Source organism: Bradyrhizobium sp. SZCCHNRI20481, from assembly GCF_032485055.1.
In the GTDB taxonomy this organism is placed as follows: Bacteria; Pseudomonadota; Alphaproteobacteria; order Rhizobiales; family Xanthobacteraceae; genus Bradyrhizobium.
This window is the reverse complement of record NZ_JAUEUE010000009.1, coordinates 173,014-228,974: the sequence shown is the minus strand read 5'-3', so window position 1 is coordinate 228,974 and position 55,961 is coordinate 173,014. Positions and strand designations below refer to the sequence as shown.

53 protein-coding genes (2 of these 53 only partly in view) are annotated in these 55,961 nt (G+C 65.8%); 25 read left to right on the top strand and 28 right to left on the bottom strand.

Annotated elements, in window-relative coordinates; all coding sequences use genetic code 11:
* Positions 1 to 685 carry the 3' portion of an N-acyl homoserine lactonase family protein gene (locus tag QX132_RS16865; protein ID WP_316162036.1) on the top strand. Its footprint begins 110 nt before the window's first position, so 685 of the gene's 795 nt are visible here — the last part of the coding sequence; the start codon falls outside the window, past its left edge; the stop codon is at positions 683 to 685.
* Positions 686 to 697: 12 nt separating this feature from the next.
* Here QX132_RS16865 and QX132_RS16860 read toward each other — a convergent pair whose 3' ends face one another.
* The gene (locus QX132_RS16860) at positions 698 to 1,540 is read right to left on the bottom strand and encodes a uroporphyrinogen-III synthase (protein WP_316162035.1); all 843 of its coding nucleotides are present in this window, start codon (positions 1,538 to 1,540) and stop codon (positions 698 to 700) included.
* Positions 1,541 to 1,696: 156 nt separating this feature from the next.
* Between QX132_RS16860 and purU the strand changes: the two genes are divergently transcribed.
* Positions 1,697 to 2,560 (top strand): formyltetrahydrofolate deformylase, encoded by an 864-nt coding sequence (purU, locus tag QX132_RS16855; protein ID WP_315738990.1) that lies wholly within the window; start codon positions 1,697 to 1,699, stop codon positions 2,558 to 2,560.
* A 15-nt stretch (positions 2,561 to 2,575) separates the two neighbouring features.
* Here purU and QX132_RS16850 read toward each other — a convergent pair whose 3' ends face one another.
* Positions 2,576 to 2,827, bottom strand: coding sequence for a hypothetical protein (locus QX132_RS16850; RefSeq protein WP_316162034.1), 252 nt, complete (start codon positions 2,825 to 2,827; stop codon positions 2,576 to 2,578).
* A 332-nt stretch (positions 2,828 to 3,159) separates the two neighbouring features.
* Between QX132_RS16850 and QX132_RS16845 the strand changes: the two genes are divergently transcribed.
* The 6 genes from QX132_RS16845 (at position 3,160) to QX132_RS16820 (ending at position 9,494) form a co-directional block, all read left to right on the top strand.
* A complete protein-coding gene (locus QX132_RS16845) occupies positions 3,160 to 4,338 on the top strand; it encodes an ABC transporter substrate-binding protein (RefSeq protein WP_315712906.1) in 1,179 nt (392 codons plus the stop codon).
* Between the two features lie 239 nt (positions 4,339 to 4,577).
* Complete coding sequence (locus QX132_RS16840; RefSeq protein WP_315738988.1) at positions 4,578 to 5,447, top strand: branched-chain amino acid ABC transporter permease; 870 nt, start codon at positions 4,578 to 4,580, stop codon at positions 5,445 to 5,447.
* Positions 5,448 to 5,454: 7 nt separating this feature from the next.
* Entirely contained in the window at positions 5,455 to 6,492 is a 1,038-nt protein-coding gene (locus QX132_RS16835) for a branched-chain amino acid ABC transporter permease (protein WP_315738987.1), read from the top strand.
* Entirely contained in the window at positions 6,489 to 7,235 is a 747-nt protein-coding gene (locus tag QX132_RS16830) for an ABC transporter ATP-binding protein (RefSeq protein WP_315738986.1), read from the top strand. The genes QX132_RS16835 and QX132_RS16830 overlap by 4 nt, the downstream gene beginning before the upstream one ends.
* Complete coding sequence (locus QX132_RS16825) at positions 7,235 to 7,951, top strand: ABC transporter ATP-binding protein (RefSeq protein ID WP_315738984.1); 717 nt, start codon at positions 7,235 to 7,237, stop codon at positions 7,949 to 7,951. The genes QX132_RS16830 and QX132_RS16825 overlap by 1 nt, the downstream gene beginning before the upstream one ends.
* 424 nt (positions 7,952 to 8,375) lie before the next feature.
* Complete coding sequence (locus QX132_RS16820; RefSeq protein WP_315777076.1) at positions 8,376 to 9,494, top strand: cobalamin-independent methionine synthase II family protein; 1,119 nt, start codon at positions 8,376 to 8,378, stop codon at positions 9,492 to 9,494.
* Between the two features lie 302 nt (positions 9,495 to 9,796).
* On the opposite strand, the gene QX132_RS16815 is transcribed toward QX132_RS16820, so the two are convergent.
* From QX132_RS16815 to QX132_RS16795, 5 genes are all read right to left on the bottom strand, one after another.
* Positions 9,797 to 10,126, bottom strand: coding sequence for an addiction module antidote protein (locus QX132_RS16815; RefSeq protein ID WP_315777077.1), 330 nt, complete (start codon positions 10,124 to 10,126; stop codon positions 9,797 to 9,799).
* Between the two features lie 3 nt (positions 10,127 to 10,129).
* On the bottom strand, positions 10,130 to 10,423 hold the full coding sequence (locus QX132_RS16810) for a type II toxin-antitoxin system RelE/ParE family toxin (RefSeq protein ID WP_316162032.1): 294 nt from the start codon (positions 10,421 to 10,423) through the stop codon (positions 10,130 to 10,132).
* A 100-nt stretch (positions 10,424 to 10,523) separates the two neighbouring features.
* A complete protein-coding gene (locus tag QX132_RS16805; protein ID WP_316162030.1) occupies positions 10,524 to 11,648 on the bottom strand; it encodes an acyltransferase in 1,125 nt (374 codons plus the stop codon).
* Positions 11,649 to 11,734: 86 nt separating this feature from the next.
* Positions 11,735 to 12,427, bottom strand: coding sequence for an SGNH/GDSL hydrolase family protein (locus QX132_RS16800; protein WP_316162029.1), 693 nt, complete (start codon positions 12,425 to 12,427; stop codon positions 11,735 to 11,737).
* A gap of 57 nt (positions 12,428 to 12,484) precedes the next feature.
* Positions 12,485 to 12,862 (bottom strand): DUF2147 domain-containing protein, encoded by a 378-nt coding sequence (locus tag QX132_RS16795; RefSeq protein ID WP_315738976.1) that lies wholly within the window; start codon positions 12,860 to 12,862, stop codon positions 12,485 to 12,487.
* Between the two features lie 287 nt (positions 12,863 to 13,149).
* On the opposite strand from QX132_RS16795, the gene QX132_RS16790 reads away from it, so the two are divergent.
* The 3 genes from QX132_RS16790 to ahcY all read left to right on the top strand — a co-directional run bounded on the left by QX132_RS16790 (position 13,150) and on the right by ahcY (position 17,296).
* Positions 13,150 to 14,499 (top strand): hypothetical protein, encoded by a 1,350-nt coding sequence (locus QX132_RS16790; protein WP_315759151.1) that lies wholly within the window; start codon positions 13,150 to 13,152, stop codon positions 14,497 to 14,499.
* Positions 14,500 to 14,556: 57 nt separating this feature from the next.
* Positions 14,557 to 15,753, top strand: a complete 1,197-nt coding sequence (gene metK, locus QX132_RS16785; protein ID WP_315796587.1) for a methionine adenosyltransferase — start codon at positions 14,557 to 14,559, stop codon at positions 15,751 to 15,753.
* 121 nt (positions 15,754 to 15,874) lie between these two features.
* Positions 15,875 to 17,296: an adenosylhomocysteinase gene (ahcY, locus tag QX132_RS16780; protein WP_316162027.1), complete on the top strand. Its 1,422-nt coding sequence runs from the start codon at positions 15,875 to 15,877 to the stop codon at positions 17,294 to 17,296.
* Positions 17,297 to 17,530: 234 nt separating this feature from the next.
* On the opposite strand, the gene QX132_RS16775 is transcribed toward ahcY, so the two are convergent.
* The 5 genes from QX132_RS16775 to QX132_RS16755 form a co-directional block, all read right to left on the bottom strand.
* Positions 17,531 to 18,553, bottom strand: coding sequence for a hypothetical protein (locus QX132_RS16775; protein WP_315782781.1), 1,023 nt, complete (start codon positions 18,551 to 18,553; stop codon positions 17,531 to 17,533).
* A 262-nt stretch (positions 18,554 to 18,815) separates the two neighbouring features.
* Positions 18,816 to 19,397 carry a cytochrome b/b6 domain-containing protein gene (locus tag QX132_RS16770; protein ID WP_316162025.1) on the bottom strand — a complete coding sequence of 194 codons (582 nt, stop codon included), beginning with the start codon at positions 19,395 to 19,397 and terminating at the stop codon, positions 18,816 to 18,818.
* Positions 19,398 to 19,444: 47 nt separating this feature from the next.
* Complete coding sequence (locus QX132_RS16765; protein ID WP_315738971.1) at positions 19,445 to 19,717, bottom strand: PepSY domain-containing protein; 273 nt, start codon at positions 19,715 to 19,717, stop codon at positions 19,445 to 19,447.
* A gap of 272 nt (positions 19,718 to 19,989) precedes the next feature.
* Positions 19,990 to 22,344 carry a TonB-dependent receptor gene (locus tag QX132_RS16760; RefSeq protein WP_316162024.1) on the bottom strand — a complete coding sequence of 785 codons (2,355 nt, stop codon included), beginning with the start codon at positions 22,342 to 22,344 and terminating at the stop codon, positions 19,990 to 19,992.
* 327 nt (positions 22,345 to 22,671) lie between these two features.
* Positions 22,672 to 23,049: a hypothetical protein gene (locus QX132_RS16755; protein ID WP_315782775.1), complete on the bottom strand. Its 378-nt coding sequence runs from the start codon at positions 23,047 to 23,049 to the stop codon at positions 22,672 to 22,674.
* A gap of 466 nt (positions 23,050 to 23,515) precedes the next feature.
* On the opposite strand from QX132_RS16755, the gene QX132_RS16750 reads away from it, so the two are divergent.
* Entirely contained in the window at positions 23,516 to 24,007 is a 492-nt protein-coding gene (locus tag QX132_RS16750) for an ATP-binding protein (RefSeq protein WP_316162023.1), read from the top strand.
* A gap of 147 nt (positions 24,008 to 24,154) precedes the next feature.
* On the opposite strand, the gene QX132_RS16745 is transcribed toward QX132_RS16750, so the two are convergent.
* Entirely contained in the window at positions 24,155 to 24,886 is a 732-nt protein-coding gene (locus QX132_RS16745) for an alanyl-tRNA editing protein (RefSeq protein ID WP_316162022.1), read from the bottom strand.
* Between the two features lie 175 nt (positions 24,887 to 25,061).
* Positions 25,062 to 25,787 carry a hypothetical protein gene (locus tag QX132_RS16740; RefSeq protein WP_315796593.1) on the bottom strand — a complete coding sequence of 242 codons (726 nt, stop codon included), beginning with the start codon at positions 25,785 to 25,787 and terminating at the stop codon, positions 25,062 to 25,064.
* A gap of 60 nt (positions 25,788 to 25,847) precedes the next feature.
* Here QX132_RS16740 and QX132_RS16735 point away from each other — a divergent pair, with 60 nt between their 5' ends.
* Positions 25,848 to 27,398, top strand: a complete 1,551-nt coding sequence (locus QX132_RS16735) for a flavin-containing monooxygenase (protein ID WP_410052868.1) — start codon at positions 25,848 to 25,850, stop codon at positions 27,396 to 27,398.
* Between the two features lie 212 nt (positions 27,399 to 27,610).
* Here QX132_RS16735 and QX132_RS16730 read toward each other — a convergent pair whose 3' ends face one another.
* On the bottom strand, positions 27,611 to 28,063 hold the full coding sequence (locus QX132_RS16730; protein WP_315739133.1) for a MarR family winged helix-turn-helix transcriptional regulator: 453 nt from the start codon (positions 28,061 to 28,063) through the stop codon (positions 27,611 to 27,613).
* 100 nt (positions 28,064 to 28,163) lie between these two features.
* Here QX132_RS16730 and QX132_RS16725 point away from each other — a divergent pair, with 100 nt between their 5' ends.
* The 3 genes from QX132_RS16725 to QX132_RS16715 all read left to right on the top strand — a co-directional run bounded on the left by QX132_RS16725 (position 28,164) and on the right by QX132_RS16715 (position 31,423).
* A complete protein-coding gene (locus tag QX132_RS16725; RefSeq protein WP_316162021.1) occupies positions 28,164 to 30,086 on the top strand; it encodes an FAD-binding monooxygenase in 1,923 nt (640 codons plus the stop codon).
* Between the two features lie 136 nt (positions 30,087 to 30,222).
* Positions 30,223 to 30,468, top strand: a complete 246-nt coding sequence (locus tag QX132_RS16720; protein WP_315712872.1) for a PilZ domain-containing protein — start codon at positions 30,223 to 30,225, stop codon at positions 30,466 to 30,468.
* Between the two features lie 85 nt (positions 30,469 to 30,553).
* Complete coding sequence (locus tag QX132_RS16715) at positions 30,554 to 31,423, top strand: tetratricopeptide repeat protein (RefSeq protein ID WP_315738962.1); 870 nt, start codon at positions 30,554 to 30,556, stop codon at positions 31,421 to 31,423.
* Between the two features lie 82 nt (positions 31,424 to 31,505).
* On the opposite strand, the gene QX132_RS16710 is transcribed toward QX132_RS16715, so the two are convergent.
* From QX132_RS16710 to cpaB, 4 genes are read right to left on the bottom strand one after another with little or no spacing between them, the layout of a single operon-like run.
* Positions 31,506 to 32,774 (bottom strand): CpaE family protein, encoded by a 1,269-nt coding sequence (locus tag QX132_RS16710; protein WP_315782769.1) that lies wholly within the window; start codon positions 32,772 to 32,774, stop codon positions 31,506 to 31,508.
* Positions 32,771 to 33,508: a CpaD family pilus assembly protein gene (locus QX132_RS16705; RefSeq protein ID WP_315738959.1), complete on the bottom strand. Its 738-nt coding sequence runs from the start codon at positions 33,506 to 33,508 to the stop codon at positions 32,771 to 32,773. The genes QX132_RS16710 and QX132_RS16705 overlap by 4 nt, the downstream gene beginning before the upstream one ends.
* Positions 33,509 to 33,541: 33 nt before the next feature.
* The gene (locus tag QX132_RS16700; protein ID WP_315738957.1) at positions 33,542 to 35,011 is read right to left on the bottom strand and encodes a type II and III secretion system protein family protein; all 1,470 of its coding nucleotides are present in this window, start codon (positions 35,009 to 35,011) and stop codon (positions 33,542 to 33,544) included.
* Positions 35,012 to 35,028: 17 nt separating this feature from the next.
* Positions 35,029 to 35,844: a Flp pilus assembly protein CpaB gene (gene cpaB, locus QX132_RS16695; protein WP_315771449.1), complete on the bottom strand. Its 816-nt coding sequence runs from the start codon at positions 35,842 to 35,844 to the stop codon at positions 35,029 to 35,031.
* Positions 35,845 to 36,515: 671 nt separating this feature from the next.
* Here cpaB and QX132_RS16690 point away from each other — a divergent pair.
* The 3 genes from QX132_RS16690 (at position 36,516) to QX132_RS16680 (ending at position 38,689) form a co-directional block, all read left to right on the top strand.
* Complete coding sequence (locus QX132_RS16690; protein WP_315771447.1) at positions 36,516 to 37,208, top strand: PilZ domain-containing protein; 693 nt, start codon at positions 36,516 to 36,518, stop codon at positions 37,206 to 37,208.
* 175 nt (positions 37,209 to 37,383) lie between these two features.
* Positions 37,384 to 37,539, top strand: a complete 156-nt coding sequence (locus QX132_RS16685; RefSeq protein ID WP_315738952.1) for a hypothetical protein — start codon at positions 37,384 to 37,386, stop codon at positions 37,537 to 37,539.
* Between the two features lie 220 nt (positions 37,540 to 37,759).
* A complete protein-coding gene (locus tag QX132_RS16680) occupies positions 37,760 to 38,689 on the top strand; it encodes an aspartyl/asparaginyl beta-hydroxylase domain-containing protein (RefSeq protein ID WP_316162018.1) in 930 nt (309 codons plus the stop codon).
* A 95-nt stretch (positions 38,690 to 38,784) separates the two neighbouring features.
* On the opposite strand, the gene QX132_RS16675 is transcribed toward QX132_RS16680, so the two are convergent.
* Complete coding sequence (locus tag QX132_RS16675; protein WP_316162016.1) at positions 38,785 to 39,882, bottom strand: GTP-binding protein; 1,098 nt, start codon at positions 39,880 to 39,882, stop codon at positions 38,785 to 38,787.
* Positions 39,883 to 39,995: 113 nt separating this feature from the next.
* Between QX132_RS16675 and QX132_RS16670 the strand changes: the two genes are divergently transcribed.
* Positions 39,996 to 41,099 (top strand): cyclase family protein, encoded by a 1,104-nt coding sequence (locus tag QX132_RS16670; RefSeq protein WP_316162014.1) that lies wholly within the window; start codon positions 39,996 to 39,998, stop codon positions 41,097 to 41,099.
* Between the two features lie 127 nt (positions 41,100 to 41,226).
* On the opposite strand, the gene QX132_RS16665 is transcribed toward QX132_RS16670, so the two are convergent.
* From QX132_RS16665 to galE, 4 genes are all read right to left on the bottom strand, one after another.
* Positions 41,227 to 41,991, bottom strand: coding sequence for a hypothetical protein (locus QX132_RS16665; protein ID WP_316162013.1), 765 nt, complete (start codon positions 41,989 to 41,991; stop codon positions 41,227 to 41,229).
* A 1,078-nt stretch (positions 41,992 to 43,069) separates the two neighbouring features.
* Positions 43,070 to 43,771 carry a fumarylacetoacetate hydrolase family protein gene (locus tag QX132_RS16660; RefSeq protein ID WP_316162011.1) on the bottom strand — a complete coding sequence of 234 codons (702 nt, stop codon included), beginning with the start codon at positions 43,769 to 43,771 and terminating at the stop codon, positions 43,070 to 43,072.
* A 32-nt stretch (positions 43,772 to 43,803) separates the two neighbouring features.
* Positions 43,804 to 45,609 (bottom strand): ABC transporter ATP-binding protein, encoded by a 1,806-nt coding sequence (locus QX132_RS16655; protein ID WP_316162009.1) that lies wholly within the window; start codon positions 45,607 to 45,609, stop codon positions 43,804 to 43,806.
* 102 nt (positions 45,610 to 45,711) lie between these two features.
* On the bottom strand, positions 45,712 to 46,725 hold the full coding sequence (galE, locus tag QX132_RS16650; RefSeq protein ID WP_315812998.1) for a UDP-glucose 4-epimerase GalE: 1,014 nt from the start codon (positions 46,723 to 46,725) through the stop codon (positions 45,712 to 45,714).
* Positions 46,726 to 46,855: 130 nt separating this feature from the next.
* Here galE and QX132_RS16645 point away from each other — a divergent pair, with 130 nt between their 5' ends.
* Positions 46,856 to 47,902, top strand: a complete 1,047-nt coding sequence (locus QX132_RS16645) for a glycosyltransferase family 4 protein (protein WP_316162007.1) — start codon at positions 46,856 to 46,858, stop codon at positions 47,900 to 47,902.
* Here QX132_RS16645 and QX132_RS16640 read toward each other — a convergent pair.
* From QX132_RS16640 to waaF, 3 genes are all read right to left on the bottom strand, one after another.
* A complete protein-coding gene (locus QX132_RS16640) occupies positions 47,884 to 48,411 on the bottom strand; it encodes an HAD family hydrolase (RefSeq protein ID WP_316162005.1) in 528 nt (175 codons plus the stop codon). The two genes, QX132_RS16645 and QX132_RS16640, sit on opposite strands and share 19 nt — an antisense overlap.
* Positions 48,412 to 48,951, bottom strand: coding sequence for a D-sedoheptulose 7-phosphate isomerase (locus QX132_RS16635; RefSeq protein WP_409998114.1), 540 nt, complete (start codon positions 48,949 to 48,951; stop codon positions 48,412 to 48,414). It lies immediately after the preceding gene.
* Between the two features lie 110 nt (positions 48,952 to 49,061).
* Positions 49,062 to 50,126, bottom strand: coding sequence for a lipopolysaccharide heptosyltransferase II (gene waaF, locus QX132_RS16630; RefSeq protein ID WP_316162003.1), 1,065 nt, complete (start codon positions 50,124 to 50,126; stop codon positions 49,062 to 49,064).
* A 147-nt stretch (positions 50,127 to 50,273) separates the two neighbouring features.
* On the opposite strand from waaF, the gene rfaD reads away from it, so the two are divergent.
* Genes rfaD through QX132_RS16610 form a run of 4 tightly spaced genes read left to right on the top strand, consistent with a single transcriptional unit; the run spans position 50,274 to position 55,948 of the window.
* The gene (gene rfaD / locus QX132_RS16625; protein WP_316162001.1) at positions 50,274 to 51,254 is read left to right on the top strand and encodes an ADP-glyceromanno-heptose 6-epimerase; all 981 of its coding nucleotides are present in this window, start codon (positions 50,274 to 50,276) and stop codon (positions 51,252 to 51,254) included.
* 37 nt (positions 51,255 to 51,291) lie between these two features.
* Positions 51,292 to 52,764: a D-glycero-beta-D-manno-heptose-7-phosphate kinase gene (gene rfaE1 / locus QX132_RS16620; RefSeq protein ID WP_316161999.1), complete on the top strand. Its 1,473-nt coding sequence runs from the start codon at positions 51,292 to 51,294 to the stop codon at positions 52,762 to 52,764.
* Positions 52,761 to 54,038 carry an O-antigen ligase family protein gene (locus QX132_RS16615; RefSeq protein WP_316161997.1) on the top strand — a complete coding sequence of 426 codons (1,278 nt, stop codon included), beginning with the start codon at positions 52,761 to 52,763 and terminating at the stop codon, positions 54,036 to 54,038. The genes rfaE1 and QX132_RS16615 overlap by 4 nt, the downstream gene beginning before the upstream one ends.
* Positions 54,035 to 55,948 (top strand): nucleoside-diphosphate sugar epimerase/dehydratase, encoded by a 1,914-nt coding sequence (locus tag QX132_RS16610; RefSeq protein ID WP_315759118.1) that lies wholly within the window; start codon positions 54,035 to 54,037, stop codon positions 55,946 to 55,948. Before QX132_RS16615 ends, QX132_RS16610 begins: the two co-directional genes overlap by 4 nt.
* A 4-nt stretch (positions 55,949 to 55,952) precedes the next feature.
* Here the strand turns inward: QX132_RS16610 and QX132_RS16605 are convergent, their stop codons facing one another.
* Positions 55,953 to 55,961: the final stretch of a glycosyl transferase gene (locus tag QX132_RS16605; RefSeq protein WP_316161996.1), read on the bottom strand. It continues 993 nt past the right edge of the window; the window shows 9 of its 1,002 coding nt (coding positions 994-1,002); its start codon lies beyond the right edge, outside the window; its stop codon occupies positions 55,953 to 55,955.

The following is a 55,961-nucleotide window of genomic DNA, read 5'->3' as shown; positions in this document are numbered from 1 at the left end:
CGAACAGGTCACGTTGAGCTGCAATGCCTACCTGATCCGTCGTGGCGGCGCCTGGATCATGTGGGACACGGGCATCGAGGATACGATCGCAGAGGAGGCCGGCGGCCGGATCATCGCCCACGGCATCAGGGGCGTCGTTGCGCGCCCGATCGTCAGCCAACTCGCCGATATCGGACTTGTGCCCGAGGATGTGGCGACGGTCATTCTGTCTCATGCGCATTTCGACCATGTCGGCAATGCGCGGCTGTTCGCGCATGCCACGTGGCACATCCAGCGGGACGAGCATCGGGCGATGTTCGGTCCCGACTATCGACAGCATGGCTATGTGCCTTTGCTTTACGAATGCCTGAGGCAGGCAAAGGTCGAACTGATGGACGGAGACCATGACATGTTCGGTGATGGTTCGATCCGTGTGATCGCGACCTCAGGACATACGCCAGGGCACAGTTCGCTGCTGGTCCGGCTCGCGAACACCGGGCCGATCCTGCTGTCAGGCGACGTTGCGCATGACCGCTACAACATGGAGCATCGCCGCGTGCCGACCATGAACGCCGATGCGGAGCAGTCGCAACGATCGATGGCGCGCGTCGATGCCGTCGTTCGGGCCGAGGGGGCGCAGCTCTGGATCAACCACGATATCGTGCAGAATGCGACGATCGCACACGCGCCGTTCTACTTCGATTGAGTTCCGGGCCGTTCAGCTCGTCGCCGTCCGCGGCGGCTTTCCACTGAGCGCCACCGCCATGGCCGAGATCAGCGGTTTCATGAAATAGGCCTCGCCCGCGGGCGTGATCGTCGGCGCAACGCCATGGGCATGCAGCTCCTCGGTGACCACAGGCCCCACGGAGGCGATCGGCGTGCGCGCCAGTCCCTGGCGCAGGCGGTCTTCGACGCCGTGCGCCCTGGCGACGTCGAACAGCCGCCGCGGCTGGCCCGAGCTCGTCAGCGCGATCGCATCGACATGGCCGGCGATCATCTCGTCGATCGCGATGAGGATGTTCGCATCCGCCGCCTTGGCGTCGTAGACGTAGGGCAGCACCGGATCGACCTCGGCGCCCGCGGCCGCGATGGCGCCGATCAGCGCCGCATGATCCTTGTCGGGATAGAGCTGGAGGCCGAGCCGGTGGCCTTTGAGGTCGAAGCGCGCCAACAATTCGGCGACGCCTTCCGACGTCGGCTTCTCGGTCGTGACCTGCGGCTCGAGCCCGAGCTCGCGCAAGGCGCGGCCCGGCTTGGGGCCGCGGGTGAACTTGCGGGCCTTGCGAAGCGCCGCGATGAATTCGGTCTCGAGCCCGATTCTCCGCACCACCGTCATCAACCGCCGCAGACCTTCGCCGGTCATCAGCACGAGATCATCCAACGGCCGCTCGATGCAGCGGCGGATCCAGGCCTCGATCGGCGCGGGGTCCGGCGCATCCTGGATCGTGAACATCGGACATTGCAGCACGTCGGCGCCTTGCTCGGCGAGCAGCCGCGAGAACTGCGCCTCCTCGCGGGTTTCCAGGATCAGGATGCGGTTGCCGGTCAGCCTGTCAGCCATGGCGATGCTCGAAGTTTGAGAGTTGATGTTTTGTTCATCCTGCCCCCGCGCCGAGCGTTGGCGCAAGGGCGTGGAGGGTGATAGAGCAGGGCCCGAACGGGCGCCAAGCCTGCCGCATCATTCATCCTCACATCATCCGCCCGGTACGTCATCGCCATGTCCGACCACCAGTATGTCCTGACCCTGTCCTGCCCGGATCGTCCCGGGATCGTCTCGGCCGTCTCGACCTTCCTCGCCCACAATGGCCAGAACATTCTCGATGCCCAGCAGTTCGGCGACTTCGAGACGGGTCACTTCTTCATGCGGGTGGTGTTCACGGCCGCCGATCTCGCCGTCAACCTGCCGGCGCTGCAGACCGGCTTCGCCGCGATCGCCGAGCGCTTTGCGATGGACTGGCAGATGCGCGACCGCGCCGGGCAGCGCCGGGTGATGCTGCTGGTGTCGAAGTTCGACCATTGTCTGGTCGACATCCTCTATCGCTGGCGCACCCGCGACCTCGCGATGATTCCGACCGCCATCGTCTCCAACCATCCGCGGGAGACCTATGCCGGGCTCGATTTCGGCGACATCCCGTTCCACCACATGCCGGTGACCAAGGACACCAAGCGCGACCAGGAGCAGGCGATCCTGAAGCTGGTCGATGAGACGAAGACCGATCTCGTCGTGCTGGCGCGCTACATGCAGATCCTGTCGGACGAGATGTCGGCGAGCCTGTCGGGCCGCTGCATCAACATCCATCATTCGTTCCTGCCGGGCTTCAAGGGCGCAAAACCCTATCACCAGGCCTATGAGCGCGGCGTCAAGCTGATCGGCGCCACAGCTCACTACGTGACCCGGGATCTCGATGAGGGTCCGATCATCGACCAGGATGTCGAGCGCATCAGCCATCGCGACACGCCGGAGGACCTCGTGCGCAAGGGCCGCGACATCGAGCGGCGCGTGCTGGCGCGGGCGATCCGCTATCACCTCGAGGATCGCGTCATCCTCAACGGGCGCAAGACCGTCGTCTTCATGGATTGATGTCGCGACCGCCCGTCAGCGGCCGGGGACGGTCGCCCGCGCGTTGGCGTTCGACTGCGTCTCCTTGTCGCGTTCGGCGGCCGGCATCTGCCGCTGCCGCTCGCGCTCCTGCATGAAACGGTCGTATTCCGGGGTTCCTGGACGGGGCGGCGCACCGGCCGGCAGGCCGCCGGCCCATTGCGGCATCAGATCGCCCATCCCCGCGCCGACCTTCTCATTGATCGACGAGCAGCCGGCGAGGATCGGCCCGGCCACGGCCAGAAGCATCGTTGCGGCCGGAAAGAGCCTGGTCCGGGGGTGGCGTCTGGCCGGCATTGACGGGGGACCTTTCGTGCTGCGGGCGACCCGCGGCCCGGACCCTAACGATTTGCCATCAATTGGTAAAATTTGGCCGTTTGATGATGTCGGTACTAATATACCAATCACGGATTGGTGGTCCGTTGCGGAAACCTACCGTTCACGAAGCCTCCCATGATCGCCATTGACAACGGGGTCCCGAGTCCGCAGCGATGCGCCCGCGATATCGTGAACGAGATCGCACGGTTAAGACAACAATGGCCGGGGGCTGCGGTCCTGATCCGACCAGGGAGGTAGTTTCAATGTTCGTGCGAAGCAAGACACTGACGCTCGCCAGTGCGGCTCTTGCCGCGGCTGCGCTCGCGTCCGGTGCGGCGCGGGCCGAAGACGCATTCAAGATCGGCTTGATCGTGCCGATGACCGGTGGCCAGGCGTCGACCGGCAAGCAGATCGACAATGCCATCAAGCTCTACATGCAGCAGAACGGCGACACCGTCGCCGGCAAGAAGATCCAGGTCATCCTCAAGGACGACGCCGCGCTGCCCGACAACACCAAGCGTCTGGCGCAGGAGCTGATCGTCAACGACAAGGTCAACGTGATCGCCGGCTTCGGCGTGACGCCGGCGGCTTTCGCCGCCGCGCCGCTTGCCACCCAGGGCAAGATTCCGGAAGTCGTCATGGCCGCCGGCACCTCCATCATCACCGAGAAGTCGCCGTACATCGTCCGCACCAGCTTCACCCTGCCGCAGTCCTCCACCATCATCGGCGACTGGGCGGTCAAGAACGGCATCAAGAAGGTCGCCACCCTGACCTCGGACTACGCGCCGGGCAACGACGCGCTGGCCTCGTTCAAGGAGCATTTCACCGCCGGCGGCGGCGAGATCGTCGAGGAAATCAAGGTTCCGCTGGCGAATCCCGACTTCGCTCCCTTCCTGCAGCGCATGAAGGACGCCAAGCCGGACGCCATGTTCGTGTTCGTGCCGGCCGGCCAGGGCGGCAACTTCATGAAGCAATATGCCGAGCGCGGCCTCGACAAGAGCGGCATCAAGGTGATCGGACCGGGTGACGTCACCGACGACGACCTGCTCAACGACATGGGCGACGCCGTGCTCGGCGCCGTCACCGCGCACATCTATTCGGCGGCGCATCCGTCGGCAAAGAACAAGGAGTTCGTCGCGGCCTACAAGAAGGCGTTCAACAGCCGTCCAGGCTTCATGGCGGTCGGTGGCTACGACGGCATCCATCTGATCTACGAGGCGCTGAAGAAGACCGGTGGCAAGACCGACGGCGATTCCCTGATTGCTGCGATGAAGGGTATGGCCTGGGAGAGCCCGCGCGGTCCCATCTCGATCGATCCGGAGACGCGCGACATCGTTCAGAACGTCTACATCCGCAAGGTCGAGAAGGTCGACGGTGAGCTCTACAACGTCGAGTTCCAGACCTTCGACGCCGTCAAGGATCCGGGCAAGGCCAAGAAGTGACGCGATAGGCGTCATCTCAAGCGCGCACGGACCGTGCGCTCCCTCCCCCGCCTGCGGGGGAGGGCTGGGGTGGGGGCACCCCCACGGCACACGCGTCGTGTGGAGAGATTTCCCCCACCCGGATCACATCGTTCCGATGCGATCCGACCTCCCCCGCAAGCGGGAGAGGCGCAGACCGAGCAAGCGTTGTATGCATGCCCTTCGGATGAAGGGATGACCGGGGACTGAAACTCGACTCCATGACCGCCATCCTCACCAACCTGTTCGACGGCGTCGCTTACGGCATGCTGCTGTTCGTGCTGGCCTGCGGGCTCGCCGTGACGCTCGGCCTGATGAACTTCGTCAACCTCGCCCACGGCGCCTTCGCCATGGCCGGCGGCTATGTCTGCGCCGTGCTCGTCAACCGAATGGGATGGCCGTTCTTCGCAGCGCTGCCGCTGGCCTTCGTCGCGAGCGCCATGATCGGCGCGCTGCTGGAGCGGACACTCTATCAGCATCTCTATGCGCGCAGCCATCTCGACCAGGTGCTGTTCTCGATCGGACTCGTCTTCATGACGGTGGCCGCTGTCGACTACATCATGGGCTCCTCGCGAATCTTCATCAAGCTGCCGGACGTGCTGCAGGGCCAGTTCGACGTCTTCGGCGTCGGCATCGGCCGCTACCGGCTGATGATCATCGTGATCTGCGGCCTGCTCACAGTGGGGCTGCAGCTGGTGCTCTCCAAGACGCGGTTCGGCAGCCGGCTGCGCGCCGCGGTCGATGATCCGCGCGCGGCGAGCGGCCTCGGCATCAACGTGCCGCAGGTGTTCGCCTTCACCTTCGCGTTCGGCTGCGGACTGGCCGGCCTCGGCGGCGCGCTCAGCGCCGAGATCCTCGGCCTCGATCCGTACTTCCCGCTCAAGTTCATGATCTACTTCCTGATTGTGGTCACCGTGGGCGGCTCGTCCTCGATCACCGGGCCGTTCCTGGCCTCGCTGCTGCTCGGCATCGGCGACGTTGCCGGCAAATATTACGTGCCGAAGCTTGGCCCTTTCGTCATCTACACCATCATGATCGTGATCCTGATCTGGCGCCCGAACGGCCTGTTCGGTCGCACGGCGACGCGGTGAGGATCGCATGACGACGAATGCACAAACCGAGGTCGGATTTCACGCCAGGCAGCACGGCCGCTGGCACTGGAGCGAGTTCGCCTTCTGGATCGTCGTGCTGGCGGTTGGCCTCGCGTTTCCATCGCGCTACCTGATCATGACCGAGATCCTGCGGCTGGCGCTGTTCGCGCTGTCGCTCGACTTGATCCTCGGCTATGCCGGCATCGTCTCGCTCGGGCACGCGGCCTTCTTCGGCGTCGGGGCCTATTGCGCGGGCCTGCTCTCGGTGCACGGCATCATCAATGAGCCGGTGCTGGCGCTGATCGTGGCGGGACTTGCCGCCACTGTGCTTGGCTTCGCCACCAGCTTCCTGGTCATCCGCGGTGTCGACCTGACGCGACTAATGGTGACGCTCGGCATCGCGCTCCTGATGGAGGCGCTGGCGGAGCGCTTTTCCAACATCACCGGCGGCACCGACGGTCTCCAGGGCATCGACATCCAGCCGATCTTCGGCGTGTTCGCCTTCGACATGTTCGGCAAGACCGGGTTCTTCTATGCGCTTGCGGTGCTGTTCGTGCTGTTTCTGCTGGCGCGGACGATCGTGCACTCGCCGTTCGGCCTGTCGCTGCGCGCGATCAAGAACAATCCGCTGCGGGCCGCCGCCGTCGGCATTCCCGTCAACAAGCGCCTGATCGCGATCTACACGGTCGCGGCGTTCTATGCTGGCATTGCCGGGGCGCTGTTCACCCAGACCACGGCACTGGCCTCGCTCGACGTGTTCTCGTTCGAGCGCTCCGCAGACCTGGTGCTGATGCTGGTCATCGGCGGCTCCGGCTATCTCTATGGCGGGCTGATCGGCGCCGCCGTGTTCCGGATGCTGCAGGAGCTGTTCCAGTGGATCACGCCGCAATATTGGATGTTCTGGATCGGCCTCGTGCTCGTCGTCATCGTGCTGGTGGGCCGCCACCGCATCCACGCTTATGCGCTGTGGTTGCCCAACCTCATCCTGCGCCAGATCGCTGGCCGCAAGGCCGCGGTGGCCCTCACCGATAACGAGGCGCCATGACCTACGCATTGGAAACCCGCGGCCTCGACAAGCATTTCGGCGGCCTTCACGTCACCCGCGACCTGTCGCTGCAGATCGTGCCGGGCGCGCGCCACGCGCTGATCGGCCCGAACGGCGCCGGCAAGACCACCGTGATCAATCAACTGACCGGCGTGCTGGAGCCGAGCGCGGGCCGCATCCTGCTCGAAGGCCAGGACATCACCGACCTGCCGGTGCACAAGCGCGTGCTGCGCGGCCTGTCGCGCACCTTCCAGATCAATCAGCTCTATCCGGACCTGACGCCGCTGGAGACCATCGGGCTTGCCGTGTCCGAGCGCCTCGGCGGCGGCGGCAATTGGTGGCGGCGCATGGGCACGCGCGACGACATCAATGCCGAGATCGCCGAGACGCTGGAGAGCTTCCGCCTGCTCGACGTGATGAATGATCGTACCTCGACCTTACCCTATGGCAAGCAGCGCCTGCTCGAGATCGCCGTCGCGATCGCCGCCAAGCCCCGCGTGCTGCTGCTCGACGAGCCCGCCGCCGGCGTGCCCGAGGGCGAGCGCAAGGACATTCTCGCCGCCGTCGCCGCGCTGCCGCGCGACGTGACGGTGCTGCTGATCGAGCACGACATGGATCTCGTCTTCTCCTTCGCCGACCGCATCTCGGTCCTGGTCTCCGGCGCTCTGCTGGTCGAAGGCACGCCGGACGAGGTCGCGCGCGATCCGCAGGTCAAGGCGGTCTATCTCGGCGAGGCTGCGTGATGACCGATCTGCTGACCATCGAGAACCTGCGCGCCGGCTACGGTCAGGCGGTCGTGCTGCCGAACATGTCGCTCAAGCTGCCCGAGGGACAGGTGCTGGCGCTGCTCGGCCGCAACGGCACCGGCAAGACGACGCTGATCAATTCCATCGTCGGCGTCACCCGCCGCTTCTCCGGCAAGCTGGCCTTGGCGGGCACCGACATCACGAGCCTGCGCGCCGATCAGCGCGCCCGTGCCGGCATCGGTTGGGTGCCGCAGGAGCGCAACATCTTCCGCTCGCTCACGGTGGAGGAAAACATGACCGCGGTGGCGCAGCCCGGCCCCTGGACGGTCGAGCGCGTCTACCAGATGTTTCCGCGGCTGAAGGAGCGCCGCAACAATTTCGGCAACCAGCTGTCGGGCGGCGAGCAGCAGATGCTGGCGATCGGCCGCGCGCTGACCCTGAACCCGAAGGTGCTGCTGCTGGACGAGCCGACCGAGGGCCTGGCGCCGATCATCGTCGAGGAGCTGCTGGCCGCGATCGGCACCATCAGCCGGGCCGGCGGGCTGTGCTCCATCATTGTCGAGCAGCACGCGCAGAAGCTGCTCGCGCTGGCCGACCGCGTCGTCATCCTGGAGCGCGGCACTATCGTGCATGATGCCCCGTCGAGCGCGCTGAAGGCCGATCCGGCGCCGCTTGAGCGGCATCTGGGGGTTGCGAGCGCGGCGGCGCATTGACCCGATCAACCGGCTCGACGACAGCCGGGCAGCGTCATCTTCAGTTGCAGTTGTGATATGGTTCACGCACGCGGTGCGGGAGTCGATTGCGGTGTGTCGCGCCGCCTTTGCCACATTGGTATGCAGGATTCGTCATCGCAGGGAACGATCGTGAAGCGCCGACAAAGGGCAACCCGGCCCTTCCGCCTCGCCCCACCCGGAGACGGTCGCAAAATCACCCCTGGATGATTTCTGGCAGCCCAGGCGAGTGGTGTGGCGGGGGGACCGGGCCAAGCTCCCCGTTCCAACGGAATTGTATACCGATCGGATACGGGGTAGGGGATGGACCCGTCCATGACGCTTTGCCCGGATCGCACGCCAAGGCAGATCGCAACCGGCCCAACAAGTCTATCCAACGAATCGACGCCTTCCAAGGAGTGAGCACATGCAACGCACCAAGCCCCCATTCCGCGCCGACGAAGTCGGCAGCCTCTTGCGGCCCCAGAAGATCAAGGAAGCCCGCGCCAAACTCGAGAAGGGCGAGATCTCGGCCGACGATCTCCGAAAGATCGAGGACATGGAGATCGAGAAGGTCGTGCACCGCCAGGCCTCGACCGGCCTGAAGCTTGCGACCGATGGCGAGTTCCGCCGCTCCTGGTGGCATTTCGACTTCCTCGCCAAGCTGACTGGCTGCGAGCTGTTCCATCCCGACACCGGCATCCAGTTCACGGGCGTGCAGACCCGTCATGACGCGGTGCGCGTGATCAGCAAGCTCGACTTCCCGACCGATCATCCGATGCTCGACCATTTCCGCTTCCTGAAGAAGCACGCCGACACTGCGCATGTGACGGCGAAGATGACGATCCCGTCGCCGGCCGTGCTGCACTTCCGTGGCGGCCGCAAGTCGATCTCCAAGGACGTCTATCCCGATCTCGACGCCTTCTACGAGGATCTCGGCAAGACCTATCGCAAGGCCGTCAAGGCCTTCTACGACGCCGGCTGCCGCTATCTGCAGTTCGACGACACCGTGTGGGCCTATCTGTGCTCGCAGGACGAATTGCAGAAGGCCAGGGAGCGTGGCGACAATCCCGATGGCCTGCAGCAGATCTATTCGCGCATCATCAACTACGCGATCGCCGAGCGGCCCGCCGACATGACGATCACGACCCACGTCTGCCGCGGCAATTTCCGCTCGACCTGGATCTCCTCGGGCGGCTACGAGCCGGTGGCCGAGACCATGCTCGCCAACACCAACTACGACGGCTACTTCCTGGAGTATGACAGCGAGCGCGCCGGCGGCTTCGAGCCGCTGCGCTTCCTGCCCAAGGGCAACAAGGTCGTCGTGGTCGGTCTCGTGACCTCGAAGGTCGGCGAGCTCGAGAAGAAGGACGACATCAAGCGCCGCCTGGAGGAGGCCTCGAAGTTCGCTCCGCTCGACCAGCTCGCGCTGTCCCCGCAATGCGGCTTCGCCTCGACCGAGGAAGGCAACATCCTGAGCGAAGAGGAGCAGTGGGCCAAGCTGCGCCTCTGCGTCGAGCTCGCCGAGGAAATCTGGGGGAAGTAAGCCTGCGGACAGGAGCCCATTGAAGTCAGACCCGTACCTTACCCGGGGCAGCTGACTAAGACGGTCGCTTCGGAACAGGATCGCCGCGGCAAATGCGCGGCGATCCTTCACGGCGATGGATGCAAGAGCCGCCATGTCCGTGACCTGATTTTGACGATTGCGATTTCAATAGGTCTGGCCGAGGTGGACTCATCAAGCCGCCCAAGCAATCCCGTCGGGTCTTGGCTCTGTTGCAAGAGGCCCGATGATCTGCTGAATGGCTGGTAACGACCAGCACATTCAATGCCATCTCGAAGATCTCACTACGCGGCCCGGCGGCCCGCCTTCTTGGTGGTCTTCCGCTTCGGAGCCGTCTTAGGCGGAGCCGAGGTGAGCTTCACGCCGAGAGCGCGGAGCACTTTCAGGATGGTGGCGAACTCCGGGTTCCCGTCTTCACCAAGCGCCCGATAGAGCTGTTCGCGGCGGATGCCGGTTGCCTTTGCGACTTCCGACATGCCGCGCGCCCGGGCAATTGTGTTGATCGCGGCGCGGATTTCATCAGCGGTGCCGTCCTCAAGCGCCGCGGCCAGAAACTCGGCTTGGGCCTCCGGCTCCGCAAGATATTCCGCGGCATCGAAGCGCGTTGTTGCCATTCGCTACCCCTCTCTCTCGGCCAGTTCTTGAGCGCGCCGGATATCGGAACGCTGGGTGCTCTTGTCACCACCGCAAAGCAGGATCACCAAGACGTTGCCTTTCTGGCGAAAATAGACCCGATAGCCGGGGCCGTAATCGATCCATATTTCGGAGACGCCCCCACCAACGGGCTTGCTGTCCCCGAGGTTGCCACCTTCAGCACGGGCAATGCGGGCAGCAATACGTGCCTTTGCTCTCGCATCTCGCAGACCAAGAAGCCATTCCTTGAATTCGCTGGTCTGCCGGATTTCGAACATGAAAGAGTGTATCTTAAAAGGTACAGAGGCGCAAGGGTGCGAGAGCGAGGCGCGCCGGCAATGCCCTCCTGCCCGAGCGCTGGGCTCGGCGGTCTTGCGATCAAGGTTGGGCGGCCGGAGCAATCCGCCCCGTTTCGTTTTTGCGTAGCAGTGCGCGACGAATCAGCCGCTGCGCTCGCGCCTCGAACCCGCGATAGGTGACGTACGCCGCCGACAGGGTCAGCGCCATGAAGCCAATCCAGAACGACTGGCTGCCGTATGGAATTGCTCGTCCTAAAAAGCCAAAAACCAGTGCGATCGCAAGCTGGATCGGGAAGTGCAGCAGATAGCAGGAATAGGTCATGTTGCCGGCGGCCTGCAGCAGGTTCTCGATGCGCCGCGGCAGGGCGATCGGCCTCGCGCAGGCGAACAACAGGATCGGCGTGGTGACCAGCAGCAGAGCTGCGGCCCGCTCGGCCAGCTCAATGCCGGAGATCCAGAGAGCGACCGGAATTCCGACAGCCGCGCTCAAAGCGAGGGCCTCGAGCTTCGGCCGATACCAGGCATCGGCGACGCTCTGCCGCGCCATGGCGGCCAGTCCGCCGGCATAGAAGAACACGAAACACTTGCCGACCAGCGTCCCGCTCGCGATGCCGGCCAGGATCATCGCCAGGTTCAAGAGCGATGATGTGGTGACGAAACGCAGCGCCAGGAAGAAGGCCGCATAGACCAGGACCTCGATCGAGACCGACCAGATCGGGCCGTTGAAGCTGACCCCGGTCGGCGGCAGCCAGTCGCTGGCCATGAAAAGCTGGGCGACGAAATGAGCGAGATCGTTGCTCTGGTAGACGAAGAAGAAGCCGTGCTGCGCGACATAGAGGGTCTGCAGACCCGCGACCAGCAGCAGCGTTGCGAGATGCAGCGGATAGAGCCGCGACAGCCGGTTGACGAAGAAGGTCCAGCCATCGACCGTGCCGTCGGGGATGATCGCGCTGTACTTCCAGAAGAAGATGAAGCCAGAGATGCACCAGAAGATCACGACGCCGTATTCGCCGAGCTCATAGAACGGAAACAGGACATTGTAGAACGGCAGCTCGCTGCGGACGAGATCGACAGGGGCATCGGCGATGTAGGCGAAGTGCGGGTAGTGCCACAGCAGCACCGAGATGGTGGCGAGGAAACGCAGCAGCTCGAGCCCGAGCAGCTTGTGAGTCCCAGGCGATGTCGATGTGTGAGGCAGGGCCATGCGGTGATCGTTAACCGTCTCGACGGGATGTGCGGCCCCATCCTAGCCGGCGCGAAGTGAAGGATTGTTTTCGCTGCCTGCGGGGATCAGCGGCAGGCGAGCTCGGTTCCCTGCAGGATCGCCTGGTCCCAGGATCGATAGCCTGTGGCATTCAGATGGATGCCTTCGAGCGTGAACGGCGACTCCATCGGCGGCAGGGGCAGGAAGGTCGCGCCGGTGCGCCTCGCGAGGTCCGGCAGCATGGCGCGATAGCCGGTGATGCTCGCCATGGCGGCCTTCTCCATGGCCGGCGTGAATGGCCCGCGCGCCTCGACGAGGGGAAACTCAGCGATGAAGATGCGCGTGGTGAGCTTTGACAGCTCGCGCAGCAGGGCCTCGTAGCGTCCAGCGAAGACCTCGCTGGAGTCGGGCTTGGCGGTCAGTGCATCGTTCACGCCGAGGGAGACGATGATCGCGAACGGCCGTTTCGGCCCGAGTGCGGGCTTGAGCCAGCCGGCGAGGTCGCTGCGCGTCCCGGCGCCGGCGAGACCGGCATTGACGAGCGGATGCCCGCAGGCGCTGGCCGGCAGCGTCGCCGCCTCGACGATGCTGTCGCCAAGCACGATGATCGGATCATCGGGGCGCGCCAGCAGGTTGTAGTGGACGATGAGCTGGCGAACCGTCCGGTGGTCGCTGCCGGACGGCGCCGCAGAGCGGCGCACCAGCACGAACGTCGCGGCTGCCGCGGCAATCACCGCAAACAGCACGAAACCCAGTCGCGCCTGTGCCTTCGCTGCCATGTGGACGATTGGTGCCCTCGATCGGTGAGACCGTAGTGCAAATTCGCAAACGGAGCTCTAATTCGCCCGCGTCCAGGTCGAGGACCGGCAGACGATGCCGCCGAGCGCGCAGCCCGCGGTCGTCAAGGTGCCGCCCGACAGCGTCATCTTGGCATCGTAGGTCTTGCCGTCATCGGGATTGCTGTAGCTGCCGGCCCAGGCATTGGGTCCGGTCGGCTTCATGCCGGAGAACAGCCGCTGGCCGACCTTGGCCGGGGTGTCGGTGCCCTCCTTGATCCAGACCAGTGTGCCGCAGATGGCGCCGCCGCAGGGGGTGAACTTGACCTTGGAGGCGCCGCTCTCGCGCAGCCAGACGCCGGTGACGTCGTCGGCGAGCGCCGGGCCTGCGGCCAGCGCGAGCGAGAACCCAAGTCCAAGGACAAAACGACCGATCATGCGTGCCTCCCTAATCCTTCGAGACGAGCTTGTTGCTGGCGGATCGTGTCGGCGATGCGGCGGGCCGACGGCGATACGCTTCGTCTCCATTGTTCAACAAGGATAGCAGGATTCGGACATGCTGCACCTCGCGACCGGGCGTGCCGATGTGGCGCGACAGCGCCGTATCCGGTGTTTCTGCGTCCGGAAGGTTCCGGGTTCGGGCTCTTTCCAATGGTGGGCAGATGGTGCTAGGAGGTTGGGCCAGGGCGCGCTGCCCACTCATGTTTCCCACCCCGCCGGGCCGAATGAAGAACGACCAGCTGCTCGCCCAGATCACGGAGTTCTGCCGCCAGTCCGACATGGCGGAGTCGACGTTCGGCCGGCGCGCCGTCAACGACGGCAAGCTGGTGCAGCGGCTGCGCGAGGGCAAGCGCATCACCATCGACACGCTCGACCGCATCCAGGCCTATATCGCGGCATCCACCGGCACCCTGCCGCCGCCGCGGCTCGATGTCGTGCCCGAGAAGCGCGATCCCAAGAGCAATTTCCGCTTCTTCGAGAACCGCCAGAAATATCTCTTGTTCGTGCACACCTGCAGCGAGAAGCGGGTGGTGGCGGAACGGGTGGGGCTCGAGCTCGCCAGCATCCATCCGCGGCCGCCGGCACTGCGGCTGTTCGATGCCGGCGTCGGCGACGGCACCGTGCTGTCGAAGGTGCTGCGGACCATGCATGGCCGCTTTCCCCACATCCCGTTCTATGTCGCGGGCAAGGAGCTGAGCCTCGAGGACGTCCGGCTGACCTTGGAAAAGGTGCCGGACCGGCTGTTCGAGCACCCCGCCAGCGTGTTCGTGTTCACCAACATGAACTATGCTGAGGCGCCCTGGCTGACCCCGGCCTCGCCGTCGGTGGCGGCCTCGATGATCTGGCACGAGGTCGTGCTGCAGGGCGATTCGTCGGGGGATTTCGAGACCCAGATCGCGGCGCTGAAGCCGTTCCTGGAGCAGAACTGGCGCGCCAACGTCTCCCAGCGCACGGGCATGCCGGTCTATGAGCGGCCGATCGCGCTGGTGCTCTACCGCGAGGATCACCGCTTCCTGCTCGACGGCATCATCCCGCGGGCCGGGCGGGTCGAGGCCAATTTCGACCTGATCATCGCCTCGCAGCCCTACCGGGCCCGTTCCTCGGTCAATTTCCGCGCCAAGCGCATCATCGCACCGCTGGCGAGGGCGCTGAAGCCGGGCGGGCGGCTGATCGGAATCCACTCCCATGGCGAGGATCCGGGCCTGGAGATCATCCAGGCGGTCTGGCCCGGAGAAAATCCTTTCTCGGTCAGCCGCCATGAGCTATTGCGCGCCGTCAAGTACGAGTTGGGGTCCAGTGGGCGGGACTTAAATTTTAACGCCTATGCGGACAATCGCTCGATTTTCAGGTATGAGATGGAGGCTCTGCCCAACGAGGTCACCGGTACCATCGGAACCTCGACGGCCTTTGCAGCCTGGAATGCGGCGGTGTATGTCGCGCAGATCGAGGAAGACCGCCTGACGGAGGTCGCACACTCGTCTCGTGCGCTCGACGCCGCCAGAGAGGTTCTGCGAAAGCACAACGGGCTGTGGTTCTACGACGAGTCCTACGTCATCTCGCGGCGTCGCGACTGACATTCCTTAGGGATCAATACAAACGACCGCCGTGGGCGGCGAAGAAGGGGTTGCTTGATGCGCGCGTCATATCTGTTCACCTCGGAGTCGGTGTCCGAAGGCCATCCGGACAAGGTTTGCGACCGTATTTCCGATGAGATCGTCGACCTGTTCTACCGCGAAGGGCCGAAGGCCGGCATCGACCCCTGGCAGATCCGCGCCGCGTGCGAGACGCTCGCCACCACCAACAAGGTCGTGATCGCCGGTGAGACCCGCGGCCCGGCTTCGGTTACCAACGAGCACATCGAGCACGTCGTCCGCGAGGCCATCAAGGACATCGGCTACGAGCAGGAAGGCTTCCACTGGAAGACCTGCGACATCGAGATCCTGCTGCATCCGCAGTCGGCCGACATTGCGCAGGGCGTCGACGCGCTGCAGCCGGGCGAAGTCAAGGAAGAGGGCGCCGGCGACCAGGGCATCATGTTCGGTTACGCCTGCAACGAGACGCCCGATTTGATGCCGGCGCCGATCTTCTACGCCCACAAGATCCTGCGCCTGATCTCGGAAGCCCGCCATTCGGGAGTTGAGAAGGTGCTGGGCCCGGACTCCAAGAGCCAGGTCACCGTGCGCTATGAGAATGGCAAGCCGGTCGGCGTGCGCGAGATCGTCGTCTCGCACCAGCACCTGGTCGAGGACATGACCTCGGCGCAAGTGCGCGAGCGCGTCGAGCCCTACGTGCGCGAGGCGCTGCCGAAGGGCTGGATCACGAAGGACACGATCTGGCACATCAACCCGACCGGCAAGTTCTACATCGGCGGTCCCGATGGCGACACCGGCCTCACCGGCCGCAAGATCATCGTCGACACCTATGGCGGCGCGGCCCCGCACGGCGGCGGCGCCTTCTCCGGCAAGGATCCGACCAAGGTCGACCGCTCCGCGGCCTACGCCGCCCGCTACCTCGCCAAGAACATCGTCGCTTCCGGTCTCGCCGACCGCTGCACCCTGCAGCTCGCTTATGCCATCGGCGTGGCGCGGCCGCTGTCGATCTACATCGACACCCACGGCACCGGGAAGGTATCCGAGGACAAGCTTGAGAAGGCGGCGGCCGAGGTCATGAACCTTACCCCGCGCGGCATCCGCTCGCATCTCGACCTCAACCGCCCGATCTACGCGCGCACCGCGGCCTACGGCCATTTCGGCCGCACGCCGGACAACGAGGGCGGCTTCTCCTGGGAGAAGACCGACCTCGCCGAAGCGTTCAAGCGCGCGGTGTAGTTGTTAGGGCCGTCATTCCGGGGCAGCGCAATAGCGCTGAACCCGGAATCTCGAAGTGATGGATTCCGGGTTCGCGCTTACGCGCCCCGGAATGATGTTTTTTGACAAACAGGAACCCCACATGACCGCCAAGCCAGGTTTCACCGACTACATCGTCAAGGACATTTCGCTCGCCGAGTTCGGCCGCAAGGAGATCTCGCTCGCCGAGACCGAGATGCCCGGCCTGATGGCTACGCGTGAGGAGTATGGCCCGAAGCAGCCGCTGAAGGGCGCGCGCATTGCGGGCTCGCTGCACATGACCATCCAGACCGCGGTGCTGATCGAGACGCTGAAGGCGCTCGGCGCCGACATCCGCTGGGTCTCGTGCAACATCTACTCGACCCAGGACCACGCCGCCGCGGCGATCGCTGCCGCCGGCATTCCGGTGTTCGCCGTCAAGGGCGAGACGCTGGTCGACTACTGGGACTACACCGCCAAGCTGTTCGACTGGCATGGCGGCGGCCATCCGAACATGATCCTCGATGACGGCGGCGACGCCACCATGTACGTCCATCTCGGCCTGCGCGCCGAGAACGGCGACGCGGCGTTCCTCGACAAGCCTGCCTCCGAGGAGGAGGAGGTGTTCTTCGCGCTGCTCAAGAAGCAGCTCAAGGAGAAGCCGAAGGGCTACTTCGCCGAGATCGCCAAGTCGATCAAGGGCGTCTCGGAGGAGACCACCACGGGCGTGCACCGTCTCTACGACATGCAGAAGGCCGGCACGCTGCTGTGGCCCGCGATCAACGTCAACGACAGCGTCACCAAGTCGAAGTTCGACAACCTCTACGGCTGCCGCGAGTCGCTGGTCGACGGCATCCGACGCGGCACCGACGTGATGATGTCCGGCAAGGTCGCGATGGTTGCGGGCTTCGGCGACGTCGGCAAGGGCTCGGCCGCCTCGCTGCGCCAGGCCGGCTGCCGCGTCATGGTGTCCGAGATCGATCCGATCTGCGCGCTGCAGGCGGCAATGGAGGGCTATGAGGTTGTGACGATGGAGGACGCCGCGCCGCGCGCCGACATCTTCGTCACCGCCACCGGCAACAAGGACATCATCACCATCGAGCACATGCGCGCGATGAAGGATCGCGCCATCGTCTGCAACATCGGCCATTTCGACAACGAGATCCAGGTCGCCTCGCTGAAGAACCTGAAGTGGACCAACATCAAGCCGCAGGTCGACGAGATCACCTTCCCCGACGGCAAGCGCATGATCCTGTTGTCCGAAGGCCGCCTCGTGAATCTCGGCAATGCGATGGGCCACCCGTCCTTCGTGATGTCGGCGTCCTTCACCAACCAGACGCTGGCGCAGATCGAGCTCTACGCCAACAACAAGGACGGCAAGTACAAGAAGGAAGTCTACGTGCTGCCGAAGTCGCTGGACGAGAAGGTGGCGATGCTGCACCTCGCCAAGATCGGCGTGAATCTCACCAAGCTGCGCCCCGACCAGGCCTCCTACATCGGCGTCAAGCCGCAAGGCCCGTTCAAGTCGGACCACTACCGCTACTGATAATCCGGCGCGACGCGCGGCGGAGACGGTGAAGGCCGGGGCATTGCCCCGGCCTTTTGTTTTGTCGTCATCGATGCTCCGAAGATGGGACGTCGTCATTGCGAGCGAAGCGAAGCAATCCAGGGTGTCGCGTGCGACTCTGGATTGCTTCGTCGCTTCGCTCCTCGCAATGACGGAGAGAGTGTGCGCTCTACGAAATCAACGAGATACTGCCACCTGCAGTGTACGTGACAATCACCCTGTCCGCCGCGAGGCCAGCGCCGACGCGCGCACCGCCTTCGTGCGCTTTGCCGCATGATGCTCCGGTCGCGCGGCGATCCGCTTGCCCTTCTTCGTCTCCGCCGCCGCCACCCTCACCGCAGGCGCGCGATGCTTGGCATATTCCTCGCCGTCGACCGGGCCGACATGTGGCGGGTCGCGATCGAGATAGGGCCGGCCGATGCCAAAGCTCTTGCCGTTGGCGTCGACCCATTTCCACAACTGCTCGGTCGCCACCCAGCGCTGTGCGCGCGTCGCGCCGTTGACGCTGACGATGTCGGCCGCGAGTCCGTGGCCGTAGCCGCCGCGCAGGCTGCCGCCGTGATAGGAGCGGTTGGTCGCGGCCTTCAGCCCGCTCGCGATCTCCTGGCGATAATCGTCGCGGAAGCCGCTGGTGATGCCCGGCGCGAGACCCGCGGCCTCGGCGGCGTGCAAGGTGTGAAACAGCTTCAGCTTGAAGCCGCGGTCCATGCCGCCGATCACGTACTCCATCATGCTGCGGCCGACGCGCTCGGCCGCCTTCGGATCCTTCCAGGTGAAGTCATTGTCGACCAGCTTGGTGAAGCTGCGCGTCACCTTCACCATGCGCCCCTTGCGCTTGACCGTGACGACGCGGCGCTCGGTCTCGCGGATCTTGTCGAGCTTCGGCGCGCGCTCGTACAGCGCCCACAGATAGCGATCGATGCAGGCATCGATGGCGGGGCACTCGTCGAGGATCTCGATGCGGTCGGCGCTGGCGACAGTGGGCCGAGGCGGTTCGGTCGCTGCGCTGGGCGCGGCCTGTTCGTCCGCTGGCAGGACGGCCGATGGCGTGATCGACGCGGTCGTCAGCGCAGGCTCGGCTGCGGTCGGCTGCGGCGACGTCGCGATCGGCTCCGCGACGACGGGCGGCGTCGCCGCCTCGATCTCGGCGGCGGCCGCGGGCCATGCCGCCGCACAAGCTATCAGGACAACGGACCGACACAACGCACGCGTCGAAAGCTGCTGCGAGCTCATCATCCGGCCTCCCCAAAATCCGAGCCCCTGCTGGTGAGGGGCGGTCAGGCATCCGATACCTGCGATTGTTCGGCGCAAGACGGCCCGGCGCAATAACGCATCTCCGCGCCCGCGCAGCTTTTGCGAGAACTGTGGCCTGCGTGCAACGCTCGTGAGTTCCGGGTGTGGCGCGATTCGCCGCGAACGATCGTTCGGCGACGACAGATGATGGAGACCGCAGGGCCTCCGGCTGACGCCCTACGCCGTACTCGGCTGAGCCGGCCAGTCAGCTCGTGCGCGAGCTGCGCCGCAGCAGCTTCCGCCCTGTCAGCATGGCGCGGGCGAGATTCTCGCGCTGCAGGCGGCTCACCAGCACCACGCCGGCGACATGCAGCACCACCAGCGGGATCAGCAGATATGACGTCACCTCGTGGGTGTCCTCGACCCACCAGATGCCGAAGAAGCGCACGGTCACCTGCATCGCGCCGGTCACCACGGAAACGATGAGCAGAAGCAGCAGTGCGAGCTGCATCGCCGTGCCCGCAGGGTTCAGCCCGAGATAGCGTCCGGTCCTGCCGCGCCGCAGATTCCACAGATAAGCGGGCGTCGCGCGCAGCCGGGCGCCGATGCTGCGGAAGCGCGAATGGCGGGTGCCGATGATGCCCCAGATCAGGCGGAACGCAAGCAGTCCGAGGATCGCGTAGCCCGCGATCCGGTGCAGGCCGTCATGGACGTTCGGCGTCACCCACGCGATGAGCACCAGCACGGCCAGCATCCAGTGCCACAGCCGCAGCGGAAGATCCCAGACCCGTACGGTCTCGGCGGCGTCCCGGTGTTTCAGGCTGGTGCGGGGGGCTGTGCCGTGCATGGCTTTCACGTCAGGTCGTCCAGCACGCTGGACGACGCTTGCGCCAACTACTTGGCGATCGTGTGCTTCAGGCTGAGATCCTCCGGGCTGTAGAACAGCTCATACAGCTTGCCGCCCTTGACGCCGTAGACCTCGTAGCAGGTGCCCTCGACCTTCGAGCGGCGCACCTCGTAGCCCGCATCCTTCGCCTTGGCTTCCGCCTCGGCCGCCGGCTTCCACGACGCCTTGTCGAGCTTGGTGCAGTCCTTGTAGCCGTCCGCCAAGGCCGGCGAGATGGCGGCAAACGCGACAGCGAGCGCGGCCGCAATGGTCAGTCTCATCAATCCCTCCAATGAGCAAATACAAATACGATGCATCGTGGGATCAGTGGAGACGGCAACCGCCCCGATGTGTCAACGGAGCGGCGGCTGGAATTGCTCTTAGAGCTTTTCCAAATTCGCAGGGCCGCGATTTTTCAGCCGAGAATCGCAGACGGCGTGATGCGCGACGTTACGTCTCGCTCGCGCCGCTCGTCGCGACACACCGTGGTCGTCTGGCGTCCGCTCTCGCCCTGTCCCGCCGGCGGGACAGGGCGCCGATGCGAATGCCGGCGTCAGAATTCCAGGTTCGCACCCAGATAGAACGAACGTCCGGGGCCGGGAACGGCGGTGCCCCACATCGTCGCGGTGCCCGATACGCCGCCACCGGTGGCAGCGACGGTGCCGGCCTCCTTGTTGAACGACATCGATGCGCCCTCGCCGATATAGGCGCCGCCGAGCGGCAGGTAGTAGAGCTTGTTGAACAGGTTCTCGACGCCGAAGCTGATGCGCAGCTTCTGCCAGCTGTAGTTGCTGCGCAGGTTGACCAGGCCGTAGGCCGGGGTCTTGAGCTCGTTGCGCGCGACGGAGACGTCGGACTTGCGGCCCACCATCACCAGCTCGAGGCCGCTGTCCCAGCCGTCGAGCCGGTGCGTGAGCGTCAGCCTGCCGTTGATCGGCATGATGTTGTAGAGGCCGCCTCCGGTGTCGAGGTTCCTGCCGTTGGTATAGCTCAGGACTCCTTTCAGGCCGAAATCACCGATCGGCGTCCTGCCCAGCGGTACCTTGCCGGACAGATCGAAGCCGTACAGCCGTGCCTGCTGGTTCATGTACTTCATGATCACGAACTGGTTGGCGACGGCAGGCACGGCAGCGGTGTTGGTGGCGGCCTTCCACTGCACCGCATCGATGTAGTCGCGCACATGGGTGTAATAGGGTGTGAGCCGTATCTCGGCCTCATGGTCGGCGCTGTGCCAGGCGCCGGTGAAGCTCACGGTATGGGCGACCTCGGGTCTCAGATTGGGGTTTCCAAGATAACCGTTGCCGTCGCCGACGAAATTGTTCATCTCCAGCGCCATGGTGTTCCGCGACCAAGAATAGCGTTCGTACAGATTTGGCGACCGGGTCTTCTGCATCGCGCCGAACTCGAAGGTGAGATGGGCGCTCGGCGTATTCCGGAACAGCGCCGTCAGATCGACATTGTTGTCTTTTCGCGAGCGATCCATGGCGTTGAACGCCGCGCGGGAGCCGACCGAGCTCGTCTCGTACATGCCGGACATGAACCCCGATGTCAGCGGCGTGGTGCTGGTGTTGTAGCCGACGACCGGTCCGGTGTCGGTCTCGACGCGTTCGAACCGCACGCCCAGCAGCGACAGCCAGGACGGGCTCCACTTCGCCTCCCACTCGCTGAACACGCCGGCCCGGTCGCGCTTGCCGCCGTTGATGTTCCAGAACGTCAGCGGCGCCATGCCGCCGATGCAGTTGCCGACGTCGCAATCGGGGGCCGGCGGCCACCAGTCGTCGAGACGATAGGTCTGCAGGTCGACGCCGACGCGGACCACGTCGCGGGGCGACAGCGTGATGTCGGCCTTGGAGGTCAGGCCGTTGGTCTTGGTGCGCGTATACATCGGCATGCCGTTGACCGGATAGCTCGCACCCGTCGTGTTCGGCGGGCGCAGCGTGCCATACGAGAGCAGCCGATCGCCGCCGAAGTTCATGTAGTGATCGACGGACTGGTGATAGAGGCGGGTGTCCAGATCGCCCCAGTCGAACCGGCCGAGATGGTGCAGGTTGAGGCTGTAGGCATCGTTGCCCAGCATGTCCATGCGCTGGTTCGGGTAGAGCTGATAGGGGACCTCCTGCACTCCCGCCTTCAGCTCGATGAGCTGGCCGTCCTTGCTCCAGGCGATGCCCATCAGATGATTCCTGGTCTCGTAGGCGGATGAGCCGACCTGATCGAGGGGAAGCACCGGCGTGATCGAACTCCTCAGGGTGAAGTTCTTGAAGTTGCCGCCGGCCGTATAGTTGTCTGCCTTGACCGCAGCGCCGCTGTAGCTGACGCTGTAGTTCTCGGTGGCCATGGTGGCCGACAGGTTGACGCCGCGCACGTTGCCGTTGCTGCGGTAGAACGTGCCGATGCTGCCTTTGGTCAGCAGGCTCTGCCCCGGCGCCGCGAACAGGGCCGCCGGCGAGCTGACGGCGACGGTGCCGCCGATCGAGTCGCCGCCGACGCTCACAGGAGTGATGCCCGCCCAGACCTTGGCTGCGGCGACCTGGGCCGGATCGATGTAGGACAGCGCCGGATTCATGTGATTGGGACATGAGGCGATGGTGTCCATGCCGTCGACCTTGACGCGCAGGCGGTCGTCGGCGAGGCCATGGATCGCCGGCAGGCTCGAGGCGCCGCCGGCCGAATAGAGGCTGACGCCGGGCACATCGGCAAACAGCGCAGCGGTGTCGTTCGTGATGGCGCGCTTCGCCAGGATGTCACCCGGCGCAACCGAAGTGGCGCCGGGAGGCGAGGCGACGCCGTCGGATGAGGTCGCCTGCGGCGGCGGCGCGCTTGCCGGATTGGTCGTCGCCGCATGTGCGCCCCTGCGGCGGACGGCCGTTCGGGCGGCCGGGCGGGGCTGCGGGACAGTGACCGTCACCTGCGGCAGCGTGGCGGCAGAGCGAGCCCGCGATGGGTCCTGCGCAAGCACGGGGCTCGAAAGGGCGAATGCCAGCAGCGCAGGCAATGTCAGCACGGTGGTTGAGCGGAGCAACCGCCGCCGGACGGGTGTCGAACATTGGTCCATGATGGGATCTCGGAATAGGAATGGGAGAGGCGTCTGGCGGCGAGCGCGCCGTGGCCCCGTGAACATGTCGCGACGAGGCGGCTGCGGGCACGGCTGCGGCGACCGCCGGACGGCAGCCCACAGCGCGCGCGGACGAGACCGGCCGCATCGTGACGGGATGAGATGTCTGGAGTGATCGGCCTAGACGGCCGCCGGTGGTCCGCGAGCGACCGGCAGTTCGAGCGCGGGCCGGAGCGCCGCAACGACGTCGATCCGCTCGATCAGGATCGCCACGACCACCGGCATCGGCCGCGCCACGGCGGGTACGTGCGGGACGGTGACGCCGCGCCCGAGCGCACAGAACGGACAGCTCGCGCATTGCTTGGCCGCAGTGCCGATATCGTCCGACGGCGGACCATCGGTGGAGCTCTGACAGATGATGGCGGTGTCGGGAGCCGCAACCGCAGCGCTCATCGCGGAGAGCGCCAGCACGGACTGGAAGATCAGGGCCCATGCCGCGAACCAGACGAGAGCGGCGCCGAGCCGCGACAGCGCTGCACGGCGCCGCGCTGAGCGCATGCGCGCCTCACGTCGTCCTGATGCGATGCCTTGTAGTTGACGCCCCTGACGAGCCACCGACTGACGCCCCCGTCCCTCGCAACTACCTACAGGAGCGGACATCCGGTTGGCAATGGACGACACGCGGCCGGCTCGACTCCCGTCGCAGTGGATCAATTCGGCCACAGTGAAGTGACTTCAACTCATTCGCGAGCGGCCGGCGCGACTGAAACGCGCGCGGGCCATTCTTGCGAGTCGAACTCAATCGCGGCGCGGTCTCGCGACGGATGACGGCCGGACCTGGACGCCGTCAGCGACATCTGTCAAATATAGCCTCATGACCTTCCGCATTCGCATCGCAGGCGCTGCCGTCAGCAGCCGAATTACCGACCCGGCCTGATCCGTCGGGCCGGGCGCTTCTGCCTGTGAGAATTGCCTGTGAATGCTCTTGGCGCCCGAAGAGGCGCCGTATGCGAGGTCTGTATCCGTGTCTCCCAACCAACCGACGCTGCACCTCGTGTGCGGCAAGATCGCTGCCGGCAAATCGACGCTCACTGCGGAGCTCGGCCATCGCTCGGCCACCGTCGTGGTCGCCGAGGACGACTGGCTGGCGCGGCTCTATCCCGGCGAGCAGAACACCCTGGCCGACTACGTGCGCAATTCGTCACGGCTGCGCAGCGTGATGGGGCCGCATGTCGTCGCGCTGTTGCGGGCCGGCGTTTCGGTCGTGCTCGACTTCCCCGCCAACACGCCGGCGAGCCGCGCCTGGATGCGCAGTCTGTTCGAAGCCGCCGGCGTGCCGCACCAATTGCATCACCTCGACGTCCCCGACGAGGTCTGCAAGGCGCGGCTGCGCGCGCGCAACGCAGAAGGCCGCCACGCCTTCACCGTGACCGACGAGGAGTTCGACCTGTTCACCTCCTACTTCGTGGCGCCGACCCCGGAGGAAGGATTCGACGTGATCGCGCATCGGACGTGATGCCGCTCGCAATAAACAGAGCGATCGTCAACGTGCTCGTAGCCCGGATGAGCGAAGCGACATCCGGGTTCACCGGCACACTGCGTGAGACCCCGGATGTCGCTTCGCTCATCCGGGCTACGCGTCGTGAGCCGCTGCAAGTCGCTCCTAAGCGCTGTGCATTCCGATCCTGAAGCGCCGATTCTGCCGGCCCTTGTTGTCCACTTTCACGATGCGGATGGGCCGGGCCTGCGCCGTCGAGACCAGATGCGTGCCGCCGCAGGCTTGGCGGTCGAGGCCGTCGATGTCGACGATGCGGATCAGGCCGTCGGCCTGGCGTGGCGGGGCGACGGATTTGGCGCGGAACAGGCCAGCGGTCGCCTGCGCCTCGTCGTAGCCCATGTCGAAGGCGCGGACCGGGCGATCGTCCGAGATCGCCGCGTTGACCGCGTCCTCCACCGCGCGCAGCTGCTCCGGCGCCACCTTGGGCAGATCGAAATCGATACTGAACTCGTCGGTCTCGGTCATGCGGACGCCGGTCAGCAGCGCGCCGTCGAACAGCGTGTAGACGGCACTGTTGACGAGATGCGCCACCGTGTGCTGCTCGCTCATGCGCTGCCGGAACGCCGGATCGACGCGCAGCTCGATCGCCCCGTCCGGGATGGCGTCATCACCGATCAGGTGCCAGATGCCGTCGGCGGTCGGCTCGAACCCGGTGACGACGCGGACGATCCCGTTCCACGCGATCGTGCCGCGGTCCGGCAACTGGCCGCCGCCGCCGGGATAGAACGGCGAGCGCGCTACCAGCACCGCGCCGGGGCGCGCGTCGAGCGCGGTGATGTCGAGATCCAGCACGTCGGGACGATCGACAGCGAAAGGGCGGGGCAGGAAGTCGGTCATGCAGAACGGCTCGCAATCGCATAGCCCGGATGAGCGGCGCGACGTCCGGGTTCATCGAGACGGCGTGTGAGGCCCCGCATATGGCTGCGCTCATGCGGGCCACGAAGCTACGACGATACGCAGCATCGTCGCGCTGCGCAAATGGCCGTTCCTGGCTCGGCCGCAGCGCCGGGTCTCAACGGCATGCGGCCACCGTGAACCACGGCATGCGAAACGCGCCATCGCCCAGGCGCAGGCACACGGTGTCGCCCGGCTGCAACCTTTCGTACAGCGCCTGCGCAACATGTGCATCGGTGGTTCTCGCGAACGGGCCCCACGGCTCGAGCGTCACCTGATGCGTGGCGAGCCGGCTATGGCCGAGATGCTTGGCGAGCACACGGCTGCGCAGCAGCGCCGGCGCCGAGCGGTCGAGCGCGGTGTTGAACTGGCCAAGCGCCCCGAACGCATAGGCGGCGACGAAGAGAGCGGCGAGCAGCAGTCGCCAGCCGCGGCGGCGGAGCTGGGTTTCGAACCGCGCGGCGACGATGAGGAAAATGATCGCGACCGCGGTCGCGAAGGCCGTCAGCGGCAGCCAGTCGACGAGGTTGATGTCCGACAGCGTGCGCGCGGCGAGCGTGCCGGCCGCCACGATGCAACCGGTGCCGAGATTGGCGCCGTAGCCGGAGCCGAGGCCGATGCGGAACCGCCCGGGAAAGCGCAAGGTGAGGATGAGCGCCAGCAGCGGGATGACGGTGACGACCGCGATCAGCTGGCCGGCCGGAAAGCTCGGGAAGAGCGACCAGGCTGCGAGCCCGATTGCGAACAGCGAAAAGCCCAGGGCGATGCGCTGCGACGGCGCACCACTGCCGTCCCGGCTGTCGCTGTCGCCGGGCCTGTCGTCGCGCGGGTGGGGAGCGTTCATCACCAGATCCGTATCGAGGGTGTTTCCCGCTGATAGCGGAGGAGGGTTGACCGACGACGAATGCGCCGGCGATTTGACAGCGACGAGCCGGGTTGCGACTGTCCGCAGCCAGAGCAAGAAAGCCGCACCAGGAAACGCCAGGAACACCTCATGTCAACAGAGCATGTCGACCTGCTGATCGTCGGCGCCGGGCTGTCCGGCATCGCCGCCGCCTATCATCTGCAGCACAAGTGCCCGGGCAAGCGCTTCGCGATCCTGGAGGGGCGGGGCGCGATCGGCGGCACATGGGACCTGTTCCGCTATCCCGGCATCCGCTCCGACAGCGACATGTACACGCTCGGCTATTCGTTCAAGCCGTGGACCGATCCGAAGGCGATCGCCGACGGGCCGCAGATCCTGAAATACGTCCAGGACACCGCGACCGATAACGGCATCGACCGCCACATCCGGTTCAACCATCGGGTCCGGCGCGCGTCGTGGTCGAGCGCGGACGCACGCTGGACCGTCGAGGCCGAGCGCCGGACGGAGCAGGGCACGGTCGAGACCGTGCGGATGACCTGCGGCTTCCTGTTCATGTGCTCCGGCTACTACCGCTACGAGTCGGGCTATCTGCCGGACTTCAAGGGCATGGCCGATTTCAAGGGCCGCATCGTGCATCCGCAGGCCTGGCCTGAGGATCTCGACTATGCCGGCAAGCGCGTCGTCGTGATCGGCTCCGGCGCGACCGCGGTCACATTGGTGCCGGCGATGGCGAAGTCCGCCGCGCATGTGACGATGCTGCAGCGCTCACCGACCTATGTGGTGTCGCGCCCGGCGCAGGACGCGCTCGCCAACAAGCTGCGCCGGCATCTGCCCCCTGGCCTCGCCTATCACCTGATCCGCTGGCGCAACGTGCTGTTCGGGATGTACTTCTTCCAGCTCAGCCGGCGCAAGCCGCAGCGGGTCAAGCAGCTGATCCTGGGCGGGGTGCGCGCCGCGCTGGGTCCCGATTACGACGTCGCCACCCATTTCACGCCGCGCTACAACCCGTGGGACCAGCGGTTGTGCCTGGTGCCGGACGGCGACCTGTTCAAGACCATTCGCGAGCAGCGCGCCTCGGTGGTGACGGCCGGGATCGAGACCTTCACCGAGCGCGGCCTGCGCCTCGCCGACGGCCGCGAAATCGAGGCCGATATCGTGGTCACCGCGACCGGGCTGGTGCTGCAGGTACTCGGCGGCATCGAGGTCGTCGTGGATGGCCGCACCGTCGATTTCGCAAAGACGCTCAACTACAAGGGCATGATGTATTCCGACGTGCCTAATCTGGCGGCGACGCTCGGCTACACCAATGCGTCCTGGACGCTGAAATGCGACCTCACTTGCGAATATGTCTGCCGGCTCCTGAACTATATGGACCGGCACGGCTATCGCCAATGCGTGCCGCACAATGACGATGCCAGCGTCACGCCGCTGCCGTCGCTGAGCTTCAGCTCCGGCTATGTGCAGCGCGCGGTTGCCGATCTGCCGAAGCAGGGCTCGAAGCGGCCGTGGCGGCTGTACCAGAACTACGCCCTCGACATCGTCTCGCTGCGCTTCGGCAAGGTCGACGACGGCGTGATGCGGTATTCGTGAGGGCAGGGGGAATCGACAACGTGGTGTGAGTCTGCGTCGAGATCTCTCCACGGCGTCATGGCCGGGCTTGTCTCGCCCATCCATGCCGACATCCCGGCAAGCACGACGTGGATGTCCGGGACAAGCCCGGCCATGAGCAACTAGGTGGCAGTTCGCCCGGGGGGAAAGGCACTTTCGGCGTGCGCCCCCACGTCCGAATGCAATGCCCTCCATCACCGCTCCGCCGCCCCCTCCCGCAGCGGCGCGCGGCTGAGTTCGTTGGCGGCCGCAATCGCCTTGCGCATGAGGCGCACCAGCTCGTTCGCCTCGGCCTCGCTGAGGCCGCGCACCATCAGCCGCTGCGCCGCCTCGACCGCCGGCGTGATCGCCTCCAGCGTCCTTCTCCCCTCATCGGTGATCAACAGCTCCCGTGACCGGCGGTCGCGCGCGCTCGCACGGCGGACGACGAGGCCCTTCTGTGCGAGCCGGTCGATCACGCCGGTGATCGTGGTGCGGTCATAGGCGATCAGGCCGGCGAGCGTGATCTGGTCGATGGCCGGGTTGGCCGCAATCGCGGCCAGCGCTGCGTATTGCACCGGCGTCAGGTCGAAGCCGGCCGCTTCCACCTCCGCCAGGAACACCGCCACGGCGATCTGCTGAAACCGGCGTGCCAGGTGCCCCGGCATGTCCCGCATCTCGGTCAATTCGAATCTCCTGTCACCAGCTTGACAAGCATACTGATGATCAGCATACTGATCAATAAGGATGGCGAGGGAGGGTGGTCACGTGCAGTTTCATCTCAACGGCTTCCAGCCGGGCGATCCCGAGATCTTCGACGCGGCCGAACGTGTCGCGAGCGCCGGCGCGACCAGCCCGCTGCCGCCCGAGGCCGATGTCCTCATCGTCGGCTGTGGCCCCGCCGGGTTGAACCTCGCTGCCCAGCTTTCCGCTTTTCCGGACATCAGGACCTGCATCGTCGAGCAGAAGCCGGGCCGGCTGCTGCTCGGCCAGGCCGACGGCATCGCCTGCCGCACCATGGAGATGTTCCAGGCCTATGGTTTTGCCGAGAAAGTGCTGAGGGAAGCGTGCTGGATCAACGAGACCACGTTCTGGAAGCCGAGCGACCAAGACAGCAAGCATATCGCGCGCAGCGGTCGCGTGCAGGACGTCGAGGACGGCCTGTCGGAGATGCCGCATGTCGTGCTCAACCAGGCTCGGGTCCACGATTTCTTCCTGGACGTGATGCGCCGGTCGGCCGCGAAGCTCGAGCCGCATTACGCGCGGCGACTGCGCGATCTGCGGATCGATCCGGCCGCAGGCGTCGACGCACACGGCGTGACCGTCAGCTTCGATCGCATTGATCCGGAGCATGAAGGCCAAGTGGAGACGGTGCGCGCGCGCTACGTCGTCGGCTGTGATGGCGCGCGCAGCGTCGTGCGCAAGGCGATCGGCCGCGAGCTGCACGGGGATTCCGCCAATCATGCCTGGGGCGTCATGGACGTGCTCGCCGTGACCGATTTTCCCGACATCCGCTTCAAGTCGCTGATCCAGTCCGCCAAGGATGGCAGCCTGCTGGTGATCCCGCGCGAGGGCGGCTATCTGGTCCGGCTGTATGTCGAGCTTGCCAAGCTCGAGGTCGGCGAGCGCGTGGCGGGGCGCAACATCACCGTCGACGAAGTGATCGCCAAGGCACGGCGCATTCTCGCGCCATATGCGCTCGAGGTGAAGGAGGTCGCGTGGTGGTCGGTCTATGAGATCGGCCAGCGCATCACCGACAAGTTCGACGACGTGCCGGAGGCCGAGGTCGCAACGCGGCTGCCGCGCGTCTTCATCGCCGGCGACGCCTGCCACACCCACAGCCCGAAGGCGGGGCAGGGCATGAACGTGTCGATGCAGGACACGTTCAATCTCGGCTGGAAGCTCGCCGCCGTCCTGGGCAAGCGTTGCGCGCCGCAGCTCTTGCACAGCTATTCGGCGGAGCGGCGGGCCATCGCCCAGGAGCTGATCGATTTCGATCGCGAATGGGCAGGAATTCTTGCCTCCGCCGCCAAGCAGGGCGGCGCCGACGCGGCCAAGACCCAGGACTATTTCGTCCGTCACGGCCGCTACACGGCGGGCACCGCCACGCACTATCGACCCTCCGTTCTCACCGGCGACGACACCTTCCAGCCGCTCGCCGCCGGCTTCGTGATCGGCAAGCGCTTTCACTCGGCGCCGGTGATCCGGCTCGGCGATGCCAAGCCGGTGCAGCTCGGCCATGTCGTCCAGGCCGACGGCCGCTTCCGCATCTTTGCGTTCGCGGCGGCGGAGGATCCAGCCGCGCCGGAGTCCGCCATCCGCCGCCTGTGCAAATTCCTCAGCGAGGATTCGGCATCACCCGTGCGCCGCCACACCCAAGCGGGCGCCGACATCGATTCCGTGATCGATCTGCGCGCGGTGTTCCAGCAGGGGCATCGCGAGCTCGCGATCGAACACATGCCGGAGCTGCTGCTGCCGCGGAAGGGGCGTTACGGCCTCATCGACTACGAGAAGATGTTCTGTGCCGATCTGAAGAGCGGCCAGGACATCTTTGCGATGCGCGGCATCGATCGCGCGGCGGGCTGCATCGTGATCGTGCGGCCCGATCAGTATGTCGCCGACGTCCTGCCGCTCGACGGCGTCGGGAGACTGTCGGCGTATTTCGACGGCGTGCTGCTGCCGGTCCGCTGAGGCAGGCCGATGGTAAACGAAACCCAAATCCGCCCCTCGGATTTCCAGGCTTTGCGCTAGTCAGATCCCAAGGTTTCCTTGCTACAAACGAGGTCTCCGGAATGGACGATTGAGTGGGTGAGACGTCGAAATGTTGATGTTGGCGAACCGTCGCAAGAGTGAACGTCGGCTGTGCAGGAGGATCGCGAAGATTCACTATGGCAACGGCAGCCTGCCGCGGGACTGCACGGTCACGGATATTTCCGACGGCGGCGTCAAGGTGATCGCCGAATTCGTCGAGATTCCCCCGCAGTTCACCATCGTCTTCGCGCCCGACCACCAGCGCAAGTGCCGGCTGGCCTGGCGCATCGGCTGCGAGTTCGGCGCCGAATTCATCGATTGAGGCGGGCCGGCCGCGCCCGCTTAACGGGACCTTAGGGTTAATCTGCCAGCGTGCAGATCATCTGGTCCCGAAGTAGTTCAGTTGCATGCGTACGCGGCCCCTTCGCTCTCTCCCTCTGCTCCGGCCGGCCGCGTTCGCGCTGTCGTTCACGGCCGTGCTGCTCGGTCTCGGCGCCTGCCAGACCACCGATCTCAGCGAGGTCACGGGGGCACTGGGCGGCAATCCCGAAAAGAGCCGCGCGGCCGCCGCCGACCCGCGCGCCGAGATCGATCAGCTCCGCGAGCGCTTCCGCGCCAATCCCAACGATCCCGAGGTGGCGCTGCGCTATGGCAGCGCCCTGCGCGGCACCGGCCAGCGCTCGCAGGCCGTCGCCGTGCTGGAGCAGGCGAGCATCGCCAGCCCCGGCAACAAGGCGCTGCTGGCGGCCTACGGCCGTGCGCTCGCCGACAACGGCAATTTCCAGCAGGCGTTCGACGTGCTCAGCCGCGCGCATTCGCCCGAGGATCCCGACTGGCGCATCCTGTCGGCGCAGGGCGCCACGCTCGACCAGATGGGGCGCAACGAGGAGGCCCGGCAATACTACATGACGGCGCTGAAGATCGCCCCTGACGATCCCTCGGTGTTGTCCAATCTTGGCCTGTCCTACGCGCTCTCCAACGAACTGCCCAAGGCCGAGGAGCAGTTGCGCAAGGCCAGCGCACACCCGGATGCCAGCCCGCGGGTCCGGACCAATCTCGCCGTCATCGTCGGGCTGCAGGGCCGGATGAGCGAGGCCGAGAGCATCGCGCGGTCGGGGCTGCCGCCGGAGCAGGCCAATGCCAGCGTCGCCTATGTGAAGCGCATCCTGGAGCGCCGCAAGATCGCGCAGCGCGAGCTGTCGCCGCGCCGCGACCGTCCGGTGGCCGGCGAGCCCGACAAGGCGCTGGCGCGGGCGCTCAGCCGGTCCGACGACTAGAGCATGATCCGGAAGAGTGGAAACCGGTTTTCCCTCGCGACAAACGCCAAAGGCGTTTGCGCGGAGATCATGATCTAAGACGCTATTTGGCGCCGAGAAGTTTCGCGATCGGCGCCAGCAGCGAGCCGCGCTGCGGCTTGTGGTCGATGCGCCCGGTGAGCCGGTTCGCGACGTCCTGGAACAGCTTTGGCGTGCGGCTCAGCCCCGATATCTCCGCGATCATCTGGCCGTTGTTGGCGGCGGTGCCGAACAGCTTGCAGTCGAACGGGATGACCGCGACCGGCTCGGCCTCGACGGTCTTGGCGAAGCGCTTCAGGTCGATCTCCGGCCGCTTGGGCATGCCGACCTGGTTCAGGCAATACAGCGGCGGCCGGTCGTTCGGGCGCGAGGCCTTGAGCACGCTCAGGAGATTCTTGGCGTTGCGCAGGTTCGCCAGATCGGGCTCGGCGACCACCAGGATGTCGTCGGCATTGATCAGCGCATGCCGCGTCCAGGCCGACCATTGGTGCGGCACGTCGAGCACGATGCATTGCTGGGTCATGCGCAGGGTGTCGAAGATCGCGTCGAACGCATCGGCGCCGAAATCATAGACGCGGTCGAGCGTCGCGGGGGCGGCGAGCAGGTTGAGATTTTCGGTGCATTTGGCGAGCAGGCGCTCCATCAGCGCCGTATCCGGCCGGTCCGGCTGGAACACGGCGTTGGCGATGCCCTGCAGCGGATCCTGGTTGTAGTCCAGTCCCGCGGTGCCGAACGCCATGTCGAGATCGATGACGACGGAATCCAGCGTCAGGTCGCGCGCCATGCTCCAGGCGACGTTGTGGGCGACGGTGGAGGCGCCGACGCCGCCCTTGGCGCCGACCACGGCGATGATGCGGCCGGTGATGACGGCCTCCGAGGCCGAGAACAGGCTGCAGACCGAGCGGATCACGTCGATGGTCTCGACCGGGCCGATCACATAGTCGTTGACGCCGCGCCGGACCAGCTCGCGATAGGCGACGCCGTCGGACGGGCTGCCGATCAGCACCACGCGGGTGCCGGGATCGCAGACGCTGGCGAGGTCGTCGAGGCCGCCGAGAATGTCGCCGCCGGGCCTGGTCTCGATCAAGATGACGTTCGGCGTCGGCTGCGAGTGATAGGTCTCGATCGCGCGCGGCATGCCGCCCGCCTTGATCGTGATGTGGGCCTTGCCGAGCCTTCGGTCCTGGCTCGCCGCGAGGATCGCGGCCGAGGTCTGGTCGGTTTCGCAGAATGCCTGCACCGAGACGCGCGGGACCGGCGCGATGTGATCGTCGAGGGCCGGGCCGGTGGGGCCGGGCTGCTCATCCTGGCTCTGACGGGACGCGTTGATCATTTGCCTGTATCGCTGAGCTTGGCCTTGTCTGACTCCGGATACGCCACCGCGGTCGACTCGCCCTTGCGGTACTTCTCGAACAGCGCGGAGCGGCGCGGCGTGTAGGCGGCCATCTCCGAGCGCGGCTGCTCGAGATCGGCCGGGTTGTCGATCATCGCAGCGAGGTTGCGCTGCGTGGCGCAGCCGAAATTCTGATAGTGCTGGTTGCTGCTGTAGCCGGGATTGTTGATGTTCGGCCCGAGATCGTCCGGCCACAGCCCGCAGGGACCGGCGACGGCGGCGATCTTCGGATAGCTCAGCCGGATGACGGCGAGCTGCCGCGGATCGTCGGGCATGGTGTTGCGCATCGAGATCGCGTGCGAGGGAACGCCGCCGGCGGTCAGCACGGCGCGGATCTCGCGATAGGCGTCGGCCGCGGCGCGCGCATTCGACGTGCCTGCCGGCACCTCCGCCATGATCCCGCCGGTGCCTTCGCGCAGCCATGAGCGCGCGAGCCCTGCGACGTCCACGCGCTGCTGGTAGGTCAGGCCGCCGCGTCCGCTGCCGATGAAGACGACGGTCGACTGCCGGCCTTCCTCGATCGCGATCGGATGGCGGATCTTGTAGTCGTCCGGGATCGTCGCGACGACCTCGCCGGTGGTGGTGTTGCAGGCGCCGAGCGTGAGCGCCAGCCCCGCGATGGCGCCGATCCGGCGCAGCGTGCGTCCGCCGTCTGGTGTGGATGTTGCCGACATGATCGTTCCCCCGTGCCCCGTCGTCCCGCAATCTCAGTCGATGATGAAGCCGAAGCCGGCCGGCTGCCCCGTGGCCGCGTCGACCCTGGCGGCGATGCCGTACAGCCGGTTCATGCGGCCGAGCAGCGCCGACTCCGAGTCGGTGGCCGGCGCGAAGCCGTCGTCCGGACGCGACAGCTCCTTCTGCGCCACGGCGCGCACGACATAGGGCGTCACCAGCACCATCAGCTCGGTCTCGTTGTTGACGTAGTCCTGGCTGCGGAACAGCTGGCCGAGCACCGGCAGCTGATTGAGCCCGGGCAGGCCGTTGATCGCCTGCTTGGTCTGGTTCTGGATCAGGCCGGCCATCGCCATCGAGCCGCCGGAGGGGATCTCGACCGTGGTCTCGGCGCGGCGGGTGCGGATCGCGGGGATCGTCACCGACGAGGTCGAGGCCGAGGTCAGCGCATAGGACACCGTGATCGCATTGTCGTTCGACAGCTCCGACACCTCCGTCATCACCCGCAGGCTGATGCGTCCTTCGCTGAGCACGACGGGCGTGAAGTTGAGCGAGATGCCGAACTTCTTGTAGGTGATCGAGGTGCTGCAGACCCGCGTGGTGGGATCGCAGGAATAGCCGCCGGGAATCGGGAATTCGCCGCCGGCGATGAAGGTCGCGGACTCACCGGAAATCGCGGTCAGATTGGGCTCGGCCAGCGTCTTGGTCACGCCCGCCGTCTCCATCGCGCGCATCGTCGCCGAGACCGACGACAAGCCGCCGCCGGTGGCGGAGAGGCCGTTGGTGCCGACCAGCGACCTGCCATAGGCGGTGAACGGGTTGGTGTTGTTGAAGTTCACGACAGCGGTGCCGTAGGTCATGCTGGCGCTGAGATCGATGCCGAGCTGCTTGACGATCTCGCGCCGGACCTCCGACACGTTGACCTTCAGCATCACCTGGTCGCGGCCGCGCACGACGATCGAGTTGACCACCTTGTCGGCACCGCCGACGAGGCGAGCGGCGATCTCGCTGGCCTGCTGCGCCTCGACCGGGCTCGACACCGAGCCGGTCAGGATCACGCCCTCGCCGACGCCGTCGATCTTGACGCCGGGAATGCTCTGGCTCAGCGCCTGGCGCACGCCGTTGAGATCGCGCTTGATCGCGATGTCATAGGCCGCGACCTGCTGTCCCTCGCCGTCGAAGAACACGACGTTGGTCTGGCCGACCGCCGCGCCGATGATGTAGGCGCGCCGGGCCGAACGGACGACGGCGTTGGCGACCTTGGGATCGGCGACCAGCACGTCCTTGACGTCCTGCGGGAAGTCGACGACCACGGACTTGCCGATGCCGAGCGAGAGGAAGCGAACCTTCGACGACCCGACCGACACCACAGGCGTCTCCAGCCTGTCGTCAGCCGCCTTCACCGGCGTCAGCGCCGGATTGAGCGCGAGGCCGATCACGGCCGATGTCGATAGCGCGCGGACGACCCACGTCCCGAATTTTGCGCGTTGATGCCCACCCATCATCTTCCTCGTCCTTTCGGTCACTTCTGCGCCGTGAGCGAGCTCGTGATCCCATAGCGAATGATCTCGATGGCGCTGCCCCGTCGCGCCATCTGCTGCTGCTGTTGCTGCATCTCGGTCTTGTTGCCGTCGGCGGCGTTCACGTCGGCGATGCTGCGCAGCGCCAGCGCCAGCGAGCCGGCCTGTCGCGCGCGTGCCAAAGTCTCGGCCTGCTCGGGCTTGAGCTCGAGCGTCACCGTCTTGCCGACGACGGTGTTCTGGCCTTCCTTCTCCTTCGGCGCCTGGTCGATCGCGAGCACGCGGACGTTGGAGAGAATGATCTCGGAGCTGACGAAGTCGGCGGCACCGGGCTTGTCCGGATTCTTGTCGCGCTTCGACAGGATGACGTCGACGCGGTCGTTCGGCAGGATGAAGCCGCCGGCGCCGGTCTCGGGCGAGATCTCGGTGGAGATCGCGCGCATGCCTGCAGGCAGGATCGCCGCCATGAAGCCGGAGCCGTCCGCCTTCACCAGCTTCTGCTCGCGGATCGGCTCGCCGATCACGAACGGCGAGCGGGCGATGGTGCCGACCAGCTGATTGGCCGCCTCGGGACGGTCGCCGCGCCGGATGAAGATGTTGCTCGCGGCCTCGGGCCAGGTCTGCCAGATCAGGTCGCCGGGCTTGATCGCCTGACCGAGCCCGATGTCGTTCTTGGCGACCAGCACCTCGACCGTCGGCAATTGCACGACCGGCGCCGCCGGCGTCTGCCGCTGGCCGTCGGAATTGCTGACCAGATAGGCCGCAACGCCGCCCGCGCCGAGAGCGATGGTTAACACCACGATGCGTGCGGTCATCATACGCGTGACTACTTTGCTTACTCATACGCCTGGGGCGACGCGCGAGCCGACTGACAGCCGTCCCCCTCACTTACGACTAAGCGGCAATAGTATATGCGAAATTGAACAGCATAGGCGGCAGCCGCTGCCGTGCGGACCGATTGCGCAAGTGGTGAACAGGTTGTTAGCGAGCAAATAGCGAAACGACACGAACGTGTTAGCTGTTTGCTGGCAGCGCGGTTGCTCGCGCTGATAGTTGCTCGCCTGATTGAATGAAATTGTGAGTTGCAGCCGCGCCTCGGTGGCCGCGCGTTAGGATGAATCATTGACTAATCACGTTGAACGCGAACGCGCGCACATCGTGAGACGGTGTGCGTCGTGACGCGATCGCGCCGCGGCTGATGCGATCAGCCGTTCGTGCCTGGGACGAACACGTGCCGCGCCCTACCGTAATCTGACGGGCCGGCATTTTCAGAAAGCGGAAACGGGTTGGACATACGATTCCGTTGAGCGGGATTTCCGTTTCGGATTCAGATTTCCTCAAGAATTTGCGCGCACGGTCCGGGGCATGGCGGCTTTGCCCATTTCGAGTTAGTTCGACCGAAAATGCACGCAGAAATTGTAACAGGCATATCGTGCCTCGGCGGGGGCCGGGCCATCGGGGACATCATGGGTTCGAGGGGAGACGTGCAATGTCGGTTGCTCGATTCCTGAAGCAGCGCGCGGTCAGGATTCAGACGGTCGGGTCCTACACGCTCTCGAACTGGTATTCCCCGGAAGGACGGCTGCGATCCTTCGCCTGCCGCACCACGCGGGTGTCGCCGTTTCGCGCGCTACTCGAGGTGCCCGTGGTCGGCAAGGTCGGCGATCGTCTGACCTCGTATTTCCGCGACTTCGGCAAGTTCGAAGGCGAGATCAGCGACACCGTGCATGGCGGCTTTCTGCTCGAGCTGGAGATGACGCGCGCCGAGCGCGCCAAGCTCGCCGAGAAGCTGGTCTGGCTGGAGAAGAAGCAGAAGGATCCGTCGATCCGCGACTCCCGCCGCGATGCGCGCTTCGTGCCGAACTCGCCGCATTCGGCGCTGACGCTCGCCGACGGCCGTTGCATCCCGTGCTTCGTGATCGATGCCTCGATGTCGGGCGCGGCGGTCTCGGCGGAGATCCAGCCGGAGATCGGCACGCCGCTGGCGGTCGGCAGCTGCATCGGCCGCGTCATCAGGCATTTCCCCAGTGGCTTCGCCGTCCGCTTCGTCGACCAGTTGGCCGGCGCCAACGAGCTCGAGCGGCGGGTGATCACGCCGCCGGCGCGCCCGATGCGGCGGAAGCTCGTGGCCCACGGCGATGACCGCCTGATCGGGGCGCCCGAGGACTTCTTCCTGGTGTGACGGCGGCGCTCCTGCGGCGTTCGACGGCGGCCGCTCCGGCCTGCGCGGTTTCGCGTATGGAGCGAAGGCGGGTATCGCGGCATGGGAACTGGCGGCCGTCCGCACGGTTAACGCGATGTTAATCGGCATCGTGAAAGCTTGCGTTGCCGGGTGCATTGCCAGGAGGACCAGTCCCATGGAGGCCCAGAAGACCGCGGTGGATGCCATCGTCGTCCTCACCGGCTGCGACCGCGACGCGGTGGCCGTCTTCATCCGCCGCATGTATCTCGCCGGCGTCCGGGACCCCAAGCGGCTGACCTTCAAGGGCCTGCAGGAGCTGACGCGGGCCTAGCGCGATTGCAAGCCCGGGCCGGCGGCTGTTGCAGCCGGGTCACGCCGTAGAACTTTCAACCCCGATTCCCGTTCACAACCCATGTGCGAAGGGATGCGGACGGCCGCGCTTGCGGCTAAATTGAGGCGCTTGGCCGGCATCAGAGCACCCCTTCGATCTCGCCCAGAAGGCGACACATCTGCGCAACACGCTCTGAGCGGCCGGATCATGGGTCCCGGACATGCTTAGACAGCTCTTCGCGCCACAGCTCATCGGCCTCTACATCCTGATCGGGGCCACCCTCTACGTCCACTTCCGCGGCAAGCAGCGGCTGCGCTTCGCCCGCCAGCTCGGCGACCACTCGACCTATCTCGCCCCCTACAACGTGCTGATGTATGCCGGCTCGGCCGTGCCCAACACGCCGGTCATCCCGGTCGAGCAGTTTCCCGAGCTGAAGACGCTCACCGACAATTGGCAGGAGATCCGCGAGGAGGCGATACGCCTGTTCGACGAGGGCTTCATCCGCGCCGCCGCCGCCAACAACGACTGGGGCTTCTACTCGTTCTTCAAGAGCGGCTGGAAGCGCTTCTATCTGAAATGGTACGACGACTTCCTGCCGTCGGCGCGCACGCTGTGCCCGAAGACGGTCGAGCTGCTCAACGCCATCCCGAACGTCCACGGCGCGATGTTCGCGATGCTGCCGCCTGGCGGCAAGCTCGGCGCCCACCGCGATCCCTTCGCCGGCTCGCTGCGCTATCACCTCGGCCTGGTGACGCCCAACTCCGACAAGTGTCGCATCCTTGTCGACGGCGTGCCCTGCGTCTGGCGCGACGGCGAGGCCTTCATGTTCGACGAGACCTTCATCCACAGCGCCGAGAACGCCACCGACGTCAACCGCATCATCCTGTTCTGCGACGTCGAGCGCCCGATGAAGCTCGGCTTCATCGCCGCCATCAACCGCTGGGTCAGCCACCACATCGTCAAGGCCTCGGCTACGCAGAACGTCGAGGGCGAGCATGTCGGCGTGCTGAACAAAGTGTTCGGCAAGCTGTACGAGTTTCACCTCGCGACGCGGAAGGTGAAGGCGTGGAACAGGACGGTGTACTATGCGGCGAAGTACACGCTGACAGTCGTCATCGTCGGCGCGATCGTGGTGTCGGCGTTTCGGTAAGGGACGCAGTAGGGCGGATTAGCGGAGCGTAATCCGCGGCTTCGTGTTCGCGAAAGGACGGCGGATTACGCCTTCGGCTCATTCGCCCTACGCACCTACGCCGCCGCGCGGCCCGCCTCCCACAACGCGAGCACATCGTCCCGGGTGATCCCGCGCGTGATGAACACGATGCGTGACCGGCGGTCGGCGTCGGGCCATGCGGGAAGCGCGACCGGCGGGTGGAAGACATGGTGCACGCCGTGGATCACCACCGGTGTCGCTTCTCCGTGAAGATTCAGGATGCCCTTCACCCGCAGCAGATCCTCGCCACGCACCTTCCGAAGATAGGCGAGCCAGTCCGACACGGTCATCCAGTCCAGCGGCTCGTCGAATGCGATCATGAAGCTCGTGACCGACGACTCATGAGCATGGCCGTGCTCCACGTCGCCGTGATCGAGATGGCTGTGATGGGCATGATCATGGTGGGCGTCGGCGCAATGCGCGTGCGCTGCTTCGCGGCCCTCCGAGAAGGCGTGCTCGTTGAGCCAGCGCGCCACGTCGACCGCCTTCTTCTCGGGATCGATCAGCGCAGCCCCGAACAGGTCAGCAGGATCGATCTCGCCATGGCTCACGCGTTCGATCCTGACGCCCGGATTGAGCCGCCGCAGCCGCCGCTCCAATGCGGCAACATCGCTGACCAGGTCAGACTTGGTGACCAGCAGCCGGTCGGCCAGCGCGACCTGCTTGACTGCCTCATACTGGCGGTCGAGCTGATGCGCGGCATTGACGGCATCGACCGTCGTCACGACCGTGTCGAGGCGCACGAAGTGCGAGACGAGAGGATTGTTCAACAGCAGCTGGAGGATCGGGGCGGGATCGGCAAGGCCGGTGGTCTCGATGAGGATGCGCCGGAACGGCGGAACCTCGGCCCGGTCCCGCCGCACCAGCAGCGCGCGCAACGTCTCTTCCAGGTCGCTGCGGATCGTGCAGCACACACACCCACTCGCGAGAACGGCAACCTCGCCGTCGACGCGTTCGACCAGCAGATGGTCAAGAGAGATCTCGCCGTATTCGTTGATGATGACGGCGCTGTCGTTCATGTCATCGTGGCGCAGCAGGCGATTGAGCAGCGTCGTTTTGCCGCTGCCGAGAAAGCCGGTGATCAACGACACGGGCAAGCGCTGGGCTGACTTGTCGCTCTCGAACAGACTCATCGTGCTTCCACCCGCTGTCTTGTTTTTGTCGCTGGACATCAGACTAACGGAGGAGGAGCATGGCGAGAATGATTTTTTAAGGCCCAGCAAATGGGCGCAACTGGGAGGCGACGATGGACGACGGGGTCAAGAGTCAGCAGACCAATCAGGATCGGGACGAGGGACCGGCCACCGATCGCCGCACATTGCTGCGCACGGCAGGTCTCGCCGGCGCCGCGGGCGCGGCGCTTGCGGGCTCCATGCACGGCAAGTTCTCGCTGGCGCCGGTCAGCGAAGCGCAGGCGCAGGCCGCGCCGATGCCGAAAGGAACCGACAAGCCGTGGTGGCCGTCGAAATGGGGCAAGGACGACGAGGCCGGCGCGTCCAACCACATGACGCCCGAGAAGGTGCTCGACACCGTCAAATGGATCAAGGACGGCAAGATCTACAAGATCGGCCGCGTCTACGAGACCGGCATGCCGCTGTTCGGCGCGCGGGTGTTTGCGTTGCGGATTCCCGGCAGCCCGACCGGCGGCCCGTTCGGGGATAACCGGCTGGTCTATCACGACGAGTTTCTTGCCACCGAGATCGGCCAGACCGGCACCCAGTTCGACGGTCTCGGTCATATCGGACTCCAGCTCGGCAAGGACGGCGACAAGAGCGAGATGAAATTCTACAACGGCTTTTCCGCAGCGGAGATCAGCGACGCCTACGGCCTCAAGAAGCTCGGCGTCGAGAAGCTGAAGCCGCTGTTCACTCGCGGCCACCTCGTCGACATGGTCGCTCTCAAGGGCGGCATGATGGACGCCGGCCAGGAAATCACCGCGGCCGACATCAAGGCGGCCCTGCAGAAGCAGAACATGAGCGAGGCCGACATCAAGCCGGGCGACGCGATCTTCTTCCACACCGGCTGGGGCTCGCTGTGGATGAAGAACAATGACCGCTTCAACAGCGGCGAGCCCGGCATCGGCCTCGACGCCGCCAAATGGGTGATCGAGAAGGATCTCGCACTCACCGGCGCCGACACCTGGGCCGTCGAGGTCGTCCCCAATCCCGACAAGTCGCTCGCCTTCGCTGTCCATGCCGAACTGCAGACCAAGCACGGCATCCTCAACCACGAGAACCTGGTCTTCGACGAGCTGATCGCCGCGAAGAAATACCAGTTCGTCTATTCCTTCACCCCGTCCCCCATCAAGGGCGCCACCGGCAGCAACGGCTGCCCGATTGCGATCACGTGAGCCGGGGCGCCGACCTTTCGGTGAGAAACGGAGTAGGGCGGATTAGCGAAGCGTAATCCGCCGTTCTTCGCCGTGAAACGCGGCGGATTACGCCTTCGGCTAATCCGCCCTACGAGCTACGAGCTTGTTATCCCGTAAGGTCCGGTCGCCAGCCGATCCGTCGAAGGTGCTTTCGCACTTCATCGCGAAGCATGTTTAGTTCGGCAGTTGGTATCATCTGGTCCCAATATTGAAAGTCCTCCATTTCCTCGCCTTGTCCCCTCAGGCCAGCGACCAGACAAGCTGCCTCATCCCGACGAAAGTAGTAGTAATCGGTTCTGCCACCATCGAGGCGGACATAGTCCACCTGGCTCATTTCGGCCACGACAGCTAGGGCAAAGTCGGCATTAGTCAAGGCGTTCACGAAAGCCGGATCGGAAGCGAGATCGCTTCCAAGAGTGGGGGCGCCATCTACGGCGGGCGGCTCGTAGGGGGACGGGTCATCAACGTCAATGAAGGCGACATCATTCTCCGTGATCTCGACTTTGCCAGTCTGATATTTTCGTGGAGGATCATCCGCAGTCCGCCTCCAAAGCATGCCGTAATTCTTTTTCAGCGCCTTCGTGCGACGGGCGTCAGCAAGCCGTACATTCCAGGCCTGCCGCGGCTTACCCAAAAGCCAGGAAACAATCGCAGGTCCGTGCTGCGTTCGCCAACACATCGGACCTTGCCAAATCGTTGGTGCCAGCCTCACCTTGTCTCTCACCGCGGCCAGCGCTCGCGCCAAAAGCTCGTCGTCATTCAAGGGCGTCCGCGCGCCATCGATGAACCAACCTCCGGGTAGCGGATCTTTAAGAGAGATAAGCTCGCCGTATTCAGAATCGCTCGGATCGCGAACGAGATGCTCGATCATGTTCTCAGGGTATTTTTCGGCTGGCATTGCAACTACCGGAACGAAGAAGCGAGTGGAGACCTTTCTTGATACGCTGCAAGATAGCATGAGAAATGGCAGGTCGCCGAAGATGCCTTCTGCCGCTGGTTAACACCTCAACTCGAGTGGGACCTGAGCAATGCTTGGTATTCGACCGGTTGAGCGGCTATCGTCGTTTAGGTATCAGCTACCATTGGCGCCCTGCGGCGCTTGGGCCCCGTCGGGCAAATCACGCCCTAATCTGAAAACCAGTCAATAGATTCTGAAAAACAAAAATAGCTTGACGATTTATCAAAATCAGCATTACAGTCCCGCCCATCCCGTTGCACGGTAGGGGACGGTTCGCGGTCGTCACGGACGTTGGCAGCGGGAGGCGGTGGACGCGGGGCGGCGGCGTGCTGTTAGCACGGACGAACGCCCGTCTCGCGGACGGTGAAGGCGTGTGGTTCTGACACTCCGAAGCTAGTGTCAACTTGGCGACGACGCCTAGCGGCGTCGCGTCGAGGATGGTGGCCAGAAAGCCCGGTGCACCAGGAAGAGCGCGTTATAGCCTGTTAAAACCATCGCGCGGGGAAGGCCGGGTGTGTTCGGCCAGACCTGTGGTGACTGCCGCCTGCTTTTTTGTTTGCAGGCGGGCCACGGGCGCGGCCAGCGCCCGGCCTTCCCTGCGCCCTCCATTTGGAGAGGGCGGGAATTGGAGCATCACTCGGGCGCGGAATGCGTCGCGAGAAGGTGGATGCTCGTTCCCTGATCAGCCCGATGCTGTTTGAGATTGTGGATCAGTGTTGCTGCTTGCGTCATTGCGAGCGCAGCGAAGCAATCCAACGTCCTCGTGACGCCCTGGATTGCTTCGCTGCGCTCGCAATGACGGAGTTTGGGGCGGGCGCTCTGCCAAGCCACCAGGTGTCATCGTCCGCGGAGGCGGACGATCCAGTATTCCAGAGGCGGTGGTGATGAATCGAGTAGCCGCGGCGTACTGGATGCCCGCCTTCGCGGGCATGACAGCTGTGGAAAAGGCCGCGCAGCAGCGCGGCCTTGCAGATATCGAGTTTTGAACGGCTTACGCCGCCGCCGGCCCGATCGACACCTTCAGCGTGCCGATGCCGTCGACGCCGCACTCGATCTTGTCGCCGGCCACCACCGCGGCGACGCCGGCCGGGGTGCCGGTCATGATGATGTCGCCGGCGGCGAGCTCGACCTGCTGGGAGAGCTTCCAGATGATCTCCGGCACGTTCCAGATCAGCTCGGAGAGGTCGCCGGTCTGGCGCTCGGTGCCGTTGACCGACAGCCAGATCTTGCCCTTCGACGGGTGGCCGATCTTGGACGCGGGCACCACCGCGGAGCAGGGCGCGGAGTGGTCGAAGGATTTGCCGACCTCCCAGGGGCGCTGCATCTTGCGGGAGGCGAGCTGCAGGTCGCGGCGGGTGAGGTCGATGCCGACGGCGTAGCCGTAGACGTGGTCGAGCGCCTTGTCGGTCGGGATGTTCAGGCCGCCGCTCTTGAGCGCGACCACCAGCTCGACCTCGTGATGCATGTCCGTGGTCAGCGGCGGGTAGGGGATCACCGCGCCCTCGGACGCCAGCATGTCGGCGTGCTTCGCAAAGAAGAACGGCGGATCGCGCTCGTCATTGCCCATCTCGCGGATGTGCTCGAGATAGTTGCGGCCGACGCACCAGATGCGGCGAACGGGAAAAACGCCGGCTTCGCCCACCACGGGCAGCGACGGTTGCGGCAGGGCCGGAATGACGGTGGAGGCGCTCATGAAACGATCTCGGGTGCGGTGAAATGGGCGGGTCAGGAGGTGGCGGTCATGGGGATGACGTTCGGCCCCATGTCGCGCTGTTGCAGGCGGAAGAACGAAGCATAGCGGCCGCCACGGCGCAACAGATCGTCATGCCGGCCGCGCTCGACGATGTCGCCGGCCTCGACCACCAGGATGGCGTCGGCGTTCATGATGGTGTGCAGGCGATGCGCGATGACGATGGTGGTGCGATTCTGGCAAAGATGCTCGATCGCCTCCTGCACCTGCCGCTCCGACTCGGAGTCCAGTGCGGCGGTGGCCTCGTCGAGCAGGATGATCGGCGCGTTGCGGATCAGCGCACGCGCCACCGCGATGCGCTGGCGCTGGCCGCCGGAGAGCTGGGTGCCGTGCTCGCCGACCGGCGTGTCGTAGCCGAGCGGGAAGCCCATGATGAAGTCGTGGGCGCAGGCCGCCTTCGCTGCCTCGACGATCTCGGCCTCGGTCGCGCCCGGCTTGCCGAAGGCGATGTTGGCGCGGATGCTATCGCGGAACAGGTAGACGTCCTGGCCGACATAGGCGGTCTGCTCGCGCAGGGAGCGGCGCGACACGTTCGAGATCGACTGACCGTCGATCAGGATGTCGCCCGCGGTCGCCTCGTAGAAGCGAAGCAGCAAGGCCAGCACCGTCGACTTGCCGCCGCCGGACGGGCCGACCAGCGCGGTGACCTTGCCGGGCTCGGCGACGAAACTCATGCGGTTGAGCACCGGCTCGTTGTCGCGATAGGCGAAGGAGACGTCGCGGAGCTCGATCCTGGCCTGCGTCAGCTTCAGCGCCGGCTTGTCGTCGTCAGGCTGCTCGCTGGCCGGGCTGTCGACCACTTCGAGCAGCATGCGCGCGCCGACGAGCTGGCTGTTGAGATCGATGTTGAGCCGCGCCAGCCGCTTGGCCGGCTCGGTCGCCATCAGGAAGGCGGTCATGAAGGAGAAGAACTGGCCGGGCGTGGCGTTGAGCGCGACCACGGCATAGCCGCCATACATCAAACAGCCGGCCACCGCGAAGCCGCCGAGCATCTCCATCAGCGGGTTGGAGCGGTTGGAGACGCGGGCCATCTTGTTGGCGTTGCGCTCGACCACCGCGATGTTCTCGTCGATGCGGGCGCGCATCGCGTCCTCGAGCGTGAACGCTTTCACGGTGCGGATGCCCTGCAGCGATTCCTGCATCGTCTCGAGGATGTCCGCATTGCCGGTGAACTGGCTGTGGGCGAGGCCCTTGATGCGCTTCACCAGCTTGCGCAACACCAGCATGGCCGGCGGCACGACGACCAGGCCGAGCAGCGACATCCAGGGATCCTGCGCGACCATCACGGCGATCATGCTGATGAGCAGCAGCAGGTCGCGGCCGATCGCGTTGATCAGCATGGTCAGGACGTCGGTGATCGACTTGGCACCGGCGGTGAGGCGCGCGAGGAACTCGGACGAGTGACGCTCGGAGAAGAAGCTGATGCTCTCGCTCATCAGCTTGGCGAACAGCTGGCGCTGGTTATTGGCGAGGATGGCGTTGGAGATTTTCGACAGGATGACGGCGTAGCCGTAGGTCGAGACGCCCTTGACGAACAAGAGCAGCACGGTGACGCCGGAGAGCACCGCGATGCCGGGGATGCTCTTGTCGACATAGGCCTTGTTGATGACCTGGCCGAGGATGTAGGCGGCGCCGGCGCTGGCGCCGGCCGAGACCGCCATCAGCGCGAAAGCGGTGAGATAGCGACGCCAGTAGAGGATGCCCTGTTCCATCACGAGGCGGCGGATCAGGATCGCGGCGCCATAGGGATCGTCGGTGATCTTCTTCGGAAATTCGGCCATTCTGGTCCCTGGCCGCCGGGACAAATCGCCGGGCGGACAGCAGTGCTTGCCCGCTCGGGGCGGCTTTTTCAAGCCCCCCGGCGTCCGGCTAAGTCGTTGATTCTAGGCCGAGGCCCGCTGCAGCGTGCCGCTGTGGCGTTCCAGGAACAGTTTCTCCTCCCAGGTCAGGGCGTGGGCGGCGATTGTTTCCAGATCGTCATAGGTCGGGGTCCAGTCGAGCAGCGCCTTCAAACGGCTGGTGTCGGCGACCATGCTCATGATGTCGCCGGGGCGGCGCGGCGCGTATTGGACGGGAATGGCGCGGCCGGAGACGCGCCGGACGGCCTCGATGGTCTCGAGCACGGAATAGCCGCGGCCGTACCCACAATTCAGCGTGACCGAGCCGCCGCCGGTGCGCAGATAGGCCAGCGCGGCGCGGTGCACCTGGACGAGATCGCAGACATGGATGAAATCGCGGATGCAGGTGCCGTCGGGGGTCGGATAGTCGGTGCCGAAGACGTCGATCTTGGCGCGCTGGCCGGTCGCGACCTCCATCGCGATCTTCATCAGATGCGTCGCGCCGACGGTGGCAAGCCCGCTGCGCCCGAACGGATCGGCGCCGGCGACGTTGAAGTAGCGCAGCACCACGTAGTTGAGGTCATGCGCCGAGGCGACGTCATGCAGGATGATCTCGGCCATCAGCTTCGAGGTGCCGTAGGGCGAGGTCGGACGGGTCGGCGCGCTCTCGGGCACCGGCACCTCGTCCGGATTGCCGTAGACGGCCGCGGTCGAGGAGAACACGAAGCGGCTGACGCCGCGCTTGACCGCCGCATTCAACAGGCTGCGCGTGGTCATCGTGTTGTTGCGGTAGTACAGCAGCGGATCGCGCACCGATTCCGGCACCACGACCGAGCCCGCCAAATGGATGATGCTGTCGACGCCGTGCTGGCTGATGACGCCATCCACGAGATTTTCATCGCCGGCATCGCCGATGAACAGCGGCACGCCGTCCGGGACGAATGCGGAAAAGCCGGTCGAGAGGTTGTCGATCACCACGACGCTTTCGCCGGCTTCCGCCAGCGCCAGCACCATGTGGCTGCCGATATAGCCGGCGCCGCCGGTCACGAGCACGGTCATTGTTTGACACGATCCCTGTTTGTTTTCCGGCAAACTAACGCCGGCGAAGTGAAGGACCTCTTGCGTGCATAGCGAACTGGCGGCGATGCTTAATGTTGCGTATAGGGAACCGCTGCAATTGGAGTGAGTGGTGCAAGCCGAGCGTGTTTCTGCCGCCGATCTCGACGTGATCGTGCCCAACCTGCACCGGCGCTATTCCGGCGTGACGGCGACCAACCGGATGGTGGCGCCGAAGCTGGCGCAGCGCGTGCGCGCCGCCTGGCTCGGCTCCTACGCGCCGGATGGGATTGCGCGGATCGGTGCGAGCGATCTCTTCAAGCTGTGGGGTCGGCGGCGGCCGCTGATCTGGCACGCGCGCCGCAACAACGAGATGATCGTCGGCGTGATCATGCGCGCGCTCGGCTGGCCGTTCAAGCTGGTGTTCACCTCGGCCGCGCAGCGCCATCACAGCTGGATCACGCGCTGGCTGATCCGCCGCATGGACGCGATCATCGCGACCAGCGACATCTCGGCGTCCTATCTGAAGCGCGACGCGACGGTGATCACGCATGGCGTCGACACCGAGATCTATACGCCGCCAGCGGATCGCGCCGCGGCCTTCGCCGAGAGCGGACTGCCGGGAAAACATGCCATCGGCTGCTTCGGCCGCGTCCGTGCGCAGAAGGGCAGCGATGTGTTCGTCGCCGCGATGTGCCGGCTGCTGCCGCGTTTTCCGGATTTTTCCGCCGTGCTGGTCGGCGCCGTGACGCCCGAGCAGATGCCGTTCGCGAGCGAGCTGAAGAAGCAGATCGCCGCCGCGGGCCTGGAGCAGCGCATCGTCATCACCGGCGAGCTCGACATCGCCGACGTGCAGCGCTGGTACCAGCGTCTCACGATCTACGCCTTCACCTCGCGCAACGAAGGCTTTGGTCTCACGCTGATCGAGGCGATGGCGGCAGGAGCGGCGCTGGTCGCGGCGCGCGCCGGGGCGGCGGAGATCGTGGTCGAGGACGGCATCACCGGCGTGCTGGTGCCGCCGGGCGACGTCGATGCGCTGGTCGCTGCGCTCGAACCGTTGATGCGTGATCCGGATGCGGCGCGGGCGATGGGCGAGCGGGCGCGGCAGCGCGTGGTGGAGAAGTTCAGCCTCGAGGCCGAGGCCGACAAGATCGCCGCCGTTTATCGGCGACTGGTCTGAGCGATGATGTCGGCGACGAACGCATCGAGATCGCCGCCGGCGAACAGGAAGCCGGGCAGGCCGGCCGCCTCGGCGGCGGCGATGTCCGAGGTGCGATCGCCGATCACGAAGCTGCCCTCGCGCCTGATGGGCCAGTGCTGCATCAGGTCGAGGATCATGCCGGGCGCCGGCTTGCGCCAGGGATGCTCGCGCAGATAGCGCTCGACCGAGCCTTCGGTGTGGTAGGGGCAATAGCGGATGTCGTCGATCACAGCCCCCTGCGCCGCGAGCTCCGCCCGCATCCAGTCGTGCAGACCCACGACGTCGTCTTCGCTGAACAGACCGCGGGCAACCCCGGACTGGTTGGTGAAGAGGAAGACGTGATAGCCGGAGTCATTGAGGCGCCGGATCGCGTGGGCCACATTCGGCATCCAACGGATGCGCTCGCGCGAGCCGATGTAGTTGTCGTCGTGATTGATGACGCCGTCGCGGTCGAGAAACGCCGCCGGCTTGAGCTGAGCAGTCGTCATCTAGCCCTCGTCCTGCATCAGCGCCGCTTCGATCACCTCGCAGATACCGTGGGCCGTCGCGAGGTGGATCTGCTGGATCAGCGGCGTGTCGTCGCTCGGCGCCACCAGCATCTCGTCGCACGATTCGCCCATCGCGAGGCCTTTGGCGCCGGTGAAGCCGACCGTGACCAGCCCGCGCTCGCGCGCCTTGCGCAGCGCATTGAGGATGCTCGGCGAGCGGCCGGAGGTCGAGATCGCCAGCAGCACGTCGCCCGGTGTACCGAGCCCTTCGACCTGGCGGGCGAAGACATGATCGAAGCCGTAGTCGTTGCCGATCGCGGTCAGCGCCGAGGTGTCGGTGGTCAGCGCGATGGCGGCATAGGCCGGCCGCTCCTGCTTGTAGCGGCCGACGATCTCGGCCGCGATATGCTGGGCGTCCGCCGCGCTTCCGCCATTGCCGACGATGAGCAGCTTGTGGCCGCCGCGCAGCGCCGCGATGATCCTCGCCGCGATCCGTCGGGCGCTGGCGAGCATCGCGGCATCGTCGGCGGCGCGCTCCATGGCGGCGCGGGAGCGGGCGAGATGGTTGGCGATCGGGTCGGGGGCGCGGGTCACGTGGCGGCTCGGGTTACGTCAGGGCCGGTGTATGGGGCGCGGTGCCGCTTCGCAAGCTAGTGCGCGACCGGTATGGCCGCGTCAGCAAGGATCCGCTGGGCGATGGTGGCAACATCGGTCGCCGGAATGTCGCGCATGCAGCGGTGGTCGTTCATCCGGCAGACCGGGCGGTGGCAGGGCTGGCAGGGGACCTGTGTCCTGGTCTGGACCGTCGCCGCAAGACCGTTCAGCGGCGCCCAATGGTAGGGGCTGGTCGGACCGAAGATACCCATGGTCGGCGTCCCCAGCGCCGCGGCGATGTGCATGAGCCCCGAATCATTGGAGATGGCGACGCCGGCCGCGGCCATGGCCAGGATACCGTTGCGCAAGTCGGTTCCAGTCAGGTCGCGGACGGCCGGTCCGCCGGCGGCGACGATCTCGGTGGCCAGCGCCTTCTCGCCGGGGCCGCCGACCACCCAGACGTCGAGGCCGGCATTGCGCAACAGCCGGGCGGCCTCGCCGTAATAGGGCCAGCGCTTGGCGGCACCCACCGACCCCGGTGCCAGCGCCACGGCCGGGCGGTTCCCCAGGTCATTGGCCTCGCGCCAGCGCGCGACGTCCTCCGGCGGCACCCGCAGCTGCGGGACCGGCCATTCCGGCGGCAGCGGCGCCCCGTCGGGCAGCGCCAGCGCGGCATTCTTGTCGATGAAGCGGGGCAGCGCCTTCTCGCCCCAGCGCCAGCGATTGAGCAGGCCGAAGCGAACCTCGCCGACGAAGCCCACCCGCTCGGGGATGCCGGCCAGCGCCGGTGCCAGCGCCGATTTCCAGGTTCGCGGCATCACCAGGGCGGTCCGATAGCGACGTTCGCGCAACATCGCGGCGAGCTGCCATTGCCGGCCGAGCGCCAGCCGGCTGCGCGGCAGATCCCAGACGATGCCGGAGCGGACCCCGGGCATGTAATCCACCAGCGGCGCGCACAGCGAGGTCACCAGCAGGTCGACCGGCCGGTTCGGCCAGCGCTCCTTGAGCACCCGCACGACGGTGTGGCCGCGCACGAAATCGCCGATCCACATATAGGGAATGATCAGGATCGGGCTGGTGTCCGCCGCGTCCACCTCGACCTTGGTCGAATTCGAATTCATTCTTTGTCTGCCTAGCTTTGGCGCGCTGGTAGCCGCTCGGCCGCCGCAGGTAAAGTGGGCCGAGCGAGCCGACACCAAAGCGCTTACACTTTGCCGTCGCATGCGCTACGCGAGGGCGGGGTTTTCGGGATCAGGACGGGTTGCTGAATGTTGCTGGTGACCGGCGGCGCCGGGTTTATCGGATCGAATCTGGTTGCGGCGTTGAACAACGCGGGACGCACGGATGTCGTCGTCTGCGACACGCTCGGCAGCGAGGGCAAGTGGCGCAACCTCGCCAAGCGGCAGCTGGCGGACGTCGTGCCGCCATCCGATCTGGGCGAATGGCTAAGGGGCCGTCGGCTCGACGCCGTCCTGCACATGGGCGCCATTTCCGCCACGACGGTCACCGACGGCGACCTCGTGATGGAGCAAAATTTCCGGAGTTCGCTGCGCCTGCTCGACTGGTGCACCGAAAGTTCCACGCCGTTCATCTACGCCTCGTCGGCGGCGACCTATGGCGACGGCGCGCAGGGCTTCGTCGATGAGCCGTCGCTGGCGGCGCTGAAGACGTTGCGGCCGATGAATCTCTATGGCTGGAGCAAGCATCTGTTCGACATGGCGGTCGCTGCGCGCGCCGAGCGCGGCGAAAGGCTGCCGCCACAATATGCCGGGCTCAAGTTCTTCAACGTGTTCGGTCCCAACGAATACCACAAGGGATCGATGATGAGCGTGCTGACCCGCCGCTTCGACGACATCAAGGCCGGGCACACCCTGCAACTGTTCAAGTCGCACCGTGAAGGCATCGCCGATGGCGACCAGCGCCGCGACTTCATCTACGTCGACGACGTCGTCCGCGTGATGCTGTGGCTGTTGGCCTCTCCCACCGTCTCGGGCCTGTTCAACGTCGGCACGGGACAGGCGCGCAGCTTCAAGGACATGATGCTGGCGGCCTATACCACGCTCGGTGCGACGCCCCGGATCGAGTACATCGACATGCCAGAAGCGATTCGCGGCAGCTACCAGTATTTCACCCAGAGCAAGGTCGACCGGCTGTTGGCCGCCGGCTACAACGGCGGCTTCACGTCGCTCGAGGACGCGGTCGCTGGCTATGTCCGAGACTATCTCGATTCCGCCGACCGCTTCCGCTAGACGATCTGGTTCTGACCACTCACCGAGACTGCCGCTGATGTTCGACTTTGACGATCTCTCGCAAGCGATCGCCCGCCAGACGGTGCTGTGCATCGGCGACCTCATGCTGGATGAGTTCGTCTACGGCGAGGTGTCGCGGATTTCCCCCGAGGCGCCGGCACCTGTCATCGCGGTTCAGCGCAGTGAGATCAACATCGGCGGCGCCGGCAACGTTGCGCGCAACATCGCCGCGCTCGGCGCCCGCTGCATCTTCGTCGGCCTCGTCGGGCAGGATGCGGCCGGCGACCAGCTGGAGGCCGAGCTCGCCAAGGAGGGCGGCATCGAGAGCGTGCTTGTGCGCGATCCCTCGCGGCCGACGACGCGCAAGGTGCGTTTCGTCTCCGAGCATTTCTCCACCCACATGCTGCGCGCCGACTGGGAGCGCGCCTCACCGGCGATCGGCGAGGTCGAGCAGAAGCTGATCGAGGCCATCCTGCCGCTGATTGCGCGGGCCGACATCGTGCTGCTGTCGGACTACGCCAAGGGCGTGCTCACCGCGCGCGTCCTGCGCAACGTGATCGACGCGACCCGCAAGGCCGGCAAGCGCGTGATCGTCGATCCCAAGAGCGCAAATCTCGCGATCTATCGCGGCGCGAGCGTGCTGACGCCGAACCGCAAGGAGTTTTCGGAAGCGACCCGCAGCCGGGCCGAAACCGAGCACGAGATCGCCGCGGCCGCGCAGGATGCGATCTATCTCGCCGACTGCGAGGCAATTCTGGTGACGCAGAGCGAGCGCGGCATGACGCTGGTACCGCGCGAGGGCGATCCGATTCACGTGCCGGCCTATCCCGTGAAGGTGCGCGACGTCTCCGGCGCCGGCGACACGGTTGTTGCCGTGCTTGCCGCGACGCTCGCGGCCGGCGCCGTCTGGGCGGATGCGTTGCGGATGGCGAGCGCCGCAGCGGCGGTGGCCGTCAGCAAGCAGGGCACCGCCAGCGTGACATCGGCCGAACTGCGCCGAAATATCCTGCCGCATGCCTATCGTGCCGCTGAGGAGAAGATCATCGAGAGCGATGACGAACTCGCCGCCCGGGTCGAGGTCTGGCGGGGAGAGGGCCTGCGCGTCGGCTTTACCAATGGCTGCTTCGACATTCTGCATCCTGGCCATGTCAAGGTGCTGACCGCGGCGCGCGCCGCCTGCGACCGTCTCGTGGTCGGGCTGAACAGCGATGCCTCTGTCAAGCGACTGAAGGGCGAGAGCCGCCCCGTGCAGGACGAGCGCGCGCGCGCCGAGGTGCTGGCCGCGCTCGAGGCGGTTGATGTCGTCGCCATCTTCGCGGAGGACACGCCGCTCCGCTTGATCGAGCTGGTCCGGCCAAGCGTGCTGGTCAAGGGCGGCGACTATACGCGCGAACAGGTGGTGGGGCACGAGGTCGTCGAAGCCGCCGGCGGCGAGGTGATTCTGATCGACATCCTGAAAGGGCACAGCACGACCGCGCTGGTCGATCGCGCCCGGAGCGAGGCGCAATGAGCACGCTCGCAGGTCATCCCGGCCCAGCGCTGCTGGCGCGCCGCTGGCGCGATCCGGCGGCGTGGCGGACGACGGTCGATGTCGTGGCGATCTTGCTCGCGGCGTCGCTGCCGTGGTCGACGTCGCTGGTGTCGATCCTGGGCGTGGTCATGCTGATCACGATGCTGCCGTTTCTCGACGTCGAGCGTCTGCTGCAGGTCCTGAAGCGGCCGACCTCGCTGGCGCCGATCGCGCTGTTCCTGTTGGCGCTGGTCGGAACGCTGTGGTCGGACGTGGCGTGGGGCGCACGGCTCTACGCGGTGGGACCGGCGGCGAAGCTTCTGGTGCTGCCCGCGCTGCTCTACCATTTCCAGCGGTCGGAGCGCGGGCTGTGGGTCTTCGCCGCGTTTCTCGCCTCCTGCGTGCTGATGGTCGTGGTGTCGACCGCGGTCGCGTTCAATCCTGCGCTCGCGCTCAAGGCCAATGCCGATCGCGGCATCTTCGTGAAGAACTACATCGACCAGGGCCAGGAGTTCTCGCTCTGCGCCGTGGCGCTGGCCTATCCGATCGCCCAGTTGCTGCGCGCCCGCCGCTTCCTTCCGGCCGGCCTGCTCACCGCGATCATGATCGCGTTCCTCGCCAACATGATCTTCATCGTTGTCTCGCGTACCGCGCTGGTGACGATCCCGATCCTGCTTGCGGTGTTCGGGCTGATCCACTTGAAATGGCGCGCCAACCTGCTGATCGCGGCCGGTGCCCTTGCGCTGGGTCTCGCTGCATGGACCGTGTCCCCGCAATTGCAGGGCAAGGTGGCGACGTTCACGAGCCAATATCAGGACTACAGGAACGATCGCGCCGTCACGTCGATCGGCGAGCGGCTCGAATTCTGGCGCAAGTCGTTGCGGTTCCTGGCCGACGCGCCGCTGATCGGACACGGCTCGGGCTCGACGCGTCACTTGTTCGAGCTGGCCGCGAGCGGGTCGCGCGACCTCTCCTCGAGCCAGGTCGTCGGCAATCCGCACAATCAGACGCTCTACGTCGCGGTCCAATGGGGAGCGTTCGGGATCGTCATTCTCTACGCGATGTGGGCCGTGCACCTCCTGCTGTTCCGCGGTGACGGGCTGGCGCCCTGGATCGGACTTCTCGTGGTCGTGCAGAACATCTTCACCTCGCTGTTCAATTCCCACATCTTCGATTTCCACGAGGGGTGGATGTATGTCATCGGCGTCGGCGTGGCCGGCGGCATGGTGCTGCGATCGAGGATAAAGCCCGATGCGGAGCCCGTCACAGCATGACGCGCCTCTCGCAACTCACCTCCCGAAACTTGCTGATCGCCGCGCATGACCTCCTGGTCAGCGTCGTCGCGCTGTTCGCGGCGTTCTATATCCGCTTCGAAGGCGCCAGCACCTTCTGGGAGCGGGTGCCGCTGCTCTTGCAGATCCTGCCGTACTTCATCGCCTTCAGCTTCGTCGTCTTCTACTTCTCGAACCTTCTGACGACGAAGTGGCGGTTCATCTCGCTGCCGGACGCGCTGAACATCGTCCGCGTCGCGACCGTGTTGACGCTGGCGCTGCTGGTGCTCGACTACATCATCGTCGCGCCGAACGTCCGCGGCACCTTCTTCTTCGGCAAGCTCACGATCATTCTCTATTGGTTCCTGGAGATCTTTGCGCTGAGCGCGCTGCGTTTCGCCTATCGCTACTTCCGCTATACGCGGGTGCGACGGCACGCTCGGTCCGAGGACGCCGCCCCCGCGCTCCTGATCGGCCGTGCGGCCGACGCCGAGGTCGTGCTGCGCGGCATCGAGAGCGGCGCGGTCAAGCGCATCTGGCCGATCGGCATTCTCTCGCCGTCGACCGCCGACCGGGGGCAGTTGATCCGCGGCGTGCCGGTGCTGGGCGGGATCGATGATGTCGAGGACGTCGCCGCCGACTTTGCCCGTCGCGATCGGCCGATCGCGCGCGCCCTGATGATGCCGACCGCGTTCGATCCGGACTGTCATCCGGAGACCTTCCTGATGCGGGCGCGCCGGTTGCGCCTGATCGTGAGCCGCCTGCCGTCGCTGGAGAGTGGCGATGCGCCAAGGCTCGCGCCGGTCGCGGTCGAGGACCTCTTGCTGCGGCCGAGCGAGAAGATCGACTACGGCCGGCTGGAAGCGCTGGTGCGTGGCAAAACCGTCGTGGTGACCGGCGGCGGCGGCTCGATCGGCGCCGAGATCTGCCAGCGCGTCGTGGCATTCGGCGCGGCGCGGCTGCTCATTCTGGAGAATTCCGAGCCGGCGCTCTATGCGATCACCGAGGCGCTCGCCGCCGATCCCGAGGCGAACGTCGCCGTCGAGGGGCGCATCGCCGACATCCGCGATCGCGACCGGGTGTTCGCGCTGATCGGCGAGTTCAAGCCGGATCTGGTCTTCCACGCGGCGGCGCTGAAACACGTGCCGATCCTCGAGCGCGACTGGAGCGAGGGCGTCAAGACCAACATCTTCGGCTCCATCAACGTGGCCGATGCCGCGGTGGCCTCAGGGGCCGAGGCCATGGTGATGATCTCGACCGACAAGGCGATCGAGCCGGTGTCGATGCTCGGTCTCACCAAGCGCTTCGCCGAAATGTACTGCCAGGCGCTGGATCGCCAGCTCGCCGACCGGCCGACGGGACGGCCGCCGATGCGGCTGATCTCGGTGCGATTCGGCAACGTGCTGGCGTCCAACGGCTCGGTGGTGCCGAAGTTCAAGGCGCAGATCGAGGCGGGCGGCCCCGTCACGGTGACGCACCCGGACATGGTGCGCTACTTCATGACCATCCGCGAGGCCTGCGATCTCGTGATCACGGCGGCCTCGCATGCGCTGGCGCCGCAGCGCCCGGATGTCTCGGTCTATGTGTTGAACATGGGCCAGCCCGTCCGCATCGTCGATCTGGCCGAGCGCATGATTCGCCTGTCCGGCCTGCAGCCCGGCTACGACGTCGAGATCGTGTTCACGGGCATCCGGCCCGGCGAGCGCCTGAACGAGATCCTGTTCGCGAGCGAGGAGCCGCCGGTCGAGATCGGCGTCGCCGGCGTCATGGCGGCGACCCCGAACGAGCCTCCGATGCAGACGCTGAAGGCATGGATCGCGGCGCTCGATCAGGCGATCGCGCGCAATGATCCGGTGACGATCAAGTCGGTGCTGAAGGATGCGGTGCCGGAATTCGGCTCGAGCGCGGCCTGAGTCTTCAATGGCG

Excerpts from the sequence above, each read along its gene's own strand:
- QX132_RS16610 (WP_315759118.1), top strand. The coding sequence starts at position 54,035 with ATGACGCGCCTCTCGCAACTCACCTCCCGAAACTTGCTGATCGCCGCG.
- QX132_RS16770 (WP_316162025.1), bottom strand. The coding sequence starts at position 19,397 with ATGCACGGCACAGCCCCCCGCACCAGCCTGAAACACCGGGACGCCGCC.
- QX132_RS16820 (WP_315777076.1), top strand. The coding sequence starts at position 8,376 with ATGCAACGCACCAAGCCCCCATTCCGCGCCGACGAAGTCGGCAGCCTC.
- QX132_RS16835 (WP_315738987.1), top strand. The coding sequence starts at position 5,455 with ATGACGACGAATGCACAAACCGAGGTCGGATTTCACGCCAGGCAGCAC.
- rfaE1 (WP_316161999.1), top strand. The coding sequence starts at position 51,292 with ATGTTCGACTTTGACGATCTCTCGCAAGCGATCGCCCGCCAGACGGTG.
- QX132_RS16790 (WP_315759151.1), top strand. The coding sequence starts at position 13,150 with ATGAAGAACGACCAGCTGCTCGCCCAGATCACGGAGTTCTGCCGCCAG.
- QX132_RS16765 (WP_315738971.1), bottom strand. The coding sequence starts at position 19,717 with ATGAGACTGACCATTGCGGCCGCGCTCGCTGTCGCGTTTGCCGCCATC.
- QX132_RS16745 (WP_316162022.1), bottom strand. The coding sequence starts at position 24,886 with ATGACCGACTTCCTGCCCCGCCCTTTCGCTGTCGATCGTCCCGACGTG.
- QX132_RS16680 (WP_316162018.1), top strand. The coding sequence starts at position 37,760 with ATGCTTAGACAGCTCTTCGCGCCACAGCTCATCGGCCTCTACATCCTG.
- QX132_RS16720 (WP_315712872.1), top strand. The coding sequence starts at position 30,223 with ATGTTGGCGAACCGTCGCAAGAGTGAACGTCGGCTGTGCAGGAGGATC.
- QX132_RS16715 (WP_315738962.1), top strand. The coding sequence starts at position 30,554 with ATGCGTACGCGGCCCCTTCGCTCTCTCCCTCTGCTCCGGCCGGCCGCG.
- QX132_RS16795 (WP_315738976.1), bottom strand. The coding sequence starts at position 12,862 with ATGATCGGTCGTTTTGTCCTTGGACTTGGGTTCTCGCTCGCGCTGGCC.
- QX132_RS16710 (WP_315782769.1), bottom strand. The coding sequence starts at position 32,774 with ATGATCAACGCGTCCCGTCAGAGCCAGGATGAGCAGCCCGGCCCCACC.
- metK (WP_315796587.1), top strand. The coding sequence starts at position 14,557 with ATGCGCGCGTCATATCTGTTCACCTCGGAGTCGGTGTCCGAAGGCCAT.
- rfaD (WP_316162001.1), top strand. The coding sequence starts at position 50,274 with ATGTTGCTGGTGACCGGCGGCGCCGGGTTTATCGGATCGAATCTGGTT.
- QX132_RS16665 (WP_316162013.1), bottom strand. The coding sequence starts at position 41,991 with ATGATCGAGCATCTCGTTCGCGATCCGAGCGATTCTGAATACGGCGAG.
- QX132_RS16635 (WP_409998114.1), bottom strand. The coding sequence starts at position 48,951 with ATGGAGCGCGCCGCCGACGATGCCGCGATGCTCGCCAGCGCCCGACGG.
- waaF (WP_316162003.1), bottom strand. The coding sequence starts at position 50,126 with ATGAATTCGAATTCGACCAAGGTCGAGGTGGACGCGGCGGACACCAGC.
- purU (WP_315738990.1), top strand. The coding sequence starts at position 1,697 with ATGTCCGACCACCAGTATGTCCTGACCCTGTCCTGCCCGGATCGTCCC.
- QX132_RS16735 (WP_410052868.1), top strand. The coding sequence starts at position 25,848 with ATGCGCCGGCGATTTGACAGCGACGAGCCGGGTTGCGACTGTCCGCAG.
- QX132_RS16805 (WP_316162030.1), bottom strand. The coding sequence starts at position 11,648 with ATGGCCCTGCCTCACACATCGACATCGCCTGGGACTCACAAGCTGCTC.
- QX132_RS16775 (WP_315782781.1), bottom strand. The coding sequence starts at position 18,553 with ATGATGAGCTCGCAGCAGCTTTCGACGCGTGCGTTGTGTCGGTCCGTT.
- QX132_RS16845 (WP_315712906.1), top strand. The coding sequence starts at position 3,160 with ATGTTCGTGCGAAGCAAGACACTGACGCTCGCCAGTGCGGCTCTTGCC.
- galE (WP_315812998.1), bottom strand. The coding sequence starts at position 46,725 with ATGACCGTGCTCGTGACCGGCGGCGCCGGCTATATCGGCAGCCACATG.
- QX132_RS16755 (WP_315782775.1), bottom strand. The coding sequence starts at position 23,049 with ATGCGCTCAGCGCGGCGCCGTGCAGCGCTGTCGCGGCTCGGCGCCGCT.
- QX132_RS16640 (WP_316162005.1), bottom strand. The coding sequence starts at position 48,411 with ATGACGACTGCTCAGCTCAAGCCGGCGGCGTTTCTCGACCGCGACGGC.
- QX132_RS16800 (WP_316162029.1), bottom strand. The coding sequence starts at position 12,427 with ATGGCAGCGAAGGCACAGGCGCGACTGGGTTTCGTGCTGTTTGCGGTG.
- QX132_RS16690 (WP_315771447.1), top strand. The coding sequence starts at position 36,516 with ATGTCGGTTGCTCGATTCCTGAAGCAGCGCGCGGTCAGGATTCAGACG.
- QX132_RS16860 (WP_316162035.1), bottom strand. The coding sequence starts at position 1,540 with ATGGCTGACAGGCTGACCGGCAACCGCATCCTGATCCTGGAAACCCGC.
- ahcY (WP_316162027.1), top strand. The coding sequence starts at position 15,875 with ATGACCGCCAAGCCAGGTTTCACCGACTACATCGTCAAGGACATTTCG.
- QX132_RS16655 (WP_316162009.1), bottom strand. The coding sequence starts at position 45,609 with ATGGCCGAATTTCCGAAGAAGATCACCGACGATCCCTATGGCGCCGCG.
- QX132_RS16675 (WP_316162016.1), bottom strand. The coding sequence starts at position 39,882 with ATGAGTCTGTTCGAGAGCGACAAGTCAGCCCAGCGCTTGCCCGTGTCG.
- QX132_RS16615 (WP_316161997.1), top strand. The coding sequence starts at position 52,761 with ATGAGCACGCTCGCAGGTCATCCCGGCCCAGCGCTGCTGGCGCGCCGC.
- QX132_RS16810 (WP_316162032.1), bottom strand. The coding sequence starts at position 10,423 with ATGTTCGAAATCCGGCAGACCAGCGAATTCAAGGAATGGCTTCTTGGT.
- QX132_RS16670 (WP_316162014.1), top strand. The coding sequence starts at position 39,996 with ATGGACGACGGGGTCAAGAGTCAGCAGACCAATCAGGATCGGGACGAG.
- QX132_RS16685 (WP_315738952.1), top strand. The coding sequence starts at position 37,384 with ATGGAGGCCCAGAAGACCGCGGTGGATGCCATCGTCGTCCTCACCGGC.
- QX132_RS16825 (WP_315738984.1), top strand. The coding sequence starts at position 7,235 with ATGACCGATCTGCTGACCATCGAGAACCTGCGCGCCGGCTACGGTCAG.
- QX132_RS16730 (WP_315739133.1), bottom strand. The coding sequence starts at position 28,063 with ATGCCGGGGCACCTGGCACGCCGGTTTCAGCAGATCGCCGTGGCGGTG.
- QX132_RS16705 (WP_315738959.1), bottom strand. The coding sequence starts at position 33,508 with ATGTCGGCAACATCCACACCAGACGGCGGACGCACGCTGCGCCGGATC.
- cpaB (WP_315771449.1), bottom strand. The coding sequence starts at position 35,844 with ATGATGACCGCACGCATCGTGGTGTTAACCATCGCTCTCGGCGCGGGC.
- QX132_RS16660 (WP_316162011.1), bottom strand. The coding sequence starts at position 43,771 with ATGAGCGCCTCCACCGTCATTCCGGCCCTGCCGCAACCGTCGCTGCCC.
- QX132_RS16700 (WP_315738957.1), bottom strand. The coding sequence starts at position 35,011 with ATGATGGGTGGGCATCAACGCGCAAAATTCGGGACGTGGGTCGTCCGC.
- QX132_RS16815 (WP_315777077.1), bottom strand. The coding sequence starts at position 10,126 with ATGGCAACAACGCGCTTCGATGCCGCGGAATATCTTGCGGAGCCGGAG.
- QX132_RS16830 (WP_315738986.1), top strand. The coding sequence starts at position 6,489 with ATGACCTACGCATTGGAAACCCGCGGCCTCGACAAGCATTTCGGCGGC.
- QX132_RS16850 (WP_316162034.1), bottom strand. The coding sequence starts at position 2,827 with ATGCTTCTGGCCGTGGCCGGGCCGATCCTCGCCGGCTGCTCGTCGATC.
- QX132_RS16840 (WP_315738988.1), top strand. The coding sequence starts at position 4,578 with ATGACCGCCATCCTCACCAACCTGTTCGACGGCGTCGCTTACGGCATG.
- QX132_RS16740 (WP_315796593.1), bottom strand. The coding sequence starts at position 25,787 with ATGAACGCTCCCCACCCGCGCGACGACAGGCCCGGCGACAGCGACAGC.